The 57,671-nt window shown below is 39.3% G+C and carries 47 protein-coding genes, 1 pseudogene and 1 riboswitch (1 of these 49 running past the window's edge); of the genes and pseudogenes, 16 read left to right on the forward strand and 32 right to left on the reverse strand.

The window, feature by feature from the left end:
• The 3 genes and pseudogenes from L2735_RS15315 to rluC form a co-directional block, all read right to left on the reverse strand.
• A pseudogene (locus L2735_RS15315) lies at positions 1–855 on the reverse strand (IS3 family transposase); the annotation flags it as partial.
• 133 nt (positions 856–988) lie between these two features.
• Positions 989–1,630: an HAD family hydrolase gene (locus L2735_RS15320; RefSeq protein ID WP_248985542.1), complete on the reverse strand. Its 642-nt coding sequence runs from the start codon at positions 1,628–1,630 to the stop codon at positions 989–991.
• 11 nt (positions 1,631–1,641) lie between these two features.
• Positions 1,642–2,598 (reverse strand): 23S rRNA pseudouridine(955/2504/2580) synthase RluC, encoded by a 957-nt coding sequence (gene rluC / locus L2735_RS15325; protein ID WP_248985543.1) that lies wholly within the window; start codon positions 2,596–2,598, stop codon positions 1,642–1,644.
• Positions 2,599–3,204: 606 nt separating this feature from the next.
• Between rluC and rne the strand changes: the two genes are divergently transcribed.
• Positions 3,205–6,384: a ribonuclease E gene (gene rne, locus L2735_RS15330; RefSeq protein ID WP_248985544.1), complete on the forward strand. Its 3,180-nt coding sequence runs from the start codon at positions 3,205–3,207 to the stop codon at positions 6,382–6,384.
• A gap of 193 nt (positions 6,385–6,577) precedes the next feature.
• Positions 6,578–8,137, forward strand: coding sequence for a SulP family inorganic anion transporter (locus L2735_RS15335; RefSeq protein ID WP_248985545.1), 1,560 nt, complete (start codon positions 6,578–6,580; stop codon positions 8,135–8,137).
• A 379-nt stretch (positions 8,138–8,516) separates the two neighbouring features.
• On the opposite strand, the gene L2735_RS15345 is transcribed toward L2735_RS15335, so the two are convergent.
• On the reverse strand, positions 8,517–9,440 hold the full coding sequence (locus L2735_RS15345) for a bifunctional methionine sulfoxide reductase B/A protein (RefSeq protein ID WP_248985546.1): 924 nt from the start codon (positions 9,438–9,440) through the stop codon (positions 8,517–8,519).
• Between the two features lie 182 nt (positions 9,441–9,622).
• Here L2735_RS15345 and L2735_RS15350 point away from each other — a divergent pair, with 182 nt between their 5' ends.
• Together L2735_RS15350 and ylqF are read left to right on the forward strand one after the other, a co-directional pair.
• The gene (locus L2735_RS15350) at positions 9,623–10,462 is read left to right on the forward strand and encodes an isopenicillin N synthase family dioxygenase (RefSeq protein WP_248985547.1); all 840 of its coding nucleotides are present in this window, start codon (positions 9,623–9,625) and stop codon (positions 10,460–10,462) included.
• Between the two features lie 119 nt (positions 10,463–10,581).
• Positions 10,582–11,526, forward strand: coding sequence for a ribosome biogenesis GTPase YlqF (ylqF, locus tag L2735_RS15355; RefSeq protein ID WP_248985548.1), 945 nt, complete (start codon positions 10,582–10,584; stop codon positions 11,524–11,526).
• Between the two features lie 217 nt (positions 11,527–11,743).
• Here ylqF and L2735_RS15360 read toward each other — a convergent pair whose 3' ends face one another.
• Together L2735_RS15360 and L2735_RS15365 are read right to left on the reverse strand one after the other, a co-directional pair.
• Positions 11,744–12,259, reverse strand: coding sequence for a low molecular weight protein-tyrosine-phosphatase (locus L2735_RS15360; RefSeq protein WP_248985549.1), 516 nt, complete (start codon positions 12,257–12,259; stop codon positions 11,744–11,746).
• Between the two features lie 126 nt (positions 12,260–12,385).
• Positions 12,386–13,222, reverse strand: a complete 837-nt coding sequence (locus L2735_RS15365; protein WP_248985550.1) for a DNA ligase — start codon at positions 13,220–13,222, stop codon at positions 12,386–12,388.
• A 448-nt stretch (positions 13,223–13,670) separates the two neighbouring features.
• On the opposite strand from L2735_RS15365, the gene L2735_RS15370 reads away from it, so the two are divergent.
• Positions 13,671–14,045 (forward strand): diacylglycerol kinase, encoded by a 375-nt coding sequence (locus L2735_RS15370; RefSeq protein WP_248985551.1) that lies wholly within the window; start codon positions 13,671–13,673, stop codon positions 14,043–14,045.
• Positions 14,046–14,074: 29 nt separating this feature from the next.
• On the opposite strand, the gene L2735_RS15375 is transcribed toward L2735_RS15370, so the two are convergent.
• A complete protein-coding gene (locus L2735_RS15375; protein WP_248985552.1) occupies positions 14,075–14,926 on the reverse strand; it encodes a LysR family transcriptional regulator in 852 nt (283 codons plus the stop codon).
• Between the two features lie 530 nt (positions 14,927–15,456).
• On the opposite strand from L2735_RS15375, the gene L2735_RS15380 reads away from it, so the two are divergent.
• Both L2735_RS15380 and L2735_RS15385 read left to right on the forward strand, forming a co-directional pair.
• Positions 15,457–16,344, forward strand: a complete 888-nt coding sequence (locus tag L2735_RS15380; RefSeq protein ID WP_248985553.1) for a hypothetical protein — start codon at positions 15,457–15,459, stop codon at positions 16,342–16,344.
• Positions 16,345–16,485: 141 nt separating this feature from the next.
• Entirely contained in the window at positions 16,486–17,511 is a 1,026-nt protein-coding gene (locus L2735_RS15385) for a GGDEF domain-containing protein (RefSeq protein ID WP_248985554.1), read from the forward strand.
• Between the two features lie 39 nt (positions 17,512–17,550).
• Here L2735_RS15385 and L2735_RS15390 read toward each other — a convergent pair whose 3' ends face one another.
• From L2735_RS15390 to pdsO, 3 genes are all read right to left on the reverse strand, one after another.
• Positions 17,551–18,180, reverse strand: a complete 630-nt coding sequence (locus tag L2735_RS15390; protein WP_346348141.1) for a class GN sortase — start codon at positions 18,178–18,180, stop codon at positions 17,551–17,553.
• A gap of 81 nt (positions 18,181–18,261) precedes the next feature.
• On the reverse strand, positions 18,262–20,724 hold the full coding sequence (locus tag L2735_RS15395) for a marine proteobacterial sortase target protein (RefSeq protein ID WP_248985556.1): 2,463 nt from the start codon (positions 20,722–20,724) through the stop codon (positions 18,262–18,264).
• A gap of 139 nt (positions 20,725–20,863) precedes the next feature.
• The gene (gene pdsO / locus L2735_RS15400; protein ID WP_248985557.1) at positions 20,864–21,688 is read right to left on the reverse strand and encodes a sortase-associated OmpA-like protein PdsO; all 825 of its coding nucleotides are present in this window, start codon (positions 21,686–21,688) and stop codon (positions 20,864–20,866) included.
• A gap of 226 nt (positions 21,689–21,914) precedes the next feature.
• Between pdsO and pdsR the strand changes: the two genes are divergently transcribed.
• The 3 genes from pdsR to L2735_RS15415 all read left to right on the forward strand — a co-directional run bounded on the left by pdsR (position 21,915) and on the right by L2735_RS15415 (position 26,067).
• Entirely contained in the window at positions 21,915–22,607 is a 693-nt protein-coding gene (gene pdsR / locus L2735_RS15405; RefSeq protein WP_248985558.1) for a proteobacterial dedicated sortase system response regulator, read from the forward strand.
• A complete protein-coding gene (gene pdsS, locus L2735_RS15410; protein WP_248985559.1) occupies positions 22,607–24,772 on the forward strand; it encodes a proteobacterial dedicated sortase system histidine kinase in 2,166 nt (721 codons plus the stop codon). Before pdsR ends, pdsS begins: the two co-directional genes overlap by 1 nt.
• A gap of 95 nt (positions 24,773–24,867) precedes the next feature.
• Positions 24,868–26,067: a cystathionine beta-lyase gene (locus L2735_RS15415; protein WP_248985560.1), complete on the forward strand. Its 1,200-nt coding sequence runs from the start codon at positions 24,868–24,870 to the stop codon at positions 26,065–26,067.
• A gap of 244 nt (positions 26,068–26,311) precedes the next feature.
• On the opposite strand, the gene L2735_RS15420 is transcribed toward L2735_RS15415, so the two are convergent.
• From L2735_RS15420 to yegD, 3 genes are all read right to left on the reverse strand, one after another.
• Positions 26,312–26,794, reverse strand: coding sequence for a double zinc ribbon domain-containing protein (locus tag L2735_RS15420; RefSeq protein ID WP_248985561.1), 483 nt, complete (start codon positions 26,792–26,794; stop codon positions 26,312–26,314).
• Between the two features lie 70 nt (positions 26,795–26,864).
• Positions 26,865–27,329 (reverse strand): CreA family protein, encoded by a 465-nt coding sequence (locus L2735_RS15425; RefSeq protein WP_248985603.1) that lies wholly within the window; start codon positions 27,327–27,329, stop codon positions 26,865–26,867.
• Positions 27,330–27,379: 50 nt separating this feature from the next.
• Positions 27,380–28,744: a molecular chaperone gene (yegD, locus tag L2735_RS15430; RefSeq protein ID WP_248985562.1), complete on the reverse strand. Its 1,365-nt coding sequence runs from the start codon at positions 28,742–28,744 to the stop codon at positions 27,380–27,382.
• A gap of 329 nt (positions 28,745–29,073) precedes the next feature.
• On the opposite strand from yegD, the gene ppk1 reads away from it, so the two are divergent.
• From ppk1 to L2735_RS15450, 4 genes are all read left to right on the forward strand, one after another.
• The gene (ppk1, locus tag L2735_RS15435) at positions 29,074–31,200 is read left to right on the forward strand and encodes a polyphosphate kinase 1 (RefSeq protein WP_248985563.1); all 2,127 of its coding nucleotides are present in this window, start codon (positions 29,074–29,076) and stop codon (positions 31,198–31,200) included.
• Positions 31,201–31,202: 2 nt separating this feature from the next.
• Positions 31,203–32,717 (forward strand): Ppx/GppA phosphatase family protein, encoded by a 1,515-nt coding sequence (locus tag L2735_RS15440; RefSeq protein WP_248985564.1) that lies wholly within the window; start codon positions 31,203–31,205, stop codon positions 32,715–32,717.
• A 427-nt stretch (positions 32,718–33,144) separates the two neighbouring features.
• Complete coding sequence (locus tag L2735_RS20040) at positions 33,145–34,278, forward strand: methyl-accepting chemotaxis protein (RefSeq protein WP_283104669.1); 1,134 nt, start codon at positions 33,145–33,147, stop codon at positions 34,276–34,278.
• Between the two features lie 21 nt (positions 34,279–34,299).
• Entirely contained in the window at positions 34,300–35,139 is an 840-nt protein-coding gene (locus tag L2735_RS15450; protein ID WP_248985565.1) for a nitrate- and nitrite sensing domain-containing protein, read from the forward strand.
• Positions 35,140–35,429: 290 nt separating this feature from the next.
• Here L2735_RS15450 and trhO read toward each other — a convergent pair whose 3' ends face one another.
• Positions 35,430–36,407, reverse strand: coding sequence for an oxygen-dependent tRNA uridine(34) hydroxylase TrhO (gene trhO, locus L2735_RS15455; protein WP_248985566.1), 978 nt, complete (start codon positions 36,405–36,407; stop codon positions 35,430–35,432).
• 577 nt (positions 36,408–36,984) lie between these two features.
• Between trhO and L2735_RS15460 the strand changes: the two genes are divergently transcribed.
• Positions 36,985–37,695 carry a glutathione S-transferase gene (locus tag L2735_RS15460; RefSeq protein ID WP_283104670.1) on the forward strand — a complete coding sequence of 237 codons (711 nt, stop codon included), beginning with the start codon at positions 36,985–36,987 and terminating at the stop codon, positions 37,693–37,695.
• A gap of 527 nt (positions 37,696–38,222) precedes the next feature.
• Here L2735_RS15460 and L2735_RS15465 read toward each other — a convergent pair.
• The 10 genes from L2735_RS15465 to hinT all read right to left on the reverse strand — a co-directional run bounded on the left by L2735_RS15465 (position 38,223) and on the right by hinT (position 47,461).
• On the reverse strand, positions 38,223–38,771 hold the full coding sequence (locus L2735_RS15465) for an NAD(P)H nitroreductase (RefSeq protein ID WP_248985568.1): 549 nt from the start codon (positions 38,769–38,771) through the stop codon (positions 38,223–38,225).
• A gap of 366 nt (positions 38,772–39,137) precedes the next feature.
• On the reverse strand, positions 39,138–39,722 hold the full coding sequence (locus L2735_RS15475; RefSeq protein WP_248985569.1) for an HvfX family Cu-binding RiPP maturation protein: 585 nt from the start codon (positions 39,720–39,722) through the stop codon (positions 39,138–39,140).
• Positions 39,723–39,806: 84 nt separating this feature from the next.
• Entirely contained in the window at positions 39,807–40,652 is an 846-nt protein-coding gene (locus L2735_RS15480) for a DUF6279 family lipoprotein (RefSeq protein ID WP_248985570.1), read from the reverse strand.
• Between the two features lie 44 nt (positions 40,653–40,696).
• Positions 40,697–41,752 carry a phosphotransferase gene (locus L2735_RS15485; protein WP_248985571.1) on the reverse strand — a complete coding sequence of 352 codons (1,056 nt, stop codon included), beginning with the start codon at positions 41,750–41,752 and terminating at the stop codon, positions 40,697–40,699.
• A 58-nt stretch (positions 41,753–41,810) separates the two neighbouring features.
• Positions 41,811–42,536 carry a nicotinamide riboside transporter PnuC gene (gene pnuC, locus L2735_RS15490; protein ID WP_248985572.1) on the reverse strand — a complete coding sequence of 242 codons (726 nt, stop codon included), beginning with the start codon at positions 42,534–42,536 and terminating at the stop codon, positions 41,811–41,813.
• A gap of 119 nt (positions 42,537–42,655) precedes the next feature.
• Positions 42,656–42,916: a YkoF family thiamine/hydroxymethylpyrimidine-binding protein gene (locus L2735_RS15495; protein ID WP_153915403.1), complete on the reverse strand. Its 261-nt coding sequence runs from the start codon at positions 42,914–42,916 to the stop codon at positions 42,656–42,658.
• A 159-nt stretch (positions 42,917–43,075) separates the two neighbouring features.
• On the reverse strand, positions 43,076–45,262 hold the full coding sequence (locus L2735_RS15500) for a TonB-dependent receptor (RefSeq protein ID WP_248985573.1): 2,187 nt from the start codon (positions 45,260–45,262) through the stop codon (positions 43,076–43,078).
• Between the two features lie 114 nt (positions 45,263–45,376).
• Positions 45,377–45,487: riboswitch (TPP riboswitch) on the reverse strand.
• Positions 45,488–45,635: 148 nt separating this feature from the next.
• Positions 45,636–46,025, reverse strand: coding sequence for a YcfL family putative periplasmic lipoprotein (locus L2735_RS15505; RefSeq protein WP_248985574.1), 390 nt, complete (start codon positions 46,023–46,025; stop codon positions 45,636–45,638).
• A 58-nt stretch (positions 46,026–46,083) separates the two neighbouring features.
• Complete coding sequence (locus L2735_RS15510; RefSeq protein WP_248985575.1) at positions 46,084–47,094, reverse strand: PaaI family thioesterase; 1,011 nt, start codon at positions 47,092–47,094, stop codon at positions 46,084–46,086.
• A gap of 10 nt (positions 47,095–47,104) precedes the next feature.
• The gene (gene hinT, locus L2735_RS15515) at positions 47,105–47,461 is read right to left on the reverse strand and encodes a purine nucleoside phosphoramidase (RefSeq protein WP_248985576.1); all 357 of its coding nucleotides are present in this window, start codon (positions 47,459–47,461) and stop codon (positions 47,105–47,107) included.
• Positions 47,462–47,685: 224 nt separating this feature from the next.
• Here hinT and L2735_RS15520 point away from each other — a divergent pair, with 224 nt between their 5' ends.
• Positions 47,686–49,443, forward strand: coding sequence for a M61 family metallopeptidase (locus L2735_RS15520; RefSeq protein ID WP_248985577.1), 1,758 nt, complete (start codon positions 47,686–47,688; stop codon positions 49,441–49,443).
• A gap of 146 nt (positions 49,444–49,589) precedes the next feature.
• Here L2735_RS15520 and L2735_RS15525 read toward each other — a convergent pair whose 3' ends face one another.
• The 8 genes from L2735_RS15525 to L2735_RS15560 form a co-directional block, all read right to left on the reverse strand.
• Complete coding sequence (locus L2735_RS15525) at positions 49,590–50,441, reverse strand: CsgG/HfaB family protein (protein WP_248985578.1); 852 nt, start codon at positions 50,439–50,441, stop codon at positions 49,590–49,592.
• Between the two features lies 1 nt (position 50,442).
• Positions 50,443–50,850, reverse strand: a complete 408-nt coding sequence (locus L2735_RS15530; RefSeq protein ID WP_248985579.1) for a curli assembly protein CsgF — start codon at positions 50,848–50,850, stop codon at positions 50,443–50,445.
• 14 nt (positions 50,851–50,864) lie between these two features.
• Positions 50,865–51,464, reverse strand: a complete 600-nt coding sequence (locus L2735_RS15535; RefSeq protein WP_248985580.1) for a curli production assembly/transport protein CsgE — start codon at positions 51,462–51,464, stop codon at positions 50,865–50,867.
• Positions 51,461–52,093: a LuxR C-terminal-related transcriptional regulator gene (locus tag L2735_RS15540; protein WP_248985581.1), complete on the reverse strand. Its 633-nt coding sequence runs from the start codon at positions 52,091–52,093 to the stop codon at positions 51,461–51,463. The genes L2735_RS15535 and L2735_RS15540 overlap by 4 nt, the downstream gene beginning before the upstream one ends.
• A 215-nt stretch (positions 52,094–52,308) precedes the next feature.
• The gene (locus L2735_RS15545; protein WP_248985582.1) at positions 52,309–53,625 is read right to left on the reverse strand and encodes a curlin; all 1,317 of its coding nucleotides are present in this window, start codon (positions 53,623–53,625) and stop codon (positions 52,309–52,311) included.
• Between the two features lie 33 nt (positions 53,626–53,658).
• Positions 53,659–54,207 (reverse strand): hypothetical protein, encoded by a 549-nt coding sequence (locus tag L2735_RS15550; RefSeq protein ID WP_248985583.1) that lies wholly within the window; start codon positions 54,205–54,207, stop codon positions 53,659–53,661.
• 273 nt (positions 54,208–54,480) lie between these two features.
• On the reverse strand, positions 54,481–56,358 hold the full coding sequence (locus L2735_RS15555) for a bifunctional protein-serine/threonine kinase/phosphatase (protein ID WP_248985584.1): 1,878 nt from the start codon (positions 56,356–56,358) through the stop codon (positions 54,481–54,483).
• A 123-nt stretch (positions 56,359–56,481) separates the two neighbouring features.
• Positions 56,482–57,671: the 3' portion of a NarK family nitrate/nitrite MFS transporter gene (locus L2735_RS15560; protein ID WP_248985585.1), read on the reverse strand. 277 nt of this gene lie beyond the right edge of the window; the window shows 1,190 of its 1,467 coding nt (coding positions 278–1,467); the start codon falls outside the window, past its right edge; its stop codon occupies positions 56,482–56,484.

The following is a 57,671-nucleotide window of genomic DNA, read 5'->3' on the forward strand; positions in this document are numbered from 1 at the left end:
TACTCAGTTCATATCCCATTATTTTACGACTGAACGCATCGGTTACTAGAGATAGGTAATGAACACCTTGGTCTGATTGAACATACGTTATATCACTTACAAACACCTCTTCTGGCATTGTTGGGTGATACTCCTTTAGTAAATTCGGATGTTTTTTCATCCAGTGTTTACTGTGAGTGGTCTTAGTGTAGTTACGCTTCGGTTTGACGAGTAAACCTTCTTCTTTTAAGTAGCTAAAGAAGTTATCCCGTCCAAGTTTAATCCCTTTCTCAATGAACTTAGGCTTAAGTAGAAAATAGAGCTTCTTGCCACCTATCCGAGGCATAAATCGGCGGATATCTAGCACCATTGCTTTGACTGGTGCTAATACCACAACTCGACAATGGGCTCTCGCTTCTCTTTGGTAAATCGCTTGCCTTGTTATACCAAGCAGCTTACAAGCCCGATTTAAGCTTGTTACTTTCTGTTTTTGAAGACTTCTCGCTCCCTGGCTAAGTACTTTTTTCTTAGGCCTGCTCCATATTCTGCATCGATAATATCGACAGCTTCATTAAGCAATAAATTACGCAAATGCTCATCTTCAAGCTCCTTTTCAAGGCGCTTTATCTTTTGAGCTGGCGTTTCTTTAGCATAGATTGTTTTAGGCATAGTCATTCTCACTGGCTGAGTCCAGTCCATCTTACCGTGCTTTCTGAGCCATGTAAGTACCGTGGAACGACCTTGAATGCCATAGGTTGTTTGAGCTTGTTTATAAGTCATGTCGCCTTTTTCTACAGCTGCGACAACTTGTAATTTAAAGCCTAATGAATAATCTCGTTGTGTTCGTTTAATACGAGCGGGTATTGGTGTTGACATAATAAAGTCCTAAATGTGTAAACACATTTCAGGACAAGACATATCGAATAAAAAAGCCGATGAGTTAATCATCGGCTTTTATATATTCATAAGTCATCAAACATCTACTTAAAAGAATTAAGTTAAAACATAACTAAAGGTGCAGTAATATATCAGTTGGCTTACTTGCTGTAGCGGTCGGATTTTGACTCAGTAGGTCTTCCAAACTGTGCGCACCATAGGTCACTGCGATACTGCTCACACCGGCATTATTAGCCATTGCAATGTCTAACTTAGAATCGCCAATCATTACTGCTTGCTCTGGTGGCACATTGAACTCTTCTAATAGAGAAGTGATCATTGAAGGATGTGGTTTAGACTCAGCTTCATCAGCTGAGCGTGTCGCCACAAAATATTGCCCTAAACCAGTTTCAGCTAACATGCGATCAAGTCCAGCTCTGCGCTTGCCTGTTGCGATAGCAAGTGTATGCCCTGCTGCTTGAATTTGAGTTAACACAGATTCAATACCTTCAAATAAAGGCGAAGGCGTTGAATTAATATTTAAATAATAATTTTTATATGCTTCAAGCAAGTCATCATATTTATCAGCGTTATCAGGGAACAACTTTTCCATTGCAGGTAAAATTGATAGACCGATAATATCCCGCACCTGCTGCTCGCTAGGCACTAGCAAACTTAACTCTTGCGCGACACTTTGCATGCAATCGACAATTTTGCCGATTGAATCCATTAAGGTGCCATCCCAATCAAATATGACTAACTGATACTGCTTCATCTTGTCTGCCTTTATGCGCGCTTTAATTTCTCTAGTGTTGATTGCAAAATATCATCTAATGGTGCTTTGACTATTTTGACTTCATCGTTTTCAGGATGAATAAATTTAAGCTCTGCTGCATGTAAGAACAAACGGTTCAATCCTTTCTCACGCATTGAATCATCAAATTTTTGTTCGCTATATTTATCATCACAAGCAATCGCATGTCCTGCATACTGACAATGAACACGAATTTGGTGAGTACGACCTGTTACCGGGCTGGCTTTAACTAAAGTACAACCATGATAGCGTTGCATTATTTTGTAACGGGTTTCTGAAGGTTTACCTTCCTGATTAACGCGCACTATGCGTTCACCTGATTTAAGCGTGATTTTAAGCAGAGGGGCTTTAACGACTTTATCTTTTGCTTGCCAATCACCACGCACAAGCGCCATATAATCTTTTTGCATGGTCTTTTTACGTAATTGGTCATGCAAATGTTTTAGTGCACTTCGTTTTTTGGCAATAAGTAAAACGCCAGATGTATCTTTATCTAGACGGTGAACTAATTCCAAAAACTTTTGTTGAGGTCGTAAAGAACGAAGACCTTCAATCACACCAAAATCAACACCGCTGCCACCATGAACAGCAATACCCGCAGGTTTATTCAAAACAATAAGGTGATTGTCTTCATGAATAATACGCGTCTCTAACTGAGTCACTTTAGATAATTTTGGCGACGGAGCTGTACGATGATCTTTCTCAGCCATTCTTACTGGCGGAATACGCACCACATCATCAATCTGTAATTTATACTCAGGTTTTATCCTTTTCTTATTTACACGCACCTCACCTTTACGCACGATTCTGTAAATCATGCTTTTAGGTACACCTTTTAATTTGGTGAGGAGAAAATTATCAATGCGTTGTTCAAAGTGATCTTCATCAATGGTGACCAACTGAACTTTTGTGGGAGTTTCTGTATTCATGATGCGCCTATAGTAATTACGGCGCACATTGTACCCTAACTTTAACTTCGATGGGACAATAAGAATTCGTTGTTTTGATTGCTGTATAAATTGTTTATTGCTATATTTGCGCAGTGATTGAGGATAAACAGTGAATAAAATGTTCACAACCTCAATTTATTAAGGTGTTTTTTCAGTAGAATTCATGAGCACGGCAGGTCGCAAATCATTGATTTGCAGACTGTAAACATCACAAAGCAATAAGAATTGCTTTTACAGTTAAACCGTCTGTTTCATCATTATTTACAAAGTTTTCCTGAAAAATTACACCCCCCAAATTCGAACAAATTTTAGCTTGTCATCAAACAGACAGATTCGACTTGGGCATTACCGGATAAGAAATTTAAATTTATGGGGTTCGTTGGTCATTAACAACGAGGTCCTTGTTTTTGTAATCATTAAAAAATAAGCCATAAATAGGATGCGACACGCAGCGAATGCGTCTTACAGCAATGCGCACCTAACTTGCCTAAAAACCAGCCGCGAGGCTTTGTGAAGAATAATTTTAGGCCCGTAATGCAACGATAAGTCTTTGTTTGATGACCTTATTAGAAGAATTAAGTCATCATGAAACGTATGTTAATTAATGCAACTCAATCGGAAGAGTTGCGCGTTGCCCTAGTAGATGGGCAACAATTGTATGATCTGGATATCGAAAGCCCAGGCCATGAACAAAAAAAATCAAATATCTATAAAGGCACCATTACTCGCGTAGAACCTTCATTAGAAGCTGCGTTTGTTGACTACGGCGCTGATCGTCACGGTTTCCTTCCGCTTAAAGAAATCGCACGCGAATACTTCCCTAAAGGTTACTCTTTCCAAGGCCGTCCAAATATCAAAGAAGTGGTATCTGAAGGTCAGGAAGTCATCGTTCAAATCGACAAAGAAGAACGTGGTAATAAAGGCGCAGCCTTAACTACATTCATCTCTCTTGCTGGCTCTTACTTAGTATTAATGCCTAACAACCCACGTGCTGGCGGTATTTCACGTCGTATCGAAGGTGATGAGCGTACTGAGCTTAAAGCGGCAATGTCAGAGTTATCTGTACCAAATGGTATGGGTCTGATTGTACGTACTGCTGGTGTTGGTAAAGATGCTGCTGAATTAAAGTGGGATCTTAAAGTTCTACAACATCACTGGGATGCGATTCAAGAAGCGGCTCAAAGCAAGCCTGCACCATTCTTAATTCACCAAGAAAGTAACGTGATTGTCCGCGCAATCCGAGATTACTTGCGCCGTGATGTTGGTGAAATCCTAATTGACCACCCACGTATTTTTGAAGAAGCAAAACAACACATTGGTCTAGTTCGCCCTGATTTTGTCGATCGTGTTAAGCGTTACGAATCAGAAGTGCCATTGTTTACTCACTTCCAAATTGAATCTCAAATTGAGTCTGCTTTCCAACGTGAAGTGCGTTTACCTTCTGGTGGTTCAATCGTTATTGACCCAACTGAAGCATTAACGTCTATCGATATTAACTCTGCCCGCGCAACTAAAGGCGGCGATATCGAAGAAACAGCACTGAATACAAACCTTGAAGCCGCTGATGAAATTGCACGTCAATTACGTCTACGTGACTTGGGTGGTTTAGTGGTTATCGATTTCATCGATATGACCCCTGTTAGACATCAACGTGAAGTTGAAAACAGAATGCGTGATGCCGTTCATTTAGACCGTGCACGTGTTCAATTAGGTCGTATTTCTCGCTTTGGTTTGATGGAAATGTCACGCCAGCGTCTTCGCCCTTCTCTTGGTGAGTCAGCAGGTCATTTATGTCCACGCTGTCATGGTCAAGGTACTATTCGTAGTACTGAATCGTTAGCACTTTCTATTCTTCGTTTAATGGAAGAAGAAGCGATTAAAGAAAACACCTCACAAATTGAAGCGGTTGTACCAGTAGATGTTGCTGCGTTCCTATTAAACGAGAAACGTAAAGCAATTCGCATCACTGAAGAACGCCACAATGTTGAAGTGTACGTTATTCCAGATTCTCACATGACAACACCTGATTACCGTGTATCTCGCTTAAGAAGCGACGATGAAATGGTTGAGTCAAGCTACAAGCGTGTAGAAAAGCCTGAAGCTAAGTTATATGAGCCACGTAAGCTCGAACGTGCAGAAGCACAACAGCCTGCGATTAAAGGTTTTGGAACGCCAAAAAACGCTGCACCTCAACCTGCAGCAGAGCAACCTGCTAAAGCGGCAGTTCAAGCGCCATCAGAGCCTGGTTTCTTCTCTAAAATGGTTTCTGCAATTAGCAAACTGTTCTCATCTGATGAACCTGCTAAAACTGAATCTAAGCCATCAGATAAGAACCGTAAAGACGGTCAAAACAACCGCCGCAACCGTCGTAATGACTCTCGTCGTAACGATAACCGCCGCAACCGTAATGACAATCGTAGCGACAATCGCAATGATGCTGAAAATAAAGGCAGAGACAACAAGGGCCGTAATAAAAAGTCTGACAGAGATGTTGCTAACAAAGAGCAAGATAAACGTCAGAACAAAAATGACCCTAAAGCTAAAGTAGCTAAGCCTCAAGCTGAAAAAACTCGCACCGAAGGTGAGAAGTCACCTAAGCAAGAAGCAGCAAGAGAACGTCGTCAACGTCGTAACATGCGCCGTAAAGTTCGTATTGAAAACGAACAAAATGAAGCTAAGTTAAATGAAGTTGATGCAACTGAAAGCAATGCATCATTAGAAGCAGCTAAACCTACTGCTACTGAACAGACAGCTAAGCCAACTCGCACTCGTCGTCCAAGAAAAGACAACACTGCGAAAACTGAGACAGTTGAAACTGCAACATCAGAATCTTCCAAAGATGCGCAAGTTGTTAAAGTTGAAAAAACAGAAACTGCCACTGAAGCTAAAGTTGAAACTCCTGCAGTTGAAACCTCTGCAGTAGAAACAACTACGGAAACAGCTGTTGTAGAATCTACAAGCTCGGCGCAAGCCGCTTCTCCAGCAAAAGTTGAAGCTGTTGCAGAAGCGACAGAAGAAACTAACGCAGAAGACAATGAAGAAAAACAAGGTCAACGTCGTAGTCGTCGTAGCCCGCGCCACCTTCGCGCTGCAGGTCAACGACGTCGCCGTGATGAAGATGAAACATCTCCAGCAACAGCGGTATTCACACCAGTTGATGAACTTGAGAAACAACTTGATGCAGAACAAGCTGCCCAAGCTGTTGAAGTTAAGTCTGAGGCTCCAGCTGTCGAAACAGCGCCAGTAGCTGAAGAAGTTAAAACTGAAACTCCTGTAGCTCAAGAGCCAGTAGCTGAAGAAGTTAAAACTGAAGCACCTGTTGTTCAAGAGCCAGTCGTTGAAGAAGTTAAAGCTGAAGCGCCTGTTTCACAAGAACCTGTCGTTGACACTCCAGCAGTAGAAACGCCAGTTGTTGAAGTACCGGTAGTGGAAGAAGTTAAAGCAGAGACACCTAAAGCACCAGCAAAAGACAATTCTATTGCTTCTGCACCGATGGCTAAGCCCGCAGCGATTCAACGTAAAGTTGTTGCTACTCCAGCTGCTGAAGCAAAGGTAGAAGCTAAAGTTGAAGCGCCGGCTAAAAAACCTGCAACCGCTAGCCGTTTCGGCTCAATGGTGATGTCTGATACCACTAAACCTGTTTCTGAAGTGCGTACTCAGCAAGCTATACCTAAAGGTCGTGAATATGAAAAATCACAGCCTGATGCTGAGTTAGCAAAATCTAAAGTAGCAAACAGCGCTTCATCTGATACTACCAAGGCATAAACCCTTGAATTAATTCAGACAAAGCTCAAATTAAAAAACCACGCTCAATAGCGTGGTTTTTTTATGTTTATAGTTTGATTAAATTACAATTTGTACTCAATTAAGTTTAAATTCAGGTTTAGTGAATCGTTAAATTTTGTTAACATGCTCACACTTTTTGTTATCAAACACTTCAATTATTTTCAGAGGCTAAATGTTCGATTTACTTCGTCACAAAACCAGCAGTAGTAAAGCCGATATATTATCTGGGCTAACTGTTGCTCTAGCGCTCATTCCAGAAGCTGTTGCTTTTGCATTTGTCGCTCAAGTTGAACCTATGGTGGGTTTATACGCCGCCTTTATTATGGGCATTATTACGGCTGTTATTGGTGGACGTCCGGGGATGATCTCTGGTGCAACGGGCGCAATGGCAGTTGTAATGGTATCTCTGGTTGTCGAACATGGAGTGCAATATCTATTCGCTGCTGTGGTGCTCGCGGGGATTATTCAGATTTCTGCTGGGATATTCAAACTCGGTAAGTTTATTCGCATAGTCCCTTACCCAGTAATGATTGGATTTGTGAATGGTTTGGCTATTGTGATTTTCTTAGCTCAGCTTGGACAGTTTCAAGTCAAAGATGCGGCTGGAAATATGGTATGGCTTGAACAAGGGCCTTTAATGGTCATGTTAGGTCTTGTTGCGCTAACTATGGCCATCATCCATTTTTTACCTAAGCTAACGACAGCAATCCCGTCTTCACTGGTAGCAATTTTAACGGTAACAGCCATTGTTGTTGGATTAGATTTAGATACTCGAAACGTTCTCGACTTCTTAAAAACCATGAGCGGTGATGCAAATGCAACGATTGCAGGTAGCCTACCTTCATTTGCGATTCCAAGTGTACCATTTAACTTAGAAACACTTTATATCATTTTGCCTTACGCATGTATTCTTGCAGCTGTTGGCTTAATTGAGTCGTTACTGACATTAACAGTGATTGATGAAATGACTAACAGCCGTGGCCGTGGTAACAAAGAATGTGTAGGCCAAGGTGTTGGTAATATCACCAGTGGCTTCTTTGGCGCTATGGGTGGTTGTGCGATGATTGGTCAATCAATGATTAACATTAACTCTGGTGGTCGGGGTCGTTTATCTGGCATAACCGCAGCACTTGCACTATTAGCCTTTATTTTATTTGGCGCAGCCTTCATTGAAATCATCCCACTCGCAGCTTTGGTTGGTGTGATGTTCATTGTTGTACTTGGTACGTTCGAATGGGCCAGCTTTAAAGTTATGCGCAAAGTCCCTAAGCATGATGCCTTTGTGATTGTATTGGTGACAACCGTCACGGTATTTACCGACTTAGCGTTTGCAGTGTTCGTTGGTGTTATCGTTTCTGCATTAGTATTTGCTTGGGAACATGCTAAACACATTAACGTTGAAACCAGTACGGATGCCAATGGCTGGAAAGTGTATAAACTTAATGGTCCATTATTCTTCGGTTCAGTATCGAACTTCCTAGAATTATTTGATGCTGAAAACGATGCTGAAGATGTGATTGTGGATTTCCAAAATTCACGTGTTGCAGATCATTCTGCATTAGATGCTATTGATACATTAGCTGAACGTTACGTGACAGCAGGTAAACGATTACACCTAAGACATTTAAGTGGTGACTGTAAAGAGTTACTTCATAAGGCTCGTGACTTAGTTGAAGTTAACGTGATTGAAGATCCACATTACAAAGTGGCTGATGATGCATTGGATTCATAATTTGAACTTTGTTTCAGATAAAAGTTAAATCAAAAAAAGCGAACTAATTAGTTCGCTTTTTTAATGGCATTAATTGACGAGTCACCTTATCTAGGGCCTGTTGATCTTTCAAGGCTATTTTTGCAGTGAATTGTTGGCCATTTATACAAGGCAGAGACTTTGTGGTGTAGTTATTCTACATAAAAAGTCGATAACGCAGTAAAAATGGCCAACAAACGCTGCCCAAAGGGTTCGACTAAAAGCGTTTTACTCTTTGTTGGATGCATCTTTGTGAATAAAAGGTGCTTAGATGACTAGGCATCAATCCATCCGCCTCAATTAAAACGCTTTTATTTCGAACAAAACTTAACCAGTAAAGATCAACAGACCCTAGCAAGTGTTATTCTTTTTTTAACAGCGCTTCAAATTGTTTCATCGCTTTTTCAAACTTCGGCTTAATTAACAGCTGGCAATAAGGTTGTTCGGCGTTTTTAGCAAAGTAATCATCATGGAAGTTCTCTGCGTGATAAAAAGCTTCATACATACTAACTTCTGTCACAATTGGTTTAGGCCAAATGCCCTGCTGGATTAATTTACTAATCGCAATCGTCGCGGCATCGACTTGCTCAGCATTATGAGTAAAGATCACTGAGCGATACTGCGGCCCTTTATCATTGCCTTGCTGATTTAATGTGGTGGGATCATGTATGGCAAAAAACACAGATAGCAATGTGTTGTAACTAATGACTTTCGGGTCAAATTTCACCTGAATAACTTCAGCATGGCCTGTTACTCCACTACATACTGCATCGTAATGAGCATCTTCAGTCGTTCCACCGCTATAGCCTGAATAGACACTTTCTACACCGTCGAGTCGTTGAAATACCGCCTCGATACACCAAAAGCAACCAGCACCCAATGTCGCAAGTTGTAATGCCTTGGTGGCACTAGACTTTTCAGCTTCAATGTCTTCGTAGCTTTTAAACACCATAGACACTGAATTGACGCAATGCCGCATATTTTTACCAGTCAACATTTCACCTTTAAACACATGCCCAAGGTGACCACCACATTCATGGCAAGTTATCTCTGTTCTCTGGCCATCGGCATCGAGTGTTCGTTTAATGGCACCATGGATTTCATCATCAAAGGCTGGCCAGCCACAAAATGCATTAAACTTATGCTCACTTTTGTACAAAGGCGCTAAGCACTTTTTACATAAATACAAGCCTTCAACTTCATGATTGACGTATTCTCCACTAAATGGACGTTCAGTTCCTTTCTGCTCAATGACATACTTTTCAAACTCAGTTAATTCATTCATTTGCATCGTCCTAACTTCAATCTTGGCCTTCTTACTGTAAAGCAAAATTTTAACAGATGGCAGTATGCCCAATAAAGATCACTATTTCGACTTATAAGACCTGTTTTTAGATCAAAAAATTGCGACAAAGTGTGACCAAGGTTAAAATCACGTTGGGTCAAATAAAACAATAAGTAGAAAATATGAAATTAGAAACAATTGATTACCGCTCAGAAGGTTGTGCTAAACAATTTGTCGAATCTTTAAGAGACACCGGCTTTGGCGTGTTATCAAACCATCCAATCAGTAAAGAGCTAGTCGAAACCATCTATAAAGAATGGTACGAGTTCTTTCAGTCTGAACAAAAAAATGATTTTTTATTTAAACCAGAAACACAAGATGGCTTCTTCCCAGCTTCGATTTCTGAAACAGCCAAAGGCCATAGCGTAAAAGATATCAAAGAATATTTTCACGTTTATCCTTGGGGACGTATTCCAGAATCATTAAAAGCGAATATTCTTGCTTATTACCAGCACGCAAATGATTTAGCAGCAGAGCTATTAGGCTGGATTGAAGAATATGCCCCAGCTGATGTTGCTGCTAAGTTCTCAATTCCGCTACCAGCGATGATTGCTGAAAGTGAAAAGACTTTGCTTCGTGTACTGCATTACCCTCCTATGGCGGGTGATGAAGAGCTCGGCGCTATTCGCGCAGCAGCCCATGAAGACATCAATCTAATCACCGTTTTACCTGCGGCTAACGAGCCAGGTCTTCAAGTACAAACTAAAGATGATAGCTGGATTGATGTACCAAGTGACTTTGGTAATATCATTATCAATATCGGTGACATGTTGCAAGAAGCTTCTGGTGGTTATTACCCATCAACATCACATCGAGTCATTAATCCAGAGGGAACGGATAAAACTAAATCACGCATTTCATTGCCATTATTTTTACATCCAAACCCTGAAGTTGTGTTATCTGAGCGCTATACTGCAGATAGCTATTTAATGGAAAGATTACGCGAGCTTGGTGTTATTTAAGTTCTAATGTTAATCCAACAAGTTAAAAGCGCCAATTGGCGCTTTTTTTTATCATTTAGCGGCATAACAAGGTAGAATATGCCCCCTTTGTTGGAAGTGGTTTTAAAAAAGGCAAACACATGGCAATTCAATGGTACCCAGGACACATGCACAAAGCTCGAAAAGAGATTGAAGAGGCAATGCCTCAAGTCGATCTTGTCATCGAAGTATTAGATGCACGTATTCCCTTTAGTAGTGAAAACCCTATGGTTTCGACCTTAAGGGGCGATAAGCCATGTATTAAACTACTAAACAAATCTGACTTAGCAGATCCAAAAATCACCGCACGTTGGATTGAATATCTAGAACGTGAACAGGGCGTTAAAGCCACTGCGATTACGACATTGCAACCTGGTCAAGTCAAAAGTATTCCAGATATTTGCCGCAAGCTAGTGCCTTCACGAGATAAACTAGAAAAAGACATTCGTACCATGATCATGGGTATTCCGAATGTGGGTAAATCTACCATTATTAATACCCTTGCAGGACGTACATTAGCTAAAACGGGTAATGAGCCAGCAGTCACTAAACGTCAGCAACGCATTAATTTAAAAAACGGTATTGTACTGTCTGACACGCCAGGTATTTTGTGGCCAAAAGTGGACAATGAAGCCAGTAGTTACCGCTTGGCAGTCACTGGCGCAATTAAAGATACCGCGATGGAATATGAAGATGTGGCCATGTTTGCGGCTGAGTATTTCCTGCATGCCTACCCTGATGAGATTTGCGAGCGTTATAAACTTAAATCGCTGCCAGAAACCGACATTGAGTTACTGGAAGAAATTGGTCGTAAACGTGGTGCATTGAGACCTGGCGGTCGAATCGATTTACACAAAGCCTCTGAATTACTGCTTCATGAATTCCGTTCAGGTAAAACAGGTTTACTCACTTTAGAAACACCAGAAATGGCTGAACTAGAGAAGGCAGAAGTTGCACGGGTAATGGCAGAAAAAGAAGCAATCAAACAACAAAAACTTGAGCAAGAAAGATTAAAGCGCTCTGGTAAACGCCATCAAAATGATTAAGTTCCAGCTTAAGAAATTGAGTTAACTAAAACATAAAAATTAAAGGCTTATCATTGGGTAAGCCTTTTTTATTGACCAAATTTTAATAGTAGATTTTTATATGAAACTTTTAATAAAATAAAAGACTTTTCATAATGACACTCACTTACCAGTAACGCGCTTTAACTGTCATCTTTAAATTTCAAATTAGTACTAAGCTTTAAACATTAAATAAGTGCTAATGTTTAATTTGTTGTGCCAAACTCCCTAAACTCGCATCAAGTAAATCTAGCACCACTTCAAATCCATTTTCTCCGCCATAATAAGGATCTGGAACTTCTGTTACTCCCCCAACCTCCTCATTTGCAAAGGATAAAATCAGCTTTATCTTGTGTTGATAATTGGCAGGGCAACGAATTAGCAAGTCTTCAAGGTTACTATCATCTGCAGCAAGAATTAAATCAAAATGCTTAAAGTCCTCATCGGTGACTTTCCTTGCCTGCATGCCAGAAAAATCTAGACCTCTGGCTTCACCAGCTTTAATTGAGCGAGGATCTGGCGGGTTCCCCTGATGATATGCCGCAGTGCCTGCTGAATCGATATCAAGCTTAAGCTGTAATGCTTGTGCTTTTTCTCGAAACACCGCTTCTGCACTTGGTGAGCGGCAAATATTACCGAGACATACAAATAGCACTGACTTTACTTGGCTCAAATCAAGCGGATTATGTTGATTATCTTTAATGCTGGTTTTCAATATAGCATCCTATTATTTTTCTTCAGTTAGTTATATTCAGTTAGTGATATTGAGAATCGGTTGATTAATTTATTAAAATATAAATCACGCCTTAACAATATTGTTTATGGGTTAATTCATTTATCTTTATTCAGATCTTACTCTTAAAAAGTGAGCAAAACGCGGAATACCATTTTTAGTTAACCCTAAGTATTGATAGGTTACCACAGCGCCTATCTTCGGCGGATTAGCCCTATCGTTATCACTAAATCCGCTGCCAATCTTAAATCTTTTACCATCAGGCATTTCTACAGTAATAGCGCCCATTAATCCTGAAAACTTTCCTTTACCTTCAATATGCGAAATGACCACAGCTTCTGCATCATATCGTGGTTTTAACTTAACAATATCTCGACTTCGGCCAACTTTATATAACGCCGTTTTTTTATGGAGCATCAAACCTTCACCATCGAGTGCTATTACCCTATCAAGTTCTTGGTAAAGCCTTTCCTGAGTCGCAAACTCTTGCTGGGTGATGACTTGCATGTGTTTTGAATCAGCAGCAATTGTTATCATCTGCTTAACCCGCTCACTAAATTGTCCAATGTTTTCAGGTAAATCAAATATCATGAATTTAACTTCGCGCCATAACAAACTATCAGGTTTCTGACTTCGAGCTAAAGCTGAAATCGATTCAAAATTATTACGTTTTATCCACAACTCTCCATCTATCTTAATTGGCGGAAAGTCAGCAACAAACCAATCTGGTATCGTTATTTCTCTGCCAGAGCGAGACAACATATTACTGCCATTCCAATATCCGCGAACGCCATCAAGTTTTTCACTGACAAAATAATCTTTTACCTCTATATGATCTTGATAACGGGTCGCTAATTGAATAGGCGGGTTTTCAGCTGCGATAAGCTGTAGAGGAAATACAAAATAGATGAACAGAAATATAATAGACAGTAAATATCTTTGCATAGTAGCATCCTTGCTAGGGCCTGTTGATCTTTGCAGGTTAAGTTTTGTTCGAAATAAAAGCGTTTTAATTGAGGCGGATGGATTGATGCCTAGTCATCTAAGCACCTTTTATTCACAAAGATTCATCCAACAAAGAGTAAAACGTTTTAGTCGAACCCTTTGGGCAGCGTTTGTTGGCCATTTTTACTGCGTTATCGACTTTTTATGTAGAATAACTACACCACAAAGTCTCAGCCTTGTATAAATGGCCAACAATTCGCTGCAAAAATAACCTTAAAAAATCAACAGGCCCTAATAACATTTTTGAAAACAGATGATGTTGATCAGCAAAGCATTATTGCCATTCATTTAATTGCTGATGCTTTATCTTAGTCAAGTTATTGAGTTTGGCGCCCCTAACAAGCATTATTTGGCGCGGGATTCATTAAAAATAATAAAAGGAACATCAATGAAGCCAGTGAATAATCATGGATTCAAACGCGTTATTCGTGCAACTGGATTTTCAATTCAAGGACTTGCAAGTGCCTGGAAAAATGAAGCGGCATTTAGACAAGAGCTGATCATTGCTGTCATATTGTTTCCTATCGCAATATTCGCCAATGTCAGTTTTGTAGAATCAATATTAATGGTTATGACGCTGTTTATTGTGCTCATCACTGAGCTGTTAAACTCAGCGATTGAAGCCGTCGTCGATCGTATCAGTGATGAAATTCATCCTTTAAGTGGCCAAGCTAAAGATGTGGCATCTGCAGCGGTATTTTTAAGCTTAGCGCTATGCGCCATAACTTGGGGAGCAATTTTGCTCAAGGCTTACGTTTTCTAGATAGCAGTCTGCCATTTAGAACACTTTGCTTACCGATATATTTGGTCCGTCAACAATAGTAACGCTTGTTCTATTTCATCAATCCGTTCATTTTTAGTCCAGTGCGCCGCATAAATGTGTCTGCGCATGGGGTTAACTCCTGCAACAACAAACAATTTCCCTTGTTTAACCTTTTGCTCAACCATGGATTCAGGTAAAAAAGCACAGCCACCATTTTGTATCATAAATTCATAAGCAATCTGAGCAGAGCTAGTATGTAACACTGGCATAGGTAAGCAGGTCAATTCCTGCGCATGCATAATATTAAATGCGGTCCCCCAATCGACCTTTATATAAGGGGTTTGCTTAAGGTTTTCGAGTATTAAGTCTGGTTGGTTAGATACTAATATCAGATTAACCCTGTTCAATTTAGTGATTTCAATATCATCAATTCTTAAAGGGTCAAAACTTAGTGCAATATCTAGTGTTCTTTCTGATAACTGCTTCGACATGACAGCGGTTGTCACTACATCAGTTCTTAGTGAGACATCTTGTAAGCCTGAACATAAAGGTTGGATGAAATTGTTCAGATAGCTGTCCCAAACATTATGGCCAATACCTAATGTTAGTTGAACTGATTGGCTACTTGATAAAGAGACATCTTGCTTAGCACGTTCAACGGCGGTCAGCACTGCATTTGCATGCTCTAACATACGTTCACCTGCCGGTGTAGGCTGTATGTTATTACGCTCACGATCAAATAATGATACACCTAACAGTGTTTCCAACTGTTTAACTCTAAAACTCACTGCACTACGTGTTAAAAATAAATTATCAGCAGCTTTTCCAAAATGCCGAGTTCGGTAAACTTCTAAAAATGTTGTTAATAAATCTGTATCCATTTGGGGTTCATACTCAGAAGTGAATCTTTACAGTGATATTAATAACGCTTTATAGCAAAATTATTGCAAAGAGTAATTAGCCTAGATTGAGATTTATAAACCAGAATTTCAGTCGTTACACTATCAATATTTTGACAGGTAATGTCATTTCAAAAAAATTAACATTTTGTCAAAAAAATGACTGTAAATAATTTAAAATAAAGCGATTTATGCTAATTGTCTTCTAAATAAATATTCAGTTTTCATCATCAAAAACATATACCGACACCAAGTTAATCATTTACGCTAAAACAACTAAAATACAGTAACTTATATCATTATAACTAAAGTTGTAGCCCCGCAAAAAAAATACCCCTTACGAACAAACATTGATCTAGGATCAATTTATGCAATATTTACACTAACAAAACCTTCACATCTAGTTACATAATGCTAGTATTACTACACAAAAAGATACACCCCTGATTATCCAATAAAAATAATAAGCACAGTTTGCTCACCAAAGAGTACAAATTAAGTGCGGAGATAAAATGTTTAAGCGAGCTTCTTTAGGACTTTTAGCTTTGGTTTGTACAACAGGCCATGTAAAAGCGGATGAATACAAAATTACTATTGGTGCATTTTACGCTAGCTCAGATTCATCGATGCTAGTTAAAAGCGCTAAAGATACTGGTAATTACTATTTGCTCGATTTTGAAGATGACTTACTACTCACAGACGAACAATTCTTACCTTTCTTTGAATTTCATTACAGCTTTAATGATCGTCATAATATCTATTTAGATTGGAAGTCATTGCACCGTAACGCTGATACCGCCCAGTTAGGTTTTGATATCGAAATCCCTGAATTTGGTGATAATGATCAAAGCTTTTTAATCGATGGTAATGCCAAGTTATCGACAACCTTAAATATTGATATTTTACGCTTAGGCTATGGCTACGATATTTGGGAAGGTGACCACTATACTGTTGGTGCATCGATTGGTTTACATACCATGTTCATCGAAACGGTATTTGAAGGAACTATTGGTCTTTGTGAAGCAAACACTGATCCCAATAGCTTATGTGATACAGCCACGCTGACTCCAAGAGTTGTCGACAAGGCAATAACTGCACCTCTTCCTGATATTGGCGTATATGCCAGTTATGAATTTTTTCCAGGATGGGAATTTAGTACTCATGCACAATATTTTGCAATAAAATACGACAATATCAAAGGCTCGTTAGTTGATATTCGTGCAGGCGTCAAAGCCAAAATTTGTGAAGATTGGTATTTAACTCTGGCATATAATTACTATGATGTTGATATTGATCTTGAGAAATCACGCAGTGTTCAAGACAAAGAGTTTAGAACCTTGGATTACAATATCAACTACGGGTTTACAGGCCCCATGTTCGCGGTATCCTATTCATTTTAATTATATAAGCACCTAATGACAGGTGCTTTTTTATAGATTATGATTTAATAAATAAGCCACTTTTAAATATCATCACTCATCTATATTTAACTCATTAAATTTTGATAGCTGATTGTGGGCTCTACCTATTTGAGGGATTACATGTCAAATGACCTACTAAAAACTGCCGCTTTGAATTTAAAAAAAGCTGTTCCCTTGATGCTCAAACACAGTATTCCTACCACGCCAACCAATTATGCACTTTGGTATACTTATGTCTCCGAATCTAATCCTAAACTTAACCTTGCTTTAGATGTAGCTCTTTCACAAAATCAGCAATACTCTCCAGTTTCTAGTGAGTTACTTTACCGAGAGCATATCTCTGACCCCGTTGAATTAGACGTTCTTTCCATGAGGCAAAACTTGGATGCTATGGTGTGTGAGTTATCTCAATCCTTAAAAGACACCAACCATGACACCAATAATTTTCAATCAAAAATTGAGAAAGAGTTCAGCAAACTCAGCGAGCTTGAAAGTAAAGGTTTTTCACTTGAACAAGTCATTAAGGTCGTAAGAAATATTGTTAGTGAGTCAGCTAATATTCATTCAAGTACTGTTAGTTTTACTCAGCAACTAGATAAAGCACAAACAGAAATATCTGCTCTGAAACAGCGTCTTGCAGAAACTGAGAAGGACGTGTTATTCGATGCCTTAACTGAGGTGCTTAATCGTCGTGCATTTAATGATGACATTAACGCATTATTAACCCAGTCTCCTGAAGGCTGTTGCATGATCCTCGCTGATATCGACCATTTTAAGCAGTTTAACGACACTTATGGCCACCAGCTTGGGGATTTAGTGCTTAAAGTTGTTGCAAAACGCTTACAAGAATCTTGTCGTGACGGCGTAAAACTATATCGCTTTGGTGGTGAAGAGTTTGCAATTTTACTCCCTAACAGCAAGCAACGAGTAGCGAGACAATTAGCTGAAGCGATGCGCCGCTCGATTGAAAAACTCAGCGTTAAAGATCGTCGCAGCGAAACCAGAATCGATAATATCACAGCTTCATTCGGTGTGAGTGAATGGAAAGAAAAGCAAACAACGAGTCAGCTTATAGAAACCACTGACAAGTTGTTGTATGAAGCTAAACGCTTAGGCCGCAATAGAGTAATGCCAATTTCTAGCTAAGCTTCACATTTCACTTTAGGCTAATATTTAGCCTAAATCTCATATCAACCTATGACCGCTATTCACTTTCTTGGCGGTCACCACATAACGATATTCGCTATTAGCAGATAAATCCTCAAACGGATAACACGTAATTAGCGTTAACTGGTTATCCGTTGTCATATCCAATATTTCCGTTTGTGATTCGTGGACAATATTTATCTGAGTGATTAAATAGTTCTGCTGCATACCATATGACGTTTCTAGCTCAACGATATCGCCTTTTTTAACCTTTTTCAGCGGCAAAAAATGGGTATCACGATGACCAGCAATAATGGTATTACCCTGCTCACCTACGCCTGCACCACTGAGTATTAAACTCGGACCAAAGGCTAAGTTTCTTCCTGACGCTCCAGCCAACACATACATAGGCTGGCCAATGGGATATAAATCCGTTTCCTTATCGGCATATAGCTTTAATTTACCTACTGGGTGAGTGTCAGCCCAGCTCCAGGGCTTATGGGGTAATTGATCTTTTAATGTTTTACTCCATGCTTGCTCAATAAGATATTGAGCAAAGTTCGCTTTAATCTGCATATACGCTCCCTGTGATAAAAAACTCACTCCGATAAGTGCAACACAAGATGGAAGAATCCATTTATAAAATGTCATAAGGCCTCCGGTTTCCATATCTTTTAAACTCAGTTTTTATACTTAATTTTTTATACTTCAATTCTTGAACTTAACTTTGTGTATTTTAGAATTTTTACCTTACCGCTTAGGCAATATGAGTCGCTGCCCAGGTAAGTAACCTTTAAGCCAAAGCCCGTGCATTAACGAAATCATCAACAAACTCAAGCCAATTAAGATATCTAAACGACTTGATGTTGCAGTTTGCGGTAATACGCCTTTAGGGCTTTTCCAACCTGCGGGTAAATGTTTTTTTACCTGCATATTGCGATTAAAATCAGCCATTGGATTTACTGGGGTTTTATCGACTGCTACTAAGCTGGTTTGTGAAGTAACCAAGTGATATTTCATCCCTAATGCTTCTACTTGCGACTTAATTCGCTGTAAATTAGCTCTGGTTTGAGTCGCCTCAATTGCATTTATCTGCGCATTTGCCCAAATTAAATCTAACCCAGCGGCTTTTTTAGGTGTTTGTCGATTAATTGTATGTTGCCAATACTGCCCTTGGGTATAACCTGAAACCACCAAGTCTTGCTGGTTATAAGCTGGCGCCTTAAAGCTCACCAACAATGGCTCATCTTGATACAAATCGGGTATTTGAGCAGGCCAATAATCAGGTAGTGTCCCATCTTGATAAGTAATTTTAATATCAGTGCTTACAGGTTTTTCTATTTTCGCTAACAACTGAGATATCTTGCTTTTAATTTCAGCTATATTGCCAATATAGGTATATGTCCCGCGGCCAAACATAGCTGCACGCTCCATAAAGTATGAATTAGGCGCTGAACCAATCCCAACAGTGAATAATCTGCTATCGCCTAATTCAGCTTCAATTTGCTGAAACAAGCCATGTTCATTACTCACAGCGCCATCAGTGATGAAAATAACTTGTCTTAACATTGAAGCTGAAGTATTTCCCCCTTCGCTTCCACTAGCATAATCAGTACCCGATGTTTGATTTAACAAGGATGCAGCTAGCGCCTTACCAATCTCAGTGCCACCATTGGCTTCTAACTGCCTAACAAACTGATTCGCTTTGCCTATATTGCTACTTGAGCCAGATAAAGAAGTCGAAGATAACTGGCTTACCGAGCTGTTAAACTCAATTACATTGAATTTATCCTGGCTGGTTAATCCTGCCAGCGCATATAACATGGCTTGTTTAGCTTGCTCAAGTGAACCGCCTGACATCGAACCCGATGTATCAATCACGAGAATCAACTCTCTTGGGACATGAGTACTTGTTAAGCGGGCATCAGCAGCTTCATTTAATGTTTCAGCGCCTCTGGTATCGGTTTCACCCATTGAATTAGTGACAAAAGGCGGGGTAAGCATGACTAAACCGTATTGGCTTTCATTGCTCATATTTCTTCTATGACTGTCTTTGACCTCTGCTGTATTTGCACTATTAGCCCCATTTGACTCAATAAATGTTGAAGGTAGATGTGTTTGACCGACTTGAGTAAAAACCGCTGTCATTGGCTTTGAGCTATAATCTTGTATATTTTCAGCTCGCCAGGTTAATACAAAATCTTTGTCAGCTTTTTGCTGGTTAACAAAGTTAATCTGCCACTTATCTGCAGCACCTGTTTTTGTCACTTGGTGGTAAGGGCTATCAATACTGGCCACATTAAAACCTGCATCTAACTCAATTGAGAGACTGACCATCAGCGAATTTGATGATGAATCGCTATTAGCTGGTTTCTCCATATTAAAAAACTCATGAGAAAAACTGAGTAATGATGTCGGCAGTACGGGGGATAAAGACTCATAAGATAGATATGATGCTCCAGAATGAGTTGACTGACCGCCCTCTTGTGAAGATAGCATCGATTGAGCCGGTGCGTACCTTGGGTTAATGGTCATAGGAAAACGCAAATTAAATTCACCGTCTTTATAAACCAGTTTTTCTTGGTAGCTAATTTCGACGGTTAAGGTTTCATTCGGGCCTAAGTTAGCAATATCCGTGGTAAAGATGTTGGTGCGTTGCTGGGACACCAAACTTGCTCTTTTACCTTGTTTCTTTGCCTTCTCAAATGTGGCTTTAGCTTGTTTTTTAGGTTGAATATCCCCTTCAATCACTCGCTCACCAATGATTAGACGCATTTGGTCTACTGCACCATGATGAGATAGCGGGAATATATACTGGCCATTAATCCACTCGGTTGTGTCATTGGTAAACGTCTGCTTAACACTAACTCGGTTGGTCCAACCCGACACCTTCATTTGCACATCGGTCTTTAACGGCAAGCTCTCAAATTGCTGACCATTTTGCTGAAAGCGCAAAATGCCTTGTGTCACTTGTGAGAGATTACCTTCATCAACCTGCTCAATAACACGACTACTATTTGATGCCATGGCATGTACTGGAAACAACACATTCAAAATCATCAGTGCGAGCAATATTAAACCTGAACAGGCATAAGCCACTGCAGAATTAAATCGATGTAAGCGGTTAATTTTTTTAGATTGAAAGCAATGATGATTTGCTTCTTTTTGATTAGTTGGCATGTCTCTCACCTGATAACTCGTTAACCTTGTCATTATTTTCTCTCCTTGAGTTCAGCCTTCTCCTTCGTTAAAGCGATGTTCATCAATCAGTTATGAATCAGTATTGTTCCACTAATAATTAAGTATTGATAAATCATGGCTTCACGAAGGCAGAGTCTGTAATTAAGGTCAATTAGTTAGCAGCTAACGCTTCACCGACTGGCATTATTTTTAACGTCACACGGCGGTCAAAGAAGTCGTTTTCAAAACTTTGCTGCGCATGTAAAGGCGCTGAAGCGCCGAATGCTTGTGCATGTAAACGTTCTGACGACACCCCTTGACTAACTAAGTAGCTTGTCACTTCAATAAGGCGCTGTTCAGAAAGTGCCTGGTTAAATGAACTTTCGCCACGGCGATCGGCGTAACCGGTTAAGTCCAACATCAGCTCTGGTGAAAGTGCCATTAGGTAAGCCACATCATCAAGCTGTTGCTCAAAGTGAGGTTCGATAGTTGAAGAGCCCGTTTTAAATTGCACGTTAAGGCCGATAGCTAACTCTTGTAATTGTTGCTGCTGAGCTTCTCTCAAGTCTGTTAATTGCGACTGAACTAATAAATATTCATCGGTCACATCAGCTAAAGATTGTTGCTTTTCGTGTAATGCCGTTAGCTCTGAAGTTTGTAGCTCAATAGATTCTTGCTGCTGAGCGAGTAACACTTTTTGAGTTTGAATCTCTGAGTCATCCCCAACCGTTTTACCGATTAAAGTTCCTGCAAATGCACCAATAATGGCACCAACAGGGCCGCCAACCACTGCGCCTAGTACAGCGCCTGAAGTTAACCCGACGAGTTCTTCTGTGTGCTCACGTTCATCGGTTTGTTCTATTTGTTCTATTTGTTCTATTTGTTCTATTTGTTCTGTCATTAGATTGCTATCGTCTAGCATTTCATCATTTGCCACTGACATATTAGAGATAAATAGACTGCTGATAACGGCTGCTGCAATAAGTTTCTTTTTCATGGTATTTTCCTTTTGAGTTCAATAAATGGTTTTTAGTAAATGAGTAAACAAACTGTGTGTCTCACTCGATGTAGCTATTAAACACAATAGAAATGGCAACCAAGGGGCATAAAAATGGCAATGTAGGGATGAAATGTGGCAACAATATGGCAATTGCTTTGTGGCAATTTTTTTGGATTAAAAATCATGTATAGTCAGCCATATAAGCCATGAGAAAACCATATACATGAAAAGAATTGCCATCGTTGAAGATGAAGTCGCTATCAGAGAGAACTATAAAGAATTGCTACAGCAGCAAGGTTATAATGTGCAAGGTTATGCGAATCGACCAGCCGCGATGTTAGCCTTTAATTCCCGACTGCCCGATTTAGCCATTATTGATATCGGCTTAGAAAATGAAATCGACGGCGGCTTTACCTTATGCCAATCACTGCGCTCAATGTCTAGCAGCTTGCCAATTATCTTTTTAACCGCACGTGACAGTGATTTTGATACGGTATGTGGTCTTCGTTTAGGCGCTGATGATTATCTATCAAAAGATGTCAGTTTCCCCCACCTCATTGCTCGTATTGCAGCGCTATTTAGACGCTCAGAATTAATCGGTGCAGCAACGGTTGAAGACAATCTTATCGAGCATGGCGCGTTGACTATTGATGGTAATCGAATTCAAGTGTATTGGAACCAACAACCGATTGAGCTAACCGTCACTGAGTTTTGGATGGTCCATGCCATGGCGAAACATCCAGGACATGTTCGAAGCCGCCAAGACTTAATGCAAGAAGCAAAAATCTTTGTTGATGACAGCACAATTACTTCTCACGTAAAACGTATCCGTAAAAAATTCATTAGCGCAGATAAAGACTTTAATTGCATTGATACGGTTTATGGCATGGGATATCGCTGGGATAGTGTTAGCTAATGTTTAATATCCCCATTGGCCTACGCGCCAAAGTTGTTATTTTATCATTATTCCTTTTATGCTTGCCTTGGCTGGGGTACGAGTATGTGTGGGAAATGGAAAAGTACCTTCGTCACGGCCAAGAAAAAACCCTAGAAGGGACTACTCAAGCATTAGCAACCGCATTACATGAGCGGCCAAAACTGTTTAACCATCAAGCCAGCTTTTTAAGCCAAGTTGAGAAAGGCAGAGACTTATATGCCTATCCATTATCTGGTCCAATTCAATTAGACGGTAAACTCATCGACTGGCAACAGTATCAACACCGGATGATTAATTATTCCAGTGAGCATGTGATATTTAATCGCAATGAAAACCAACCAGTAGATATTCACTTTACCCATATGGTCGGCAAGTACGCTGGCTATTTATATGGCTTTTTTAAAGTACACGACAAACAGTTGGTGTATCGCAGCAAAAACAGCTTACGTGTTGATAATAACGATCACTTAGTCATTGCGACACAATCTCCTGATGGGCAATTTAGGCGCTACATTGTGGCGAACACCCAAGATGGTTGGTTAAGTGCTTTTGAGCTGCCACAAGACCCAGCTCAGTCGATGCCAGTGACCCCAGAAATACGTATCCAAGGTCAATGGTTAGCAACACAAGACGGCTACAATATCGAGTTCAGAATGCCACTTTCTATGGTGGGCAGTAAACTCGGCTTCGCCATATATAACGTTGATGATGTTAAGACCCGTACTGTTAATACCATCATAGGCACATCGGCAATTGATTCAGTGGCTCACTTAGGTACGGTGTTGGTGCCCTCACCGGAAATTGAAAATATTATTAAAGGAATGAGCCATAACAGCTCGCGTATTTGGGTTGTCGATAACCACGGCCGAGTATTGGCGAAATCGGGTGATATTCGTGCCAGCAATAATGTCTGGTCATCAAGTTTGAATGAAACAGAAACGCCCAGCGCGTGGAGTCAATTTAAAAGCGATCATTTATTACCGCTTTACTATAAAATTTTGACTAAGCCACCGCAGGATTTTGTTGACTCATTACAAGATTCAACAGAGCTAAGCGGCAGTCATATCCAGCAAGCTTTAGACGGTAAGCGTGGTTCAACATGGCGTCTAACCCCAGACAACAAAGCCGTGGTATTAGCTGCAGCCAGTCCGATTTGGATTGACGATAAAGTCATGGGCGCCGTCATTGCCGAAGAAACCACTCATGGAATTCGTACTTTACGTAACCGCGCCTTAGAAAAACTATTTAATGTGATTTTGACCATTATGAGTATGGGTACTCTGGCGCTATTTATTTTCGCCTCCAGTATTTCAAGCCGAATTCGTAAATTGCGCGATCAATCAGAGCAAGCAATCGATAGCCAAGGACGAGTCAGGCAGCAAATTGTTCCCTCTAAAACCCGTGATGAAATTGGTGATTTATCCCGAAGTTTTGCCAGTATTGTAGGCAGGCTTGGGCAATATACTCATTACCTTGAAAACATGTCTTCACGATTATCACATGAGCTGCGAACCCCAGTTGCAGTCGTGCGTTCATCACTTGAGCATTTAAGCTTGCAGCCGCTTGAGCCTGCCAGTGAAAAATATGTCGCTCGCGCTCAAGAAGGCGTTAGTCGCTTACACCTTATTTTAAATAATCTCAGTGAAGCAACTCGCTTAGAAGCCAGTTTATCCCATGTAGAGCAAAGTAATTTTTCATTACAGCAAGTCGTCAGTGGCTGTATGCAAGGCTATCAGTACACTTACCCTGATAATGAATTTGCAGTTAAAATTGATGACCATGCTATGTCGATGCACGGAGTACCTGAATACATAGCACAGCTGATGGACAAACTGATTAACAATGCCATTGAGTTTAGTACCGAAGATCCTATTGAAGTGTCACTTAAGCGCTCAGGAAAAGTCGCCAAGTTAAGTATAAAAAATCGTGGACCATTGCTGCCACAAGATATGAGTGAGCAAATCTTTGAATCCATGGTGTCCATTAGACCTCAAGGCGTGCAAACAAAACCCCACTTGGGTTTAGGCTTGTATATCGCAAGGCTTATCACTGAGTTTCATCAAGGCAATATTCGAGCACAAAACTTAGCTGACGACTCTGGAGTAGAGTTCAGTTTAGAGTTTCCGATATCCGAATCTAAATAATTAATATAACCCTAGCGCTTTATTATGGCCGTACAGATGGTAGGATGGCTAAATAAAATGAATAACATCACCTTGCATTAATTGGGAATGGATTTATGAGTCATCAACAAGACAAACTCGCCACACAAATCGTCAGTGTGGGTAGAGAGAAAAAATACTCAAAAGGTATTATCAACCCGCCGGTTTATCGTGCATCTACCGTGGTATTCGACACCATGGATGACATGCGCTTTGCCATAAAAAATAAAACCAATGGTGAAATGTTTTATGGTCGCCGTGGCACCCCGACTCATTTTTCATTCCAACAAGCCATTAGTGAATTAGAAGGTGGTGCTGGCACTGCTCTGTATCCTTCGGGTGCTGGTGCTATTAGCGGCGCTTTACTGTCATTTTTAAAAAGTGGCGACCATTTATTAATGGTCGACAGTGCCTACGAGCCAACCCGTGATTTGTGTAATAAATTGCTGGCAGGTTTTGGCATAGAAACCACCTACTACGATCCATTAATTGGTGAAGGCATTAAAGAGTTAATTAAGCCAAACACCAAAGTGTTATTTTTAGAGTCTCCAGGTTCTATCACCATGGAAATTCAAGATGTGCCAACGCTGAGCCGTATTGCCCATGAACATGACATGGTAGTCATGCTAGACAATACTTGGGCATCACCAATTAACTCCCGCCCTTTTGAGATGGGCGTTGATATCTCCATTCAAGCAGCAACAAAATACATAGTTGGTCATTCTGATGTAATGATGGGCACAGCAACAGCTAATGAGGCTCATTGGGAGCAACTGCGTGAAAACAGTTACATCATGGGTCAGACGACCTCACCAGATGATGTATACCTTGCGGCGCGAGGCCTACGTACATTAGGTGTGCGTATGGCTCAACATGATAAAAATGCCCTTAAAGTGGCCAATTGGTTAGCGAGTCGACCAGAAGTCGATCACTTACGTCACCCAGCCTTTGAAACCTGTCCTGGACACGAGTTTTATCAACGTGACTTTAGTGGCGGTAATGGACTATTTTCATTTGTATTAAAGCAAGGCAACTTAGCCTCAGTGACTGCTTTTGTTGAAAACATGCGTCACTTTAAAATGGGCTTTTCTTGGGGCGGATACGAAAGCCTTATCCTTGGTGTATTTGGAATAGACAGACTGCGCACTGCAACTAAATGGGATACCAGTAAGCCTTTAATAAGACTTCATATCGGTTTAGAAGATCCCGATGATCTCATAGCTGATTTAACCGCTGCATTCGAGCGCTTTAATGAAGTTATTGAAAATAACTCGTAGATGACTTTCAGTTGTAAAAAAGGGCTTTCTCATTGAGAAAGCCCTTTTTGTTCAATAAGCGATTATTGATAATACCAATCGGGATAAATAAGTGATCAGATATTGCGTAGGGAAAATCGCTTAGAGCAAGGCAGGAATTGCAGCTAGTTGCTCTATCTACAAAATTTCTAACAAAGTTATAAGCGATTTTAACCAGTAAGAATGATCATCTTCTTATGCTGATTAGTATAACTCGTTAATTGAATTAATTCGCATTGACGATTGATTGCAGCACTTTACGCAACTCATCACTGTTAGCTTTGGACAGTCCAAAAATCACACTCGGTTTTTGACCACGAGTCTCAATTTCAACTTTGTCCCAAATGATCCCACTGCGGTAATTAAAACCAGCAATCTTATTCCATGGCACTTCATCTGTGTTATTCCACAGTCTAAATATACCCGGCGTATTAATGGTGATTTTATCTTCATCAGTAATGATTTCTTGGGGCAATAACCGAAACCTAAACAGCAAAGATGCCAATACTTCAGAGTTAAAAGCCATCGATAACTGAGTCACATCAATACTTATTTGGCTAAATCGATAATGGCAATGCATACACACCTTCGCATCTGCAGGCAAGGTACTATGACAATCAGGGCATGTATGGCCGGACAAATACTCCAGACAATGACCACATTTCAATGCGCCATCATTTAATTCATTTAGACAGAAAGGACAATCCATGAAATCACCATTTGTTTTATAAGTTAACCATTAACTTAAGCTACCAGTATTTGAAGTGGCAAGTCTAAAACTAAATTGCAGGCTGCGGCTGACGATAAGCCTTAGTTCCCCACAAAGGTACTGTCGATAAACTGTGTTTGTAACTGCCTGATGTTTCCTTAGTTGAATAAGAAACGTACATCAAGGTTTGGTTTTCTTTATCGAAAATACGTCTAATTTTCATGGTTTTGAAAAAGATACTTTTTGATTTTTTAAAGACGATTTCACCCGATGCAGACATATCAATTTCAGCGATCATTTCTGGGGTGATTTCACCGGTTTGACGGCATGAAATCGCAGAGTCCGACGGGTCAGAAAAGCTTAAATCCGCTTCAATGCTCGCCACGTGGCAAGTGACACCTGTCACGACTGGGTCGACCATCATATTGAGCTTAATATCTTTGGTGGTAAAAACCCCTAAGCTCACTTTACCCACATCATCACTACAACTCATGGTCAACATACTCGTCGCCACAATGAATAAAGCTGATGACATTTTTTTGCTAACAGTTAACTTTGATAGAGAAAACATAAATCTACTTTTCCTTAAGAATTAAATACTTTACCAGCCCAGCGAACTAAGCCACTGGTAACACTGCCGAAATGATCCCCGACAACAATTTCAGCTTGAGTAAATTGATCTGCAATACATTGATGAATGACCGGGCTTTTAGCCGTACCGCCAGTGACATAAACCACATCAGGCATTTCCCCTGCTGCCTCAACGGCTTGCTGCATTATGGTGACTAATTTAGCAATGGGTTGATCAACTGCAGTTTCAAAATCAGTTTGCGTGACAGCAACTGAAAATTGAGGCTCAATAAAAGCTAAATCAGCATTAAACTCAGCCTCAGTCGATAAACCAATTTTAGATTGCTCAGCTTGTCGCACAAACTGGTAACTCATTTGATGCTGTCTTAATGACTTTAAACGGCGCAATAACTCTGGCTTTAACGAGTCTTTAATTAGCTCATCAATCAACTTTGCCGTTGATAATGAATTGAAATCACGTTGAGCGCTAATATCATTTACTGCCACGCCATTCCAAAATGGTTGCCTTGGAACCGTCAAATTGGTTTTGAGTTGTGAGCCTAAGCCTAGGTGTGGCATAAAACAGTTCATCGCGACTGCAATATCTAGATCATTACCACCAACACGCTGACCGCTATGACCGAGTACATCGTCACTTCGATCGGTTTTGTGTTGTAAATCAGGGCCCATTTTGACCATCGAGCAATCTGTGGTACCACCGCCAACATCCACCACTAGCACGGTTTGATTACGAGTCATTGAAGACTCGAAATCCATCGCCGCTGCCATAGGTTCAAACAAAAAGCTCACTTGCTTAAACCCTGCTCTTTTCGCTGCAGTTTCTAAAATAGCTTGTGCTTGCTGGTTACTTAATTCGCCGCCAATACCTTGAAAGTTAACTGGGCGCCCAATAACAGCTTGAGTGATTGGCTCATCAATAAATTTGTTGGCTCGTGACATCACCTCTAACATCATTAACGTCACAATATCTTCAAATAAAGCAACTTGCTCAGGGCGTAATCCACTGGCTCCTAAAAAGGATTTTGGCGACCGGACATAAAAACCTTCATCGGGTAAGTCTAAATAAGCTTCAATGGCTTCAGGGCCAACAAACACAACTTGCTCATCTGGATAAATATCTAAATCATGGCGAACCATTCTGGCACGGCTTAATTGTGCTGAGCGTAACTTGCCATATTCTGCTTTAAACTCAGGCGCTATACGTTGGTAAACAGCTTCGGCAATTAACTCTCTGTCCATTGCATAAAGGGTGGATGATAAGAAATTACTATCGCCATTGATCGGAATTAATCTGACTTCACCATTTTTTTCAATACCAACGGAACAATTAGCACTACCGTAATCAAACCCAATAAACATCTCTTACCACTCAAAAATTCAAATCAATGCTAAAAATACCACAAGCTTAAATGTGGATCTTATAAAGTTTAGCGATAACTGTTATTTAGCTGATATTTTCATCAAAAGGTTTAATTGGCTTAATCAAATTGTTGCCTTATTGGGTTTGTTGAAAACAGAGTTCGCCTCAATAACATCACAAAAATGTCATATTACAGCAGTAAAATGATTTTCGATTTTTATTCATATTAAACAGCAAATTATCGTTATCCATCCTATAGTATTATTTTTGCACTACCTATTTAGTGATAGTGTGAGGATTACGCTACATTGCTTTGCAGGAGCAAATTGTGACTGAATCCCGTCATCTTAAATTCGTCGATAAAGAACTCTCTTGGTTGTCATTTAACGAACGTGTTTTACAAGAAGCTTATGATACTTCTGTGCCGTTAATTGAGCGAGTGAGATTTTTAGGTATTTTTTCGAGCAATATGGATGAGTTCTTTCAGGTCAGAGTTGCTGCCGTTAGAAGAGCAATATTAGTCTCTGGGATCAGTACTAAGCAGCTTCAGTACCAGCAATTGATGACGAAGATTCAGGATAAAGTGTTAGATTTACAAGAAAAGTTTGATCAAATTTACCCTGTTTTAATGAAAGAACTCTCTCGTTGTAATATCTTTTTAATTAACGAAACCCAATTAAGTGAATTCCACAGTGCGTGGTTAAAAAAATATTTTAAAAACCAGCTAAAACGTCACATTGCCCCGCATATTATCACCGAAGATAGCGACTTAGTGCAGCACTTAGTCGATGGCACTACTTACCTTGTTGCTAGCCTTCAAACCGGTGATAAAAAAGAATATGCACTTGTTGAGGTTCCCAATAAAAACGTACCTCGCTTTTTAGAGCTGCCGACAGAAAAAACATCCAAAATTAAGCATTTAATATTACTCGATAATATTATTCGTCACTGTATAGATGATTTATTTAGACCCTTTTTTGAGTTTGACACCATCCAAGTATTTTCAATGAAAATGACTCGCGATGCGGATTACAATATCAGTAACGAATTAGAGCAAACCACCCTTGAACGGATGACAAAGGGTATTCAAAAACGATTAAATGCTCAGCCAGTTAGGCTAGTTTACGACCGCAATATGCCTGAAGATATGTTAGAGATGTTGAAATCTCATTTGCATATCAGCTCAACAGAATGCCTAGTGCCGGGCGGGCGTTACCATAGCTTTAGAGACTTTATTGACTTCCCAAACCCGAGTCGTAAAAATCTTATCAATGAGAAACTCCACCCCATTGATAGTTGTCAGTTTTTAGCATTTGATAACAGTTTTGATGCTATTAGGCATAAAGATATTATGCTCAATTATCCTTATCATAAGTTCTCGCACTTTACTGAATTAGTCAGACAAGCTGCATACGATCCTGCGGTTAAGTTTATTAAAATCAATCTGTACCGAGTGGCCAAAAAGAGTCACATCATGCAATCACTTATTGATGCTGTAAAAAATGGTAAACGAGTTACAGCGGTTATTGAACTCAGAGCTCGCTTTGATGAAGAATCTAACATTAACTGGACTCGCCGCTTAGCCGAAGCTGGCGTAAAAGTGCATCATGGGATCCCAAGTTTAAAAGTCCATTCAAAGCTATGTTTAATTGGTCGTAAAGAACAAGGTAATACTCAATATTACTGCCACATCGGCTCAGGCAACTTTAATGAAGGCACAGCTCGCTTTTATACTGACTTTTCGCTATTTACTGCTAATCAAGATATCGCTGGTGAAGTAAAGCAAGTATTTGATTTAATTGAGCGACCGTATCGAAAGGATGAATTTAACCATTTAATCGTTTCCCCTTATAACTCGCGAGTTAAATTCTTAGGGTTAATCAATGATGAAATTAAACAAGCACAACAAAAAAAGCCTGCCAGTATTCAGCTAAAGCTGAATAATTTGGTGGATGATGTGATGATCAATAAGCTATACGAAGCATCAAATGCTGGGGTTAAAATTACTATGCTTATTCGTGGTATGTGCAGCCTCATTCCACAAATTCCTGGCCAGAGTGAAAACATTAAAGTTTATAGCATTATTGACCGCTATTTAGAGCATTCACGGGTGATGCTGTTTCATGCTGCCGGTGAAGAAAAATTATTTATTGGTTCATCAGATTGGATGACTCGTAATATCGACGAGCGCATTGAAGTTTCAACCCCAGTTTATGATAAACAGTTAAAACAAATGGTTATTGCTATACTTTCATTACAGTTCAAAGATAATACTAAGTCTAGAGTGATTAACCAGCAACAAGATAACCGTTATCATCCTAGAGGTAATAAGCGAAAACTTCGTAGCCAAGTGGCCATTCATCAATATCTCAATGGTTATGAAAAGAAAGTGAAAAATGGACTTACCAATAGAAATAACAACAAAAAACCGCAAGATTTATCACAAGAGGCTTAGATTTGGCTGATGTTATTGCAGAAGACTCGCAACATTTTGTCGCTATCGACATGGGGTCTAATAGTTTTCATTTAGTAATAGCCCGTGAACAAAATGGGCTGTTGCAGGTATTACATAAAGAAAAGCGCCAAGTTCAACTGGCTAAATATTTAGACAGTCAAAATATACTTGGCGAAACAGCTATTGAAAACGGCGTACAATGTCTTAAAGATTTTAGTCAACGCTTTTCAAACCTTGCCAAAACCCAAGTCCGAATCGTGGCGACCCACACTTTACGCGTTGCTAAAAATCGTCAATCATTCTTAACAGCTGCACGTAAAGTACTGCCCTACCCCATTAATGTGGTTTCGGGACATGAAGAAGCACGTTTAATCTATACCGGTATTGCCCACAGCCAAGTGCTGGAGAAGAAAAATATCGTCATCGACATTGGCGGTGGCTCTACTGAAGTTATCGTCGGCAATGAAAAGCGAGCTAAACATTTAGCCAGCTTAAAATGTGGCTGTGTCAGTTATAACAAACGTTTTTTTGCTAATGGCCTTTTATCAAAAGAAGCTTTTAAACAAGCCATACAAGCGGCAGATAAACAGTTTTCAGGCTTAAGCCAAGTGTACTTTAATCAAGATTGGTCTCTTGTATTAGGCAGCTCAGGCTCAGCTAAAGCAATTACACAAGCCATTAGTGAAATCACTGATAATGGTGAAGGCATTACCAGTAAAAACCTACTTATACTGAAAAAACACCTTATCAATATTGGTAGCATCGAAAAGCTTGAATTTGAGCAACTAGATGAAAGAAGGATCCCTTTACTCGCTGCAGGGTTAGCCATTTTAATCAGTTTTTTTAGACAGTTAGAAATTACACATTTACAAGCTGCAAAAGGCGCGCTGCGTGAAGGTGTCCTTTATGAGCTCGCTAAGATTGAACAGCAAGATGATATAAGGCAACGAACATTAAACAGTTTGGCTCAGCTTTATCATACTGATGCAAACCAAGCGAATAAGGTCACTCAAACAGCCTTAGCACTATTTGATCAAGTCAGTAAGCCATGGGGATTAGCTGATTATCGCTGGTTACTCGAAGGCGCTTGTCAGCTTCATGAAATAGGCATATCCATCAACTCTAAGTCTCACCACAAGCATGGTAGCTATATAATAGAAAATAGCGACCTACCAGGCTTTAACCAACAACAGCAGCAAATGCTAGCGTTACTGGTGGGCAATCATCGCAAGAAACTGAATTATCTATCCATCACCATCGCAGACGATAGTCAGCGCCAAGCGTTCACCCGCTTATTAGTCATACTACGACTCGCAGTACTGTTTAACTTAGGCAGAACCTCTAATAATGATCAGCAAATCAAAGTTAACGCTCAGCAAGCTGAATTTATGATTAAATTGCCACAAACAAAACTTCAACAACAACAACAATCAAAGCATCACGATTTATTGCTACAAGATTTAGATGCCGAACAAAAGAAGCTAGCCACCATAGGTATTAATCTGAGCTTTAAATAAGTTTAAGTTACAAATCTAATTATCTTGAATTTAAAGTGCATGGGTCTTGTGGTTTTAAATCTATTAATAGAACAAGGACGTTCTAAAAATAGACAAAACAAATCATGACGTGCTGATATTTATACTCATCTTCAAGCTCAAACTCGGAATCGCTGGGATCAAACGCTGGATTTTAATCGCTATTTTGAAGCAAAAAATGAATAAGAAAACTAAATATTGTGCACTGATTGTTAAATTACGCGTATAACACAATAGTACTCAGTATATTTTATAAACCCTCCCCAAGATGAGGCATGTTATCTCAACCAAATCCCCATTATGGAGCACCTTTTAGTGTTTAAAGTCTAAAAGCCAATATGAGATGTGTTTTTGTTATTGGAACATATCTTGCTGTTATATAGATAATATTGGTTAAAAGGACTTAACGATGAACGCGTTTTTTATGCCAGTTCAGTTAATAATAAAGGCACTAGGCTTTAAAGGAAGCTGCATTTTAACGATTTTAATGTATTTATTTGTAGCATTAATAAGCACTAAGAGTCCTCATTTTGCTTTGATCTATCATGCAATTTTTTTATATTTATTTATTGGGTTTCTTTACGTTATTAACGAGCAGTTACACCAAATTAAATCCGTTGTCAGCGATATCAATACCCACCAATTTGACCATCGAGATATTCATTTTAGCAATCAAATTCAATCACCTCTTACAGACACCTTATTAAAAACTTATCGAGAGTTATCACGGGTTAATATCTACCATCAAGAAAGAAATCAAGAAGTCGAATATTCTGCCATGCAGGTAATCGAAACATCAGCAAAAGTAAAAGATAACGTACAATCGCAATCTGATGCGACTAATGCTACAGCTGCAGCCATTACTCAAATGAGTCAATCTTTAGCTGAAGTGAATAATGAAATATCCAATACACATATATCTTCTTGCCAAGCCTCTGATATTGCTCACCAAGGTCAGCACGCTTTGAAAGCGTTACACATCGCGGTGGCTGATGTCAGTGAAAAAGCTGAAAAAACACAACAAAGAATGGTGTCTTTAAATAACTTAGTCACCAACGTTGAAAGTATTACCGAGTCCATTGCTCACATTTCACAACAAACAAATTTATTAGCGTTAAATGCATCTATAGAGGCCGCACGTGCTGGTGAGTTTGGTCGTGGTTTTGCCGTGGTTGCAGAAGAAGTTAGAGCATTGGCAGAACGCACGCAAAGCTCTACCGAAAATATCGTGACCAATATCAATGAGGTGCTCCAAGAAAGTGGTGAAATTGTTGTTACCATGACTGGTGTGGTCGAGCAAGCAAACGTTTGTATAGGTAAAGTAACTGAAGTTGATGATGCCTTTGACAATATAAAACAAGCCACTGAACAGGTTAAATATCAAATGGAAATAGTCAGCGATGTCGCAACGCAACAAGCCGCTGCTACCAACGAGATTTCCATGCATGTTGAAAAGGTGGTTATTGGTGCACGTGCCAATGCAGAGGTCGCTTTACAATCAGAGTTAGTTGCTAATCATCTAAGAAAATTAACACAGGCTTAATCAATAGAAGGATAAATTCATATGGAAATTTACGTAATATCGAGTATTACATTAGTACTTATGATGATTATTTTTCTTAGAATGAGAAAGTCTAGCAGCACTAAGACAAAGCAGAGGAATGGCTTACAATATATACAGCTATTGAAAAATATTATCACTATGGTTCAGCAACACCGTGGTTTATCAGCCGCTAAGTTAAATGGTGATAACACAGCACAGGATAAGTTATTGATACTCAGCCGAAAGATTTTTGACGAAATTCAGCAATTAGAAGTACCGTTACTCCAGAATAATGAGCGTTGGCTTGCATTCACCGATCACTGGCCTAGACTCACGGCACAAGATCAAAAAATATCGGTAGCTAACAGCTTTGAGCAACATACAGTGATGATACGAAACCTTTGTTATTTACTAGAAGATACGGCAGAAGAGTGCTATCTGACCGCAGACTATTTACCCAATTTAACTCATATTGGTTTTGTATGGCGAGAGCTAGTATTAGCCACTGAAAGTATTGGCCAATCAAGGGCGCTTGGTACTGGAGTCGCAGTTAAAAAAGTTTGCTCTAGTGTTGAAAAAATACGATTAAATTTCCTTATAACAACCATGTCATATACTACAGAGAATACATTTAAACAGCTTTCTTGCTTACCGGAAGAAAATAAAAATCACCAACGATTAATAGATTACGCGACAAAGAATGTGACAACACTTATTACAGTGATTGAAAATGATTTGATTAAGGTTGATAAAATTTCAGTCGACAATAATCACTACTTTAATTTAGCAAGCGACACTATCGATAAAATGAATGCCATTTTTGAACATCAAGTTAAGCAGTTAAAAACTGCATTATCTTAAGCTAACAAGCTGAATGAAACATTTTGGGGGCTGTAACTGTATTAGTCTAGACTTTATCTAACATTCGTATTTTAGTTTACATCCAAATTAAAATCACAGTTCACATTTTGTTGAACCAAGATTTTAACTGATGAAATTATTTCTCAATATTAGAATTTCACATAAAAAAACGTACACTCTATTAAATAGCATGTACGTTTTTAAATTCAATTTCAAATTTAGCCCTAAACTCAATCTTTGATTCGGCCTAAACTAATACACCTAAACTAATACACCTAAACTATGTCTAACTAGCTTTCGTTTTGAGCTTGTTTTAGTGACTCTTTATCTTTACGGCGCTGCGCAATCACTTGCTTTACTTCACTACCAATGTGCGCTTCACCACGTTGTTTTGCTAACTGTACTTGGCGTTCACGCTCGATAAAGCGCTGGCGCTGCTCATCAGAGATTTTATCGATGCAGTGTGGGCAACTTACACCTTGTACATATGCTTCTGTCTGCATTTCTTCTTGGGTAATCGGCATGCGACACGCATTGCATTGATCGTAAATGCCTTTTTCAAGCTGATGATTCACTGCAACGCGGTTATCAAATACAAAGCACTCACCTTCCCACAAGCTTTGTTCAGGTTTTACTTCTTCAAGGTATTTTAAAATGCCGCCTTCAAGATGGTAAACATCTTCAAAGCCCTGCTCTTTTAGATAAGCAGTCGATTTTTCACAGCGAATACCACCTGTACAAAACATCGCTACTTTTTTGTGTTTTGCAGGGTCTAGGTTTTCTTTAACATAATTAGGAAACTCTCGAAATGTTTCTGTCACTGGGTTTACAGCATCTTTAAATGTGCCGATTTTAACTTCGTAATCATTACGCGTATCAACCAGTAATACTTCAGGGTCGGAAATAAGTGCATTCCAATCTTTTGGTTTAACGTAAGTACCAACGACTTCACGAGGGTCGATACCCTCTACCCCCATGGTCACAATTTCTTTTTTAAGTTTTACCTTAGTACGATAAAAAGGCATTTGTTCATCAAAAGAAAGCTTACACACAATGTCGGCTAAGCCTTCTTGAGTTGCTAACCATTGCAATAAACCATCAATGGCTTGTTGACTGCCTGCTACAGTGCCGTTAATGCCTTCTTTAGCAAGTAATAAGGTTCCTCGAATTTCGGCATCTTCCATGTGCGCTAACAATGGCGCTCTAATGGTTTCGAAATGAGGTAAAGCGACAAATTTGTATAACGCACAAACAACGACTTGTGACATGGGGTTCTCCGCTAGCTGAAACTTAACTTCCAGTGCATTTAGTTTTAAAATATTTTGATACTTGCCTCAACTCAGCAAGAGCTATTTGTGTGCCCCCTCAGCGAGAGCCCATAGAAATAACCATTAGCGAGACCAGCTTCAAATAAAAGGCGCAGAATTGTACCTTAATCACAGTATTCGCAGCAATTCAATTTGATCAAGATCACATTAAACTCTCATAGACTGGTTATTTATCACTAACAATCCGCTGATAAACACCTTAGAATGACGTCTATACCCAAACAACTTGAAGATACGTGTTTCAGAGCTTCACCGTGTTTTCAATACTAGGCGCGTTAATGCGGTAATGTAGGTACCTTATAAATTAGCGCAACAACGTAGTGGGAACACGGTGAAACTCCCTGAGGGCAAGTTTTACACGCGTTTATGCTGCGTTATTGATTTTGAAAAGGGAATAACCATTACCCGCAATCAGTGCCTTGCCTAAACGCGTGTAAATTCTTGCTGAAATCGAGTATCTTCAGGTTGTTTGGGTATATATTGATTAAATTAATAACTAATAAACTAAATTTACCTTATGATCCTATATAGCTTTAGACGTTGCCCATATGCAATGAGAGCCCGCTTAGGGCTGCATTTGTCTTCGTTAAACCCTGATGTACGCGAAATTATCCTCAAAAATAAACCCACTCAAATGCTGGAAACATCACCTAAAGGTACCGTGCCAGTATTAGTGGTTAACCCGCAACAAGATAATACAATCAACAACACCAATTCTAATGAACAAGTTTTAGAAGAAAGTTTAGATATTTTTAACTTCGCGTTAAACCAATATCCAACTTCTAATTACGAATATTTATGCAAAGAAGATTATCAAGTATTGATTAATTCGTTAGATAGTAGCGATGCACGCGCATTGATTGAACAAAACGATTCTGAGTTTAAATCTTGGTTAGATAAATATAAATATGCTGATAGACACCTTGAGCACAGTGAAGAATATTACCGAGAAAAAGCATGTAAATTCATTGTATTACTTGAGAGTAAATTAGCTCAATCACAACACTTATTTGCTGATTCACCCAGCTATGCAGACTTTGCCATTTTTCCGTTTGTCAGGCAGTTCGCCCACGTTAATAAAATTTGGTTTGAACAAAGTCCCTATCCGCGAGTTAGGCAATGGTTGACAGGCCATATTGAAAGTATTTTATTTCAAGAAGTTATGTGTAAATACCCATTATGGCTTGATGATATTGAGCAACAAACCAAGTTAAAGAGTTCCAGCTAGTTAAGAACATGCTTAATTAATAAGCGCAGAGTCACACTTTTGTATAAATATTCAATAAAACCATTGAATTAATAGGTGAATTTGAAGTATGTTACGTCAACTATAAGATGGATTTTTTATTGTTTTTACTGCTAAATTCCAAAATGAGATTAAGCTTAAATAAGTCTCTTTGCAGTAATCAAGGATGTAGACATGGAACAAATGGATTTGGTGATGTTACTAATACTGTTATTAAGTATTTTACATATCATGTTTTGTCATCGGGCAATTACAACAGCAGCCCATATCGATAATGTACGAAGATATTTATGGGGAACTATTAGTCTGTTTTTTGGGCCTTTAGGGTACTATATTTATCAAAACTTATTGCCCCTAGACTCGTTAGACCCAAGCGAATAAATAAGTTTAATTTTTAACGTACATAAACAATACCGTATATAAACAATACCGACGCTGCTTCTTTGCAGCGTCTTATTTACTGTTCCGATTTACCTCAATAAACCTCAATATCATTCGCCACTCATCTTTTAGAGAAAGCGGGCGTACTGACGTCCAGGCTTTAATGGTTTTACTGGCGCTTTAACTGCTGGCGTTCCTACGTATAAAAAACCAACAATTTGTTCATCTTCTGCTAAGCCTAAGCCTTTATTCACTTCTGGATTAAAAGCAAAGTCGCCTGTGCGCCAAACAGCCCCAAGACCAATAGAAAACGCAGCTTGTTGCATTGCCATCGTGGCGCAACCTGCTGCAATTTGTTGTTCCAGCAAAGGGACTTTAGGGTGTTGTTGATGCTTTGTGGCAATAGTGATCACCATAGGCGCACGATGAGGCATTCCTTTCGCTTTGGTGATAAAGGCATCCTCTGCGCCATTTGAAATAGCGGCTTTAACAAAAAGATCCCCTAATTTATCAAGCCCCTCTCCGGTCGCAATAATAAACTCCCATGGGGCTAGTGCACCGTGATCAGGCACTCTTGCTCCTGCATTAAGAATGAAATCGAGTTGAGACTCTGAAGGTGCTGGCAGGGTTAATCTAGGGGAGGATTGTCTAGTGAGTAATAATTCTGATGCGTCCAATGTAATGTCCTTTTATACTAGGGCCTGTTGCTCTTTGCTGGTTAAGGTTCGAAATAAAAGCGTTTTAATTGAGGCGGATGGATTGATGCCTAGTCATCTAAGCACCTCTTATTTAAAAGATTCATCCAACAAAGAGTAAAACGCTTTTAGTCGAACCCTTTGGGCAGCGTTTGTTGGCCATTCTTACTGCGTTATCGACTTTTTATGTAGAATAACTACACCACAAAGTCTCAGCCTTGTATAAATGGTCAACAATTCGCTGCAAAAATAACCTTGAAAGATCAACAGGCCCTAATCACATTTATTAAATTCTGACTGATATTAACAAAAATCCCACATAGAAGTGGGATTTTTACGATATTTATCTTATGACATAAACCGTTTACGAATAAAGTAATCAACACTGGTATAGCGGCCACCGCCTAGCATTAATAGCGCGAGTAACATAAATAAGTATGTAATGGCGAATTCAATACCGTTATTTAAAATGACAAAATTACCTGAACTGGTCAGCCATTCATAATTACCATGTTGCTGTAAAATAGACTTAGCTGCAGCCAGCTTTTCAGCAGAAGATGCAACATTGTCATTCGCTAACCAAGAGCTGGCATCTGCTATCGCTAACCAGCCGTTATCAATATGAACAGCAAATGCAGCAACTAACATGGTAAACATCATTGGAATGGCAACCAGCCTAGTTGCTAAGCCAATGAGTAACAAGAATCCACCAAACAATTCTGTACCTGCCGCCAATGCCGTCATTACTTCAGGCATTGGTAATCCTAAACCCCAGTCAGGGTTACCGAACCAAGCAGCCGTATCACTGAAGTGAGATAACTTATTATAACCTGCTTGCATTAACACTGGCGCAAGATAGACACGTAATGCTAAAGGAGCTAAACCCTCAATGTGTTTTAAAAAATTTAAAAATTGCTGGTAAAGATTGCTCATATTTAATCCTTAAATATTGTTCATTACGTTACTAGACCCAGCAAAGTGAATAAATCTTTCAAAGCGTATTGATTAGCGTGAGCCTTACTTTATCTCTTTGGAAAGATCGCTCAAATCAGTAATTAGCTCATCCATTTTATTGGTGAAATGCTGCCTTTGTTTAGCACTTAAACTGCTATTAATATCAATCACTAATTGACCAAACAATCGCGAGTTCTGATCAACATGCTGCTGGTAAATAGCAGATTTTAATTCATCAGGAGACGTCATCAGTAAACGCATGCGCTTTTCTAAAAGTTCAGTGTCAGAGCGCATCTCAATTGCTTGCTGAAATTGTCTTAGCCATTCCAAACGATATTCAAGCCACATATCCAATGTCGCAATACGTTGTTTATTATATTTTTTTACAAGTGTTTCTTGCTCGAGGCTGACACTACCTAACCAATCATCAAGGTTATCTAACACTTTTTCATTTGAATCTTCTAGTAATTGTTGTGGTGTTTTACCTGCATACTTCTGATTTAGTTCTTTATTATCCTCTTTAAGCTTTTCAATCATTTCACGAGCTTGTTGATCAGAAAGACTCGCTAGAATAGGTAATAAATCAGGTAATACAAAATCGAAAATACGAAACCAATGGGCTTTGGCATCTGTGACTTGTTGCTGCCACAGTTCAGGGGTAACTGTTTGTGTTTCAATGGCATTGGATAATGTGTTTAATTGTTGGCTATATCTAAGTAGCTCATCTTTTTGATGCCATATAAGAAACTTTTCCAGCAGGACATCAAACTGCTTTTGTTGTTGTTTATCAAAAGTTACATACTCTTCAACCCGCCATTCAATGGCCCAATCGAGAAAGAAATAGCTAAATTTAGTTGAGCAACCAACTAAAAATACCACTAGCAATAATGGAACGAATGACTTCTTCAACTGACGTTCTCCTAAACCAAGTGTATTGATTTAGAATAATAGTCTTATGAGATTAAAGATAGGTATTTGTTGAATAGGATAAAATATGAATTTGTTACGTCAGCGGTATCGGTATCACTACCTAAGGCTTTATCAGCAGCCTCCGTTCCTGCTGCCATCATTAATGCCCACGCAGCGCCAAACGCCCAAAAGCAATTATATATTTGTGGCAAGTACTGAATAGAATCAGGTTTAAGGTTTGGGTGCTTAAATAAGTATTGCTCACTCAGGTCGTTAGCTTGTTCATCTGTTAATTGATGTGTAGCTAAAACGGAGGCTAAATCAAACATTGGATGACTTGTGGCGCAATATTCAAAGTCAATACAATGCAATTTATCTTCATGTAATAACAAATTAAACGGTGATAAATCACGGTGACAAAACTGAGGTTTAATCAAGCAAGACTCAAGATCCGCAAGCCATAATGTCATGGAAGATTGCAGCTTATTGAGTTGATTAAAGCATGCATGCCATTGCTGAGATTGTGAGTGTTTATTTTCTGGTTGATAGTTTTTTTGAACAGAAGACAACTCTGCTAATGATTCAAGATAAACCTGCCACTGCGCCGTTACGCTAATCTTTTTGGGTGGTAATGGTAAAGTAGCAAGTTGATTCAGCATGTTCAGTAAAAGGCCGACTGGTTCAATATTTTTATTGTCACTATTGTTTTGTTGATATTTATTTTCACTAGGTCTTCTAGGAGTATTAAACCCAAACTCGCCATACGTCGATGCCCAATCAAACTGCTGTTGAATTATAAACTTACTTAAATAAAACTGTTGGTTATCACTTTGCCAAATGAGTTTAGGGGCTAAACCAATCGACTCTGCCCTTTGCCAACAAGTGACCTCGTTATCTCTATCACACCATTGTTGAATATCTTTATTATCACGAAGTACCCAATCTTGATTGGCCATTTTAAGGTGGTAATTTGTGTTACTTAACCCTGCTGATAGCTTCTCAATCCCAAGGCACTCTTCACCTATCACCATCACAAGTTTGGCGGGTAACTGGCTTTTAAGTTGTGATGGTAACAAAGACCAAGGATTAAGATGATTCATGTAACCTTTATTGTCTAATTCTATTCACTTAAGTCTATTTATCTATTTCTATTTATGACTAATTCTTTGCAAGGGATAAACCTTCATCAAGGTTATCTTGATGCATTTTTTTACGCCACATAAAGTAGCCACTGACAGCCATAAAGAGATATAGAATCAACAAACCAGAGGTCAGCATGAGCCCTTTTTGAAGATATAGATATATAGATAATGAATTAATGACCATCCAATAATACCAGTTCTCAATAACCTTCTTCGCGACTAAGTAGGTCGTCATTACAGCAAAGCAAGTGGTTAACGCATCGAGATATGGAAAAGACGCACTGGTTTTTGTTGCCATAAAATAGCCAACAACGAGTGATATCGCAGTGGTTACTGCAATGATGATCAAATGCTTGTTAAGCGACCAACTGATAATGGGTAATTCTGAAGATTTAACATTATTTGATTCATGTGTACTGCCAGTCTTTTGAGCACCGCCAGTATCTTGATTATTGCCAGCTATATGAACATTAGCAGAGCCATAACGCCACAACCAAAAACCATATACAGCCATTGCCATGTAATATACGTTAAGCACTGACTCCATTAATAATGAGACTTTCCAAAACAATACGGTATAAATTGCCGTACTGACAAAAGCAGCAGCCCAGCACCAGATATTGGTTCTCATCGCTAATACTAGGTAAGCAATGGCCAGTATGACTGCAATCGCTTCCCACCCTGTCATGGCTGACGCTTCTGATATTGCGGTTTGAATAGATTGAAAAATCTCTGCAAGCATATTAATGGTTTCTTTTTGATCAAAAAATAGGTTAACGAATTACCCTAACGGCTTCTTGGAACTGGCATGTATTAACGTTCTTACTTTATATGAACTAATTTGTACAATGGCTTTACGAACTATTCGGTGTGGGTTAAATCTAATTCACCACCGATAAACTTACACACAAATACAGCTTTACCCCACTTTTGGTGCGCAGCTTCCATTTCAACAGCAAGCATAGACATCACGTCAGCATATTCACCACAAACTTGAGTTGCCATCGCGTTGGTTTTTCTTTCAATATTTGAATAGCTATCAACACGACCTATAAACCACTTAATAGGATCGAGGTAGTTTTCGTTGAACGGATACATACTGATTTCAGCTGTCAGTTTCATTAGGAATTCCTTTGTGGATGTTGAATTAAAAATACCGCCATAGTTTAGCAAAGAAATAGCACAAAACTTAGCAAAAAAATGACGGAATTTTACTGTTACGCATTATTAAAACTATTGTTATTGTTAAAGAAATTATACTTTATCAATAACCAGTAATCGCTACATAAACTTCACATCAAGTGTAATACCTAACTGACGAGGATCACCGTAACGCACATACTGTTTGTCTGCCCAATCTAAGTCAGGCTCATTACCAAAGTAAAAGCCTCTGACGCCGTATTGCTCATCGAATAAGTTACGACCCCATAAATAAGCTGACCACATTTGCGACTCGTAACCGATACGCGCATTAAATATGGTATATGCATCAGACTTTGACTCGTTGCTGTCAGAGTAGTAGAAGTCACTTTTACCGCTAGCATTTAAGTTAGTAAACCACCCTGAGTCACTCACATAGCTCATACCAGCACTGTAAGTGAAATTAGGAGCATGAGCTTGGTCACGACCCGTTAAGTCGATGACATTGCCGTATTTATCATTATATTGATAATCGCCATATTCAGTTTCTAACCAACCAACACTGCCGTAAAATTGTACGTTATCAGTAGCATAATATTTGAAATCAACCTCAGCACCATAGTTTTTAGCACTGCCCGCATTCTCAGTAAACAGAATGAAACGTTGCTGATCATCAGGGTCTTGTTGCGATGCCGCTACCTGTTGATTTCGACGGTCCATGTAGAACAGTGCCATATTGGTCGATACAACCCCCTCTAGCCAAGATGATTTAAGTCCTAACTCATAGTTGTATAAGATTTCAGTATCAAATTCTTTCTTGTCAGCAAGTTCTGGTGGCAAGGTCATGTTAAAGCCACCCGCTTTATAACCACGGGCAACTCTGAAGTAGGCGTTATGATCTTGATTGAGACTTTTTGAAATAGCTAAATGACCACCCCACATATTTTCAGTTGGGTCGAACTCATCGCCATTGCTGTCGGAATATTCACTCTCACGGCGCTCTAAACGAACACCTGCAGAAAAGACATAACCATTACCAAACTGGGTATCTGTTTGAGCAAAAATAGCGTAGTTAGTGGCTTCATATTCTGATTGTAAAACTTCATCTGGCCAGCCGTTGTATTCAGAATATAAGTTGTTATCTTCTTTAAGGTTCATGCCATATAAACCTAGTAACCAATCAGTCGAATCATTAAAGATTCTGCCAGCTTCATTTGAGCTAATACGAAACTCTTGAGAAAAGGTTTTACGGTCGCCCTTTTTATCCCATGTATAATCATAAACACATGGTTCTGTACCAATCTCAACCCAATTTTCATCATAAGCAGTACATTCTTTAGAAGCCCAGTAATCAGGATTAGCCCAATCGCCATCGTAATTATGGTGATGGTCAGTTTGCGCAAAAGAGGTTAATGAAGTGAGCTCAAATTTTTCGAACTGGGTAAAAATCGCCTTCAGACCAACGCCTGTCGTTTTTTGCTTATCAACACCAGGTTCATCGGTAATAGTGTCAAAACCATTGTTATCTAATGTCCATACATCATAGCCATTATCAAAGTTGGCGTGTAATAGAGTTAAATCAAGTTGAACATCATCGGTTGCATACCAACGCAGCTTTGCTCTCGCGGTAAACTCATCGCGTGCATTGGTGTCTTCGCGCTCTAAGTAAGTATTGTCGCGATAACCGTTTTGGGAATGCTGCTCTAGCGATACGCGGTATAGTAATTTACCTGAATCAGTAACCGGACCAGAACTAAAACCAGAGAAGGTTTGTAAGTCATCATCACCCATTGATACTTGCGCACCATGTTCAAACACATCAGTTGGATCATTACTTTTCAAGTAGATTAAACCCGCTAAAGCATTAGCACCGTATTGTGTGCCTTGGGGACCACGAAGTACTTCAACTTGTTGCATATCGTACATGCTTGAAACCATGCCGATACCTGATAAATCAATATCATCAACAATAAAACCAACGGAGGAATTTGGCGCACCTTGATATTCTTCTTGCTCACCCACACCACGAATTTGGAAGTATTTAGGGCGAGAGCTGCCACCTGACCAGTTAAAGTTGGCGATAGAATTCAACACATCTTCAAAATGTTGAGCGCCTTCGTCTTGTAATTGCTGGCTGTCAATGACTGTCACGCTAGAAGGGGCTTTTTCAAGCTCAATGTTGCCAAAATCAGCATTAACAACTATCACTTCCATTTTTTCTTCATTTTGGGAAACGCGCTCAAGATGTTCAGTTTGAGCAACAGCTGAAGAAGACAAAGCAGCTAAGATGGCAATCGCTACGGGCGATTTAGATTTAAATAAAGACATAGGACCTCAAATAATAATTTTGAGATCCGGCAAGCATAGCGAATTAGTGATGTGCATTCGTGATCATTTTGTCTATTCACGTTTATATAAACGCGATTTCAAAAAGTTGTCTTAACGATTAATGCAGCCCATTCCTACGCCGGTATTAGCCGGATCAGGTTCTAAGGGTTTGTAACTAAACATCTCAGTTAGCTCATTATTGTGCTAACACCCCTTGGCGTGGCGGATTATAAACGATTCAACTTAAGTACGACACTATTACTGAGAACTTTTCATTAACTATTTGAGTACAAAACTGCATCACTCGCGAATCGCGGGAACTCAGGCATAAAAAAACACCCAAATGTGGGTGTTTTTGAATTAAGCAGTAAGTTTAATTCGAAAAAGCCTTACGAACATAAACTTCAAATCGTGTGGCATTGGCATTAGGTGCTACGGCTGACACTTGCATCTGCTGCATGCCGTGAAGTTTTAATGATTTCCAGCTTGTTGCTTCATCTTCAATCGTATAACCACTGACGTCATACCAAGTGAATTTATACTGTAATCGTAAGTCAGTACCGACTTTGCTGAGTATAAGTGCAGAGCCTTGCAATAAGTCGCCCTGAGTGCGCACTTTGACTTGTTCAACAGCAACGTCACTAGCAAAAGAGGCATTATCTATTCTAGTTTCTCCATTAGAACCCGCGGATACGCCTGCGGTGTGATTAGCGCAAGCAGACATCATTAAAACTAACGTTACGACGACTATTGAATACTTCATCATTCATCCTCTTGATAATGTAATAGCGATATTGAGCACAGTTTAGATTGACAAAAGTCTATTGATCGAGCAAAAAATGCGCTCTAGCAGTGGCTATTAATTGCTTTCTGTTGGTTTGCCAACAGTTAATAGTTACGTGAGCCACTCTTCTACCTTGACGAGTGATTTTACATTCAGCAAAGGTATCCTGATGTAGCCCTGCTCGTAAATAATCTATTGAAAAATCAATTATTTTAGGTACTTTTTTAGCTTGCATAAATACCATTAGCTGCACAATAGCCGACATTTCCATAAAGCCGGCAATCACCCCACCATGAATCGCAGGTAAAATAGGGTTGCCAATATTGTCGTCTTTTTGGGGTAATTTAAACACCATTTCATCGCCGAAACGGTTAACACTCATGCCAATAAATTGAGTGTAAGGTACTTTCGCTAATAAATAACTATAGTCATTCAAATCAATAGCGCGTTTAACAATATCATGAACATTTAAATCGTCCGCCGCAAACGCATCTGCTATTGGTGTGATTGATTCACAAGTGTTTTCCTTGCTTAAAATTTGTTCACCTGTACTTTTCGACTCCCCCATTAATGCCTGGCGAAATTCTTCACCAACCATTTCTGGGCTAATACGCATAAAGGAGCCTACGGCATGAGCAATAGGGTCATCCACACTGTCTTGGTAAGCAATGGCTCTTGTAAAAGCAACATTAGCCGATAAACGATAACATTCAGCGATTGCAAATAGCGGCTTATCAGGCTCAGCAGGCTTCATATAATCGACACGTAAATCCAATGTTGGCGATATTTCTAAAGATTCATATTTAGCTAAAATAGCACTGACAACCGACGTGCCAGATGCTGTATCAATTAATGTGGTAACAACTCCACCATGAATAACACCAGTATCAGGATCGCCAATAATGTCTTGGCTATAAGGCAGCTCAAGTAGCACATGGTGCTCACTTGCCTCAAGTACACTGATATTTAACCGACGGCATTGTGCCAATTGATTAACAAAGCGAGTCGCGACTTCAGTCAGCGGGAAAAAATCACTATTTATTTTCATTTCGCCAGCGTTATCCTGCATGATTAAGCATTGGACCTAATGGTTTGCCGCCCACTAAATGCATATGAATATGGTAAACCTCTTGTCCGCCATGTTTATTACAGTTCATGATTAAGCGATAACCATCTTCTGCAATACCCGCTTCATCAGCTAACTTTGCAGCCACAGTCATCATTCTGCCTAAAGCCAGCTCGTCTGAAGCTTTTATATCATTGGCGGTAGGAATTAGATGATTAGGGATAATTAAAATATGTGTCGGCGCCTGAGGCGAAATATCACGAAAAGCTGTCACTAACTCATCTTGAAATAAAATATCGGCAGGTATTTCGCGGCGAATAATTTTACTGAAAATGGTTTCTTCGGCCATGGTTAATCATCCTTATCATTATTGTAGGGTGAAGCCTGTCACTGTGAACCCAAGCTAGATTATCTTATAGTATCAAGTACACCCTTTGTCACTCCAGTGAATATGCATTTTAGAATTTGTCATCATGTACACATGCATTTGCACATTGGCAGTGATTTTGGCAGCATTAACACTCTTCTAGCTCGCAATTCTTTTAGCAACACCAACTTACTTGGAAATTGTTCATGCATTATCACATCATTGCTATCGATCCTAAAGCGCATTTATTTGAAGTTACTCAAACAATTAGCACTGCAAAACCACAACAAATTCTTTGTTTGCCTTCTTGGTTACCTGGCAGCTATATGATCCGTGATTTCGCTAGAAACATCATTGATATAAAAGTAGTTGATAAAAATGAACAACAGATTGAGTTCAGCCAGATAGATAAGCAGACTTGGCAATGTCATAACGATGACAATTTTATTAAGATTAGCTATCAAGTTTATGCTTGGGATTTATCGGTACGTTCTGCCCATTTAGACACCACCCATGGCTTTTTTAACGGCAGTAGTGTGTTTCTATCTGCAAAAGGACTTGAACACACCAAGCATACATTAACCATTGAAAAGCCAGCATTAGCAGAGTTAAGTCAATGGAAATTAGCCACCAGCATGAAAAGAACCTCTGGTGAGCAATTTGGTTTTGGTGAGTTTTATGCTGACAGCTATGATGACTTCATTGATCACCCAGTAGAAATGGGCGAGCTTACTATAGAAAGTTTTGAAGCCTGCGGTGTCACTCACGATATCGTCCTAAGTGGCAAACATCGTGCATCAATGCCACGTTTATGCAAAGACTTAAAAGCCATTTGCGAGTATCAAATCAACCTGTTTGGTGGCACTGCGCCATTTAATCGCTATGTATTTCTCACCACGGTATTGGGTAATGGTTTTGGCGGTTTAGAGCATCGTGCAAGCACTGCGCTTATGTGTTCACGAAAAGATTTACCAACAAATATGCATCACGAGGTTAATAAAGATTATTGCGTGTATTTGTCGTTATGTAGCCACGAGTATTTTCACAGCTGGAATGTAAAACGCATCAAACCTGCTGAATTCACCCCATTTGATTTATCTCAAGAAGCCTACACCGAGCAGCTTTGGGCTTATGAGGGCATTACATCTTATTTTGATGACTTCCTGACTTACCGCAGTGGTTGTGTTGACCAAACGCAATATTTGACCATGTTAAGTGAAATCATGACGCGTGTTTACCGATCTCAAGGTCGATTTAAGCAAACCCTTAAGTCATCAAGTTTTAATGCTTGGACCAAGTTTTATAAACAGGATGAAAATGCCAATAACGCTATCGTCAGCTACTACACCAAAGGGGCACTATTCGCCCTATTTTTAGACTTAACGATGCGTTTAGAAACTAACGGTGAAAAAAGCTTAGATGATGTGATGCGCATTCTTTGGAAAGAGCATGGCGCTAAAGACATTGGCACTGAGGTGAATACCCACCAACAAATCATCGAAAGCTTGTTAAATAGAAATTGCGACGATTTATTTGCTTACCTTGAAAACACTCAAGATATCCCGTTAAAGCCTTTACTTGAAAAAGTGGGCATATCTATGCGTTTAAGAGCAAGTGCAGGAAATTCAGATTTAGGCGGCGGAGATACCAAAGGTTATACCATTGCATTTGGCGCAAAAATTAAAGCGGAATCTATTGGCCTTAAAGTCTTAACGGTTGCTCAAGGTAGTCCGGCACATCAAGCTGGGGTAAGTGCTGGCGATTTATTGATTTCAGCAAACCACCTGCAGGTAGATGGTCAATTTGAAGCACAATTGCAAACTATGACCATCGATGATGAAGTGTTATTACATTGGTTTAGACGAGATGAGCTAATGCAGGGAGCAATGCCAATACAAGCAGCCATTGAAGATACGATAAGTCTTGATATTCAAGACAAAGAGAAGCTCAAAATCTGGTTATGATAATTCACGACTAAAATAGTATTCAGAAAATGCTCATCGTCTAGATTAAAACTTACAAATTTTGATATGAAGAAAACCAATTTAGACAAAACAAAAAAGGTGCCTAATGGCACCTTTTACTTTTTAATTTGTTTATATGATAAATGCTAACCGCGTTTAATTCTCGCGCTGACTTTAGACTCACTGTGTGCTTCTAACCAATACTTTTGCAAAGTTTCATTTTGCATTCCAGTTGTTGGGTCTCCTAAATTCCAAGCGCCCTTCCAAATTCCATCAGCAATAAGATGCACTACTGCACTTTCAATGGCTGATGCTACACACAAACTAACAGGCTCATTAGAGGTATAACCCACTTCTGCTTCCAATAAATCTTGTGTATCGATAAATTTGAAGACTCCTGCTGTAATTTCTTTTGAAATTACACCTTTCGTTGTTGTCACACTACTCAATAAGCGGCCTGTTCGAATATCAACCGCACGTAAGTTTACTGTGATGCTATCAACACGATATTGTCCAGAAGCACCAATCCCTAAATAACGCGCGCCAGCACCACCTGTTTTAATGTTGGTATCATAAGCAACAATACCGCCTTCCATTAATACCTGCGCACTGTTTAATTGAGGAAGCTTACTTGCCTCTCCTTTTAATCCAGCCCTTAAAATCTTTCGTTCTGTTAACAGGTTTTGCAGGCCTTCTCGCTCTACAGGGATAAACCAATCAGAATCATTTAAAGATTGCGCTAAAAATGCAGTCCCAGACTGCGGAACTGCAGTTGAAAAATTACTTGAGGGGATAGGTTTATATTGACCCGTTTGATCTCTAAAGTCGTACACTGCTGCGATCATTGCCCCTTGAGGGAATGGCAAACTTGTTAAATCATAATAAGTTTCACTTTTTGGCATTAGACTTGTTGTGGCATCTATATCTTCAAATTCATTGTCAACAGAAGAACAAGCTGTTAAACCAACTACCAATAAACTCACTAAAATCCTTTTCATGTTATCCTCCTGTCGAAACCAAACCGCCGACTTCAATTACGGTGGTTTCACCTGTAAGTACATCTGTAATATGTACTAACAATGTACCATCTTCATTTACTACATTAATTTCGAAGTCATCTGTTTTCAAATAACCTTCATTACCGTTTGCAGCATCATTAAATAACTGGGACATTAGCCTTGACTCTAGTGAGCTTGCCAATCTCTCCAACGCAGTAGGAGCGACATAACCAGAACCACTACTCCCAGAGTCATCAGTATGATCATTCTGAGAGATTGCATTATTTAGTAAATATTGACCATTTAAATAACTACCACCAAATGCAGGGTTAACAGGTGTGTAAACTAACTGAGTCGCTGAGGTACTACCACAAAACAGTGCTGTTAAAATAAATAATAATTTCTTCATGTTGCATTCCTTGCCTAGATTTCATCAGGAGCTAGATCGGGGTCAAAAAAACTACCCAATAATGCTCGCTCGTTTACTTTTTTAACTGTTGAATTGACTCTCTTAGCAGCATACTCTGCTTGGTCATCAATATTCCTACTCATAGGAGAAACAAAAGTCACAAAAATAGTTTTTCGATTCTGTTGAATCAATATTTTACTTCCGCTACGAGCAGTCGCTTGTTCTATGACAGTTATGCCTGAATGCTTTGTGTCTCCGCCAATATCACGATAAGAGCTCACAAACTCCCTATAAAATCGATGACCTAAACGAGTCATTGCTCTATTAAGAATCAAACCATCAATCAAGTCTTTTTCTTTAGCAGGTACTGCATCACTGATATCAATTGGTTTGACTTTAGTAGCATTTTGAATACTTTTATCTGTTGCAGATTTTTCAGGTTCTTTAGCATTGCTTTGTATTTCAGCTAGGTTCTGGTCAACCGTAGCTTCATTTTTATTACTACTCTGTTCAATAACAGGTTTTGCAACTTTTTTGTCTGTGACAGGTTGAACTCCAGCATTAGCATTGCTGGTTAGCAAGAGTATAAAAAACATCAAATTGATGTTTCTCATACTCTGACCTCATGCATATGAGTTTGCGCCCATGCTATAGCCTGGCCACGGCTTGATACGCCTATTTTTCTAAACGCTCGATATAGATGGGTTTTAATCGTAGACTCGCTAACAAACAGCTGATTCGCAATATCTAGATTAGTACTTCCTGTAAGCAAGGCTTGAAGAACCTCTCGTTCACGAATAGTAAGATGCTCGCTTTCATCATCTACATCTTCACTCATCAAAGACTTATGCAAATCACTAGGTATTATGCTTCGACCTTTAAGGATTTCATTAAAGCCACTACTTACCTCGGCTAAATCAGCATCTGAATAAAATACACCTGCGGTTGTTGCTGGGTGGACTAAAAACTTTGCGTCTACTTGTTTAGGAAAGTTTAAAAACACTGTTTTAACTGCATAATATTCACGTTCTATCAATTTTTGTAATTGATAAGCTTGCTGAAGATCAATCGTTGCTAAGTCGAATACAACTAATGATATTTGTTGCGAAGAAAGTAAAGTGCCCATTGTGGCAGGAGAAGCTTTAGCCAATTTAACCAAAAACTCCTGTGGCCAACGACAATCAAGTAAATCAATTAATAATTGAGAGCGAGAAACGATCATCCAATTAACTACTTTAAACATTAATTACACTCCATGTGACTATATGAATAAAATGAATGCCATAATAACTTTTCACTAGTTGACCCAATTAAATAAAAGTATTAGGAATTAAAGGTTGTGAAAAAAATAAAGAGTTAGTACTTCACTGCACTAACTCTTTATGAATATTATCAAGCGATAATGTTGTAAACAATTAGTCAAAAGGGTGTTTTCACACCCTTAAGTAGACGAAAGTATTACATCCCTTGATTTACAGTGATATTGTTTCCCGCGCCTGAAGTAACTGCAAACGAACTATTGCCATTTCCTATCTGTGTAACTGCAACAGTACTGCCAGAACTTATATATCCACCTGCAAATGAGTAGTTTCCATCACCTGTTTGTGTGACTGAAACAACATTTAAATCACCCATAATGCCACCAGCATACGACTCATTCATATCGCCTGTTTGAACTAAATCAACCGTGGTTCCCATGTCATCAGTAAGCGTATATGAGAAGTTATCATCACCGTTTTGAGTAACATTAACCATATCTCCTGCACCATATTGCTCATTGTATGCTTCATTTAAATCACCAGTTTGAGTTAATGTTGCACCATCACCCTCACCGTTTTGGGTAGATTGTACAAGGTTGCCTAATCCACCTACCGTCGAAGTTTGAGTTACAAAAGCTGAATTATCAGTACCGCCTTGATTAACAAAAGCCTCATTTGAATCTTCCGATTGCATAACACTAGCTAAATTATTATCACCATTCTGGAATGTAACTGCAGTATTAGCAGTACCTACTTGTGAAATTGATGCATCATTTGAAATTGAAAACTCTTGTCCTGTTGCAGCAATATTATCTGAGCCACTTTGTGTTATCAGTGCTACAGTATCATCAGTACCCGCACCCATAAGATGGTTATCAGTTCTTTGCCCAATAAACGCATCATTACCTGAACCGGTTTGATTAACCGTACCTGTTGCTGAATTTGATACAACTTGAACAATTGCACCTCGGTTTAAACCAGTTCCACCACCATATTGGTTAATTGTTGCAAACGCATTATCTGAAAGTTGGTTAACTGCAGCGGCATAATCATTGTCGCCATATTGATTGATTGTCGAGTTAGCAGTATCTCCACTGTCTTGAATAATACGCCCCCAGTTATCATTACCCATTTGCGTCACTGTAGCAGCGGCATTTAAACCATTATTAAAACGTTGTTCAATCGTTGCCAAATTATCATTACCAACAGTGTAAATGGTCGCTGTAGCAGAATCAGTGGCATCATGTTGATAGACTGTACCAGTATTGTCTGCCCCATCTTGAGTGATAAAAGCATGGGAATTAGTTGTATCTGCTTGTTCAACTGATGCCATACTGTCTGAACCAGACTGAGTAATTGTTGCATCGTTGTCGTCACTATTAACTTGCTGAGTGACTGTAGCTGTTAAATTTGAACCTGACTGTGTCACATATGCTTCGTTATCATCACTTGCATACGCTACTGAAGTGGTAAATATTGCAGTTGAAACTAATAGTGCTAATTTTGAATATTTCATGTTCGTCTATCCCTTTACTTGAATTAATAATAGTTAAAAGTTTGTTTGGGTAACTTCATAGCTTCTAAAAGCACCCACTTGATGAAATGTTATATCGTGATTTGAACCTAGTTGATTAATGTCAATATCATTGCCATAACCAGCTTGTGTAACAACAGCATTGTTGTAATTCCCTTCTTGATACACATCAATAGAAGAATTACCACCACCTTGCTTTATAAAGACATCGTTATTGGTCCCTATTTGCGAGATTTCTACTTCTAAACCAAAACCTAATTGATCAACGACAGCCGAGTTTTCTTGCCCTTGCTGTAACACATTAAGTAAATTGTTCTTCCCTATTTGATTTACGGTAGTTGCATTTCCTTGTCCAAACTGATTCACAACTAAATCGTTTCCGTAACCATGTTGGTCAATGTAAGCTTCATTAAATCCGTGTGATAATTCATCTATATTACTGATATCTTGACCTGCAAAACTTGGAAATGATAAGCACAATCCAATAGCACATATTATGGCTATTTCAAACTTGCGAATAATCGCAACGAATTCATTAAAGATTGAAAGCTTATTCAAGGTCATGCTTCCTGCTCCCTTGTTTTTTAATCGTGAGATAATTATGCGATGAGATTAGAAACAATGAATCCACCCCGAGTATTAAAGCCACTTAGACCAATAGGCTAAAAAAAGTAACACCCCCCACTTTTGTACTAGACAAGCAAATCAAACTACTCACTGTAAACCACTGATTTAAAAATGATAGTTTAAAAACCGTCAGTAAAATGACATATAACGAAAGGATGAGGAGTTTACTAAAGATGAGACTTTTTGAATTTTATTGCTGAAGTTTCTTGATCAACTCAATAATAAATATAGACAGCAAAGCAGTAAGGCAATACTTAGGCTTTGCCAAAATTTAATGGGGTTTCTTTGAATGAATGGAATGAAGGTTTTGGAGTCGGTCTGACTGGGTGTGGTTAATGCGTGAATAAACTCATTGGTGTCAGCAAAGCGTAATGAAGGTTCGACTGACAATGCCTTTTCTAAGGCTTTATCCATCCACTCTGGCACCATTGGGTTGGTTTTATAGACGGGAATATAAGTGAGTTTTAAAAAATCATTTCTTGTGTGACATTTAACAAGCTGACCTTTAAAAGGTTGCTCACCTGCAAGCATTTCATAAGCTATAACGGCAAAAGAAAATAAATCTGCTCTGCCATCGGACTGATAGCCTAAAATCACTTCAGGTGATGTGTAATCTGCGGTGCCAAGTATCTTGTCTCGCTTAAGCGGTGTATTAATTTCGGCAATACCTTTAATGTGACAAGCACCAAAATCGATTATTTTAACCACGCCATCCCGAGTAATATAAATATTATCTGGCTTTAAATCTTGATGAAGGGTTTCTTTACGATGAAAAGCCCGAATACCTGTTTCAATTTGCTTTAGTAACTGTAATACATCCTCTACTGGCCCACGTTGATGCTGCTCCATCCAGTCGGCCAAGCTCAACCCTTCTAAATACTCAGTTAAATAATATAGCGCTGATTTATTGATGTGATGGTCAACGACTTTGACCACATGCTGATTATTAATTCGATGTCCTATCCAACTTTCAAGCATGAAACGTTCGATATAGGCCGCATCATCGATGTAATTAACCGACGGTGTTTTCATGCACCGTACTTCACCAAGTTTATTCTTTACAACATACACTTGGCTGCGTTGACTTTGATGAAGCACCTTAGTCACTTCATAGTCATCCAACTTCATTCCCACTGACATAGGCGGCGGAAAAGGACGACTTGATAGTTTATGATAAACATCATCAATGGCTTGAGTAGGAAGCTGCTTTATAGCAATAAGTTGAGCACTTAAGTTATCTTTGCTGTCTAACTCAAAGGCTTTATCAAGTAATTTTTGACAGAATACTTCACAGGCATCATCAGTCAAAGAAGAATGTGACTGTTGAAAGTTAAGTAAACTATTTGCTAGCTCATGATCAGTAACCACATCATGAATACCATCAGTGGTCATTAAATATAAATCATCGACCTCAATATTAAACTGCTTGTAATCGACTTCTAGATTGACATCCATGCCCAATGCACGTGTTAAGTAACTGGTGAAATCATTGACTGATGTGCTGTGATCGCGACTTAATTTAACCAGCTGACCGTGCCTGAAACGGTATACTCGCGAATCGCCCACATGCAGCATATGCGCCGAGCAAGACTTAAACACTAGCGCACTAAAAGTACACACATAGCCTTTACGCGCGTCACGATAATCTTGACCTAAACCATACAACCAGCGATTAAGCGCCGTTAATACCCGCGTACTTGAAGTCAATACACTCCAAGATTCAGGCGTTGAATAGTAATCAGCGATGAAGTTAGATACGCTAATCGCTGATGCTTTAGCACCACCTTCAGCCGCACTCACTCCATCGCTAATGACACTCACAATCCCTTTTGTGGTTAACATCAAACCCGTTGGAATTTTTATCCCGATGGCATCTTCATTTTCAGCTTTACGGCCTTTATCTGATACTTGTCCAGCAAATACCTCAAGCGCACCAGAAATAGGTAAATGTTCTTGTTTTTGATTTGTTCTTTCTTGGGGATTTAGGTTTTCTGAAATTAATTCAGCAGATACTGGAGCCACAACAGCGTTAACTGAAGAGGTTTCTTTCTCAGTGAGGTTTACACTGTCGAAATTATTTGATTGCATCACAATCCTTTTGAAAAGCTAACACCGTAGAGTCAAAACCATACGGTGTTAGGTACCAATATTTTCTCATTCTCTAAGTAAATTAAAGCCATTTACTTATTATCTAGTTTATTATCTGGTTTATTAATTTACGCTAATCAGCGTGACTTCACCTTTTTCATTCACTTCTGCCATGTGCCCTTTAGGTTCTGACATAAAGAATAAAGTAATGAAACCAAGTACCGCGCTCACTGCTATCACGTAAAAGAATACAGATGTTGGCACCATTGAATAAACGGTTAAGAAAAATACCGCGCCAACATTACCATAAGCCCCTGTCATACCTGCAATTTGCCCCGTTAAACGACGCTTAATTAGCGGAACTGCAGCAAATACCGCCCCTTCACCACCTTGGACGAAGAAAGAACATGCCATAACCACAACCACTGCTAACGGCAATGACCAAGTTCCATCAATTTGCCCAACAGCAAAGTAACCTACAGCTAAACCAGCAGTTAGGATTAGTAAGGTATTTTTACGGCCAAATTTATCACTTAACCAACCGCCTCCAGGGCGAGACATTAAGTTCATAAAGGCATAGCTAGATGCCACCATACCTGCCTGCGCCATACCTAACCCAAAGGTTTCAGCAAAAAATAATGGCAGCATGGATACAACCGCAAGCTCAGAACCAAAAGTGGTAAAATACAGCACATTTAATACGGCAACTTGTTTAAATGGGTAACGCTCAAACTCTGGTACTTCTTTAACAAAAATGTCTTTGTTAACTTGGTAGGTTTGATAAAGGTCGACAAAAAAGATAGCAACCAAGCCAACATAAATAATATTCGTCGTTTGCTCATCTAACATGCTTACTCCCGCTGGCGATAATTTCCAAGCAAGTAAAGCCAGCGTCGCATACATTGGGATTTTCATGAAAATCAGTAAAGAAAAATCACCTTTACTGGTCACCTCTAGGCCACCCGCCTTTTTAGGTTTGAAATAGGTAGAACCTTTTGGTGTATCAGTGACATTAAAGTAATACACAAAGGCGAACACTAAGCTCATTAACCCTGTAAGGCCAATGGCATAACGCCAACCATCTTCGCCGCCAAAAAAGATAGCAATAGCAGGCAGTGTGAAGGCTGCAGCTGCTGAACCGAAGTTACCCCAACCGCCATAAATACCTTCAGCAGTTCCAAGCTCTTTAGCAGGAAACCATTCACTGACAATTCGAATGCCAATAACAAAGCCAGCGCCAATAAAACCAATTAAAAATCGCGCCAATGCTAATTGCTCAAACGAATCCGCCACTGCAAACATGAAACATGGAA

The organism is Shewanella olleyana (assembly GCF_023283825.1).
Classification (GTDB): Bacteria; Pseudomonadota; Gammaproteobacteria; order Enterobacterales; family Shewanellaceae; genus Shewanella; species Shewanella olleyana.

What these genes read in the sequence shown, in the direction of transcription:
- L2735_RS15320 (WP_248985542.1), bottom strand. Translation starts at nt 1,630, where the DNA reads ATGAAGCAGTATCAGTTAGTCATATTTGATTGGGATGGCACCTTAATG.
- rluC (WP_248985543.1), bottom strand. Translation starts at nt 2,598, where the DNA reads ATGAATACAGAAACTCCCACAAAAGTTCAGTTGGTCACCATTGATGAA.
- rne (WP_248985544.1), top strand. Translation starts at nt 3,205, where the DNA reads ATGAAACGTATGTTAATTAATGCAACTCAATCGGAAGAGTTGCGCGTT.
- L2735_RS15335 (WP_248985545.1), top strand. Translation starts at nt 6,578, where the DNA reads ATGTTCGATTTACTTCGTCACAAAACCAGCAGTAGTAAAGCCGATATA.
- L2735_RS15345 (WP_248985546.1), bottom strand. Translation starts at nt 9,440, where the DNA reads ATGAATGAATTAACTGAGTTTGAAAAGTATGTCATTGAGCAGAAAGGA.
- L2735_RS15350 (WP_248985547.1), top strand. Translation starts at nt 9,623, where the DNA reads ATGAAATTAGAAACAATTGATTACCGCTCAGAAGGTTGTGCTAAACAA.
- ylqF (WP_248985548.1), top strand. Translation starts at nt 10,582, where the DNA reads ATGGCAATTCAATGGTACCCAGGACACATGCACAAAGCTCGAAAAGAG.
- L2735_RS15365 (WP_248985550.1), bottom strand. Translation starts at nt 13,222, where the DNA reads ATGCAAAGATATTTACTGTCTATTATATTTCTGTTCATCTATTTTGTA.
- L2735_RS15370 (WP_248985551.1), top strand. Translation starts at nt 13,671, where the DNA reads ATGAAGCCAGTGAATAATCATGGATTCAAACGCGTTATTCGTGCAACT.
- L2735_RS15375 (WP_248985552.1), bottom strand. Translation starts at nt 14,926, where the DNA reads ATGGATACAGATTTATTAACAACATTTTTAGAAGTTTACCGAACTCGG.
- L2735_RS15380 (WP_248985553.1), top strand. Translation starts at nt 15,457, where the DNA reads ATGTTTAAGCGAGCTTCTTTAGGACTTTTAGCTTTGGTTTGTACAACA.
- L2735_RS15385 (WP_248985554.1), top strand. Translation starts at nt 16,486, where the DNA reads ATGTCAAATGACCTACTAAAAACTGCCGCTTTGAATTTAAAAAAAGCT.
- L2735_RS15390 (WP_346348141.1), bottom strand. Translation starts at nt 18,180, where the DNA reads ATGGAAACCGGAGGCCTTATGACATTTTATAAATGGATTCTTCCATCT.
- L2735_RS15395 (WP_248985556.1), bottom strand. Translation starts at nt 20,724, where the DNA reads ATGACAAGGTTAACGAGTTATCAGGTGAGAGACATGCCAACTAATCAA.
- pdsO (WP_248985557.1), bottom strand. Translation starts at nt 21,688, where the DNA reads ATGAAAAAGAAACTTATTGCAGCAGCCGTTATCAGCAGTCTATTTATC.
- pdsR (WP_248985558.1), top strand. Translation starts at nt 21,915, where the DNA reads ATGAAAAGAATTGCCATCGTTGAAGATGAAGTCGCTATCAGAGAGAAC.
- pdsS (WP_248985559.1), top strand. Translation starts at nt 22,607, where the DNA reads ATGTTTAATATCCCCATTGGCCTACGCGCCAAAGTTGTTATTTTATCA.
- L2735_RS15415 (WP_248985560.1), top strand. Translation starts at nt 24,868, where the DNA reads ATGAGTCATCAACAAGACAAACTCGCCACACAAATCGTCAGTGTGGGT.
- L2735_RS15420 (WP_248985561.1), bottom strand. Translation starts at nt 26,794, where the DNA reads ATGGATTGTCCTTTCTGTCTAAATGAATTAAATGATGGCGCATTGAAA.
- L2735_RS15425 (WP_248985603.1), bottom strand. Translation starts at nt 27,329, where the DNA reads ATGTCATCAGCTTTATTCATTGTGGCGACGAGTATGTTGACCATGAGT.
- yegD (WP_248985562.1), bottom strand. Translation starts at nt 28,744, where the DNA reads ATGTTTATTGGGTTTGATTACGGTAGTGCTAATTGTTCCGTTGGTATT.
- L2735_RS20040 (WP_283104669.1), top strand. Translation starts at nt 33,145, where the DNA reads ATGAACGCGTTTTTTATGCCAGTTCAGTTAATAATAAAGGCACTAGGC.
- L2735_RS15450 (WP_248985565.1), top strand. Translation starts at nt 34,300, where the DNA reads ATGGAAATTTACGTAATATCGAGTATTACATTAGTACTTATGATGATT.
- trhO (WP_248985566.1), bottom strand. Translation starts at nt 36,407, where the DNA reads ATGTCACAAGTCGTTGTTTGTGCGTTATACAAATTTGTCGCTTTACCT.
- L2735_RS15460 (WP_283104670.1), top strand. Translation starts at nt 36,985, where the DNA reads ATGATCCTATATAGCTTTAGACGTTGCCCATATGCAATGAGAGCCCGC.
- L2735_RS15475 (WP_248985569.1), bottom strand. Translation starts at nt 39,722, where the DNA reads ATGAGCAATCTTTACCAGCAATTTTTAAATTTTTTAAAACACATTGAG.
- L2735_RS15485 (WP_248985571.1), bottom strand. Translation starts at nt 41,752, where the DNA reads ATGAATCATCTTAATCCTTGGTCTTTGTTACCATCACAACTTAAAAGC.
- pnuC (WP_248985572.1), bottom strand. Translation starts at nt 42,536, where the DNA reads ATGCTTGCAGAGATTTTTCAATCTATTCAAACCGCAATATCAGAAGCG.
- L2735_RS15495 (WP_153915403.1), bottom strand. Translation starts at nt 42,916, where the DNA reads ATGAAACTGACAGCTGAAATCAGTATGTATCCGTTCAACGAAAACTAC.
- L2735_RS15500 (WP_248985573.1), bottom strand. Translation starts at nt 45,262, where the DNA reads ATGTCTTTATTTAAATCTAAATCGCCCGTAGCGATTGCCATCTTAGCT.
- L2735_RS15505 (WP_248985574.1), bottom strand. Translation starts at nt 46,025, where the DNA reads ATGAAGTATTCAATAGTCGTCGTAACGTTAGTTTTAATGATGTCTGCT.
- L2735_RS15510 (WP_248985575.1), bottom strand. Translation starts at nt 47,094, where the DNA reads ATGAAAATAAATAGTGATTTTTTCCCGCTGACTGAAGTCGCGACTCGC.
- hinT (WP_248985576.1), bottom strand. Translation starts at nt 47,461, where the DNA reads ATGGCCGAAGAAACCATTTTCAGTAAAATTATTCGCCGCGAAATACCT.
- L2735_RS15520 (WP_248985577.1), top strand. Translation starts at nt 47,686, where the DNA reads ATGCATTATCACATCATTGCTATCGATCCTAAAGCGCATTTATTTGAA.
- L2735_RS15525 (WP_248985578.1), bottom strand. Translation starts at nt 50,441, where the DNA reads ATGAAAAGGATTTTAGTGAGTTTATTGGTAGTTGGTTTAACAGCTTGT.
- L2735_RS15530 (WP_248985579.1), bottom strand. Translation starts at nt 50,850, where the DNA reads ATGAAGAAATTATTATTTATTTTAACAGCACTGTTTTGTGGTAGTACC.
- L2735_RS15535 (WP_248985580.1), bottom strand. Translation starts at nt 51,464, where the DNA reads ATGAGAAACATCAATTTGATGTTTTTTATACTCTTGCTAACCAGCAAT.
- L2735_RS15540 (WP_248985581.1), bottom strand. Translation starts at nt 52,093, where the DNA reads ATGTTTAAAGTAGTTAATTGGATGATCGTTTCTCGCTCTCAATTATTA.
- L2735_RS15545 (WP_248985582.1), bottom strand. Translation starts at nt 53,625, where the DNA reads ATGAAATATTCAAAATTAGCACTATTAGTTTCAACTGCAATATTTACC.
- L2735_RS15550 (WP_248985583.1), bottom strand. Translation starts at nt 54,207, where the DNA reads ATGACCTTGAATAAGCTTTCAATCTTTAATGAATTCGTTGCGATTATT.
- L2735_RS15555 (WP_248985584.1), bottom strand. Translation starts at nt 56,358, where the DNA reads ATGCAATCAAATAATTTCGACAGTGTAAACCTCACTGAGAAAGAAACC.